51 protein-coding genes and 1 tRNA gene (2 of these 52 cut by a window edge) are annotated in these 57,671 nt (G+C 47.0%); 17 read left to right on the forward strand and 35 right to left on the reverse strand.

Translation table 11 applies throughout. From position 1 onward, the window contains the following. The 5 genes from fabG to AC2CG4_RS16485 all read right to left on the reverse strand — a co-directional run. Positions 1-510: the 5' portion of a 3-oxoacyl-ACP reductase FabG gene (gene fabG / locus AC2CG4_RS16465; protein ID WP_484487362.1), read on the reverse strand. It extends 234 nt beyond the left edge of the window; only the first 510 of its 744 coding nucleotides appear in the window; the start codon lies at positions 508-510; its stop codon lies off the left edge, out of view. Positions 511-572: 62 nt separating this feature from the next. Next, positions 573-1,514, reverse strand: a complete 942-nt coding sequence (gene fabD, locus AC2CG4_RS16470) for an ACP S-malonyltransferase (protein ID WP_484487307.1) — start codon at positions 1,512-1,514, stop codon at positions 573-575. Between the two features lie 31 nt (positions 1,515-1,545). Beyond that, positions 1,546-2,550, reverse strand: coding sequence for a phosphate acyltransferase PlsX (gene plsX, locus AC2CG4_RS16475; RefSeq protein WP_484487308.1), 1,005 nt, complete (start codon positions 2,548-2,550; stop codon positions 1,546-1,548). Between the two features lie 25 nt (positions 2,551-2,575). Continuing rightward, the gene (gene rpmF, locus AC2CG4_RS16480) at positions 2,576-2,758 is read right to left on the reverse strand and encodes a 50S ribosomal protein L32 (protein WP_062067242.1); all 183 of its coding nucleotides are present in this window, start codon (positions 2,756-2,758) and stop codon (positions 2,576-2,578) included. Between the two features lie 40 nt (positions 2,759-2,798). After that, the gene (locus AC2CG4_RS16485) at positions 2,799-3,332 is read right to left on the reverse strand and encodes a YceD family protein (protein WP_484487309.1); all 534 of its coding nucleotides are present in this window, start codon (positions 3,330-3,332) and stop codon (positions 2,799-2,801) included. 129 nt (positions 3,333-3,461) lie between these two features. Between AC2CG4_RS16485 and AC2CG4_RS16490 the strand changes: the two genes are divergently transcribed. Then, positions 3,462-4,079, forward strand: coding sequence for a Maf family protein (locus AC2CG4_RS16490; protein ID WP_484487310.1), 618 nt, complete (start codon positions 3,462-3,464; stop codon positions 4,077-4,079). Here the strand turns inward: AC2CG4_RS16490 and AC2CG4_RS16495 are convergent. Both AC2CG4_RS16495 and rluC read right to left on the reverse strand, forming a co-directional pair. Further along, a complete protein-coding gene (locus AC2CG4_RS16495; RefSeq protein WP_484487311.1) occupies positions 4,046-4,693 on the reverse strand; it encodes an HAD-IA family hydrolase in 648 nt (215 codons plus the stop codon). The two genes, AC2CG4_RS16490 and AC2CG4_RS16495, sit on opposite strands and share 34 nt — an antisense overlap. A 13-nt stretch (positions 4,694-4,706) precedes the next feature. Further along, the gene (gene rluC, locus AC2CG4_RS16500; RefSeq protein WP_484487312.1) at positions 4,707-5,705 is read right to left on the reverse strand and encodes a 23S rRNA pseudouridine(955/2504/2580) synthase RluC; all 999 of its coding nucleotides are present in this window, start codon (positions 5,703-5,705) and stop codon (positions 4,707-4,709) included. Between the two features lie 847 nt (positions 5,706-6,552). Here rluC and rne point away from each other — a divergent pair. The 7 genes from rne to AC2CG4_RS16535 all read left to right on the forward strand — a co-directional run bounded on the left by rne (position 6,553) and on the right by AC2CG4_RS16535 (position 12,023). After that, positions 6,553-9,390 (forward strand): ribonuclease E, encoded by a 2,838-nt coding sequence (rne, locus tag AC2CG4_RS16505; protein WP_484487313.1) that lies wholly within the window; start codon positions 6,553-6,555, stop codon positions 9,388-9,390. 156 nt (positions 9,391-9,546) lie between these two features. Next, positions 9,547-9,636, forward strand: a tRNA-Ser gene (locus AC2CG4_RS16510). A gap of 235 nt (positions 9,637-9,871) precedes the next feature. Beyond that, positions 9,872-10,555 carry a Bax inhibitor-1/YccA family protein gene (locus tag AC2CG4_RS16515; RefSeq protein ID WP_484487314.1) on the forward strand — a complete coding sequence of 228 codons (684 nt, stop codon included), beginning with the start codon at positions 9,872-9,874 and terminating at the stop codon, positions 10,553-10,555. Positions 10,556-10,620: 65 nt separating this feature from the next. Further along, on the forward strand, positions 10,621-11,010 hold the full coding sequence (gene tusD / locus AC2CG4_RS16520; protein WP_484487315.1) for a sulfurtransferase complex subunit TusD: 390 nt from the start codon (positions 10,621-10,623) through the stop codon (positions 11,008-11,010). A 5-nt stretch (positions 11,011-11,015) separates the two neighbouring features. Beyond that, on the forward strand, positions 11,016-11,378 hold the full coding sequence (tusC, locus tag AC2CG4_RS16525; protein ID WP_484487316.1) for a sulfurtransferase complex subunit TusC: 363 nt from the start codon (positions 11,016-11,018) through the stop codon (positions 11,376-11,378). Positions 11,379-11,380: 2 nt separating this feature from the next. Beyond that, complete coding sequence (tusB, locus tag AC2CG4_RS16530) at positions 11,381-11,689, forward strand: sulfurtransferase complex subunit TusB (protein WP_484487317.1); 309 nt, start codon at positions 11,381-11,383, stop codon at positions 11,687-11,689. Between the two features lies 1 nt (position 11,690). Then, a complete protein-coding gene (locus AC2CG4_RS16535; RefSeq protein WP_484487318.1) occupies positions 11,691-12,023 on the forward strand; it encodes a TusE/DsrC/DsvC family sulfur relay protein in 333 nt (110 codons plus the stop codon). A 10-nt stretch (positions 12,024-12,033) separates the two neighbouring features. Here the strand turns inward: AC2CG4_RS16535 and AC2CG4_RS16540 are convergent, their stop codons facing one another. The 9 genes from AC2CG4_RS16540 to AC2CG4_RS16580 form a co-directional block, all read right to left on the reverse strand. Beyond that, positions 12,034-13,383 (reverse strand): alanine/glycine:cation symporter family protein, encoded by a 1,350-nt coding sequence (locus AC2CG4_RS16540; protein WP_484487319.1) that lies wholly within the window; start codon positions 13,381-13,383, stop codon positions 12,034-12,036. 80 nt (positions 13,384-13,463) lie between these two features. Further along, positions 13,464-13,808 (reverse strand): preprotein translocase subunit YajC, encoded by a 345-nt coding sequence (gene yajC / locus AC2CG4_RS16545; RefSeq protein ID WP_062067275.1) that lies wholly within the window; start codon positions 13,806-13,808, stop codon positions 13,464-13,466. 105 nt (positions 13,809-13,913) lie between these two features. Beyond that, the gene (locus AC2CG4_RS16550; protein WP_062067277.1) at positions 13,914-14,357 is read right to left on the reverse strand and encodes a helix-turn-helix domain-containing protein; all 444 of its coding nucleotides are present in this window, start codon (positions 14,355-14,357) and stop codon (positions 13,914-13,916) included. Positions 14,358-14,583: 226 nt separating this feature from the next. After that, positions 14,584-15,057, reverse strand: a complete 474-nt coding sequence (gene bcp / locus AC2CG4_RS16555; protein ID WP_484487320.1) for a thioredoxin-dependent thiol peroxidase — start codon at positions 15,055-15,057, stop codon at positions 14,584-14,586. Between the two features lie 93 nt (positions 15,058-15,150). Further along, positions 15,151-15,846: a GGDEF domain-containing protein gene (locus tag AC2CG4_RS16560; protein WP_484487321.1), complete on the reverse strand. Its 696-nt coding sequence runs from the start codon at positions 15,844-15,846 to the stop codon at positions 15,151-15,153. A gap of 137 nt (positions 15,847-15,983) precedes the next feature. Next, positions 15,984-16,880, reverse strand: a complete 897-nt coding sequence (locus AC2CG4_RS16565; protein WP_484487322.1) for a carbon-nitrogen hydrolase — start codon at positions 16,878-16,880, stop codon at positions 15,984-15,986. Then, positions 16,880-17,923 (reverse strand): agmatine deiminase family protein, encoded by a 1,044-nt coding sequence (locus AC2CG4_RS16570; RefSeq protein ID WP_484487323.1) that lies wholly within the window; start codon positions 17,921-17,923, stop codon positions 16,880-16,882. The genes AC2CG4_RS16565 and AC2CG4_RS16570 overlap by 1 nt, the downstream gene beginning before the upstream one ends. A 74-nt stretch (positions 17,924-17,997) precedes the next feature. Continuing rightward, positions 17,998-18,597 carry a hypothetical protein gene (locus AC2CG4_RS16575; RefSeq protein ID WP_484487324.1) on the reverse strand — a complete coding sequence of 200 codons (600 nt, stop codon included), beginning with the start codon at positions 18,595-18,597 and terminating at the stop codon, positions 17,998-18,000. 46 nt (positions 18,598-18,643) lie between these two features. Further along, the gene (locus AC2CG4_RS16580) at positions 18,644-20,287 is read right to left on the reverse strand and encodes a hypothetical protein (RefSeq protein ID WP_484487325.1); all 1,644 of its coding nucleotides are present in this window, start codon (positions 20,285-20,287) and stop codon (positions 18,644-18,646) included. 258 nt (positions 20,288-20,545) lie between these two features. On the opposite strand from AC2CG4_RS16580, the gene AC2CG4_RS16585 reads away from it, so the two are divergent. Continuing rightward, a complete protein-coding gene (locus AC2CG4_RS16585) occupies positions 20,546-21,058 on the forward strand; it encodes a J domain-containing protein (protein WP_484487326.1) in 513 nt (170 codons plus the stop codon). On the opposite strand, the gene AC2CG4_RS16590 is transcribed toward AC2CG4_RS16585, so the two are convergent. After that, positions 21,048-21,866, reverse strand: coding sequence for a methyltransferase domain-containing protein (locus AC2CG4_RS16590; RefSeq protein ID WP_484487327.1), 819 nt, complete (start codon positions 21,864-21,866; stop codon positions 21,048-21,050). The genes AC2CG4_RS16585 and AC2CG4_RS16590 overlap by 11 nt on opposite strands. Positions 21,867-21,904: 38 nt before the next feature. Here AC2CG4_RS16590 and AC2CG4_RS16595 point away from each other — a divergent pair, with 38 nt between their 5' ends. The 5 genes from AC2CG4_RS16595 (at position 21,905) to AC2CG4_RS16615 (ending at position 29,287) form a co-directional block, all read left to right on the forward strand. Next, positions 21,905-22,219: a GIY-YIG nuclease family protein gene (locus AC2CG4_RS16595; protein ID WP_484487328.1), complete on the forward strand. Its 315-nt coding sequence runs from the start codon at positions 21,905-21,907 to the stop codon at positions 22,217-22,219. Next, a complete protein-coding gene (locus AC2CG4_RS16600) occupies positions 22,216-22,851 on the forward strand; it encodes a tRNA-uridine aminocarboxypropyltransferase (RefSeq protein WP_484487329.1) in 636 nt (211 codons plus the stop codon). The genes AC2CG4_RS16595 and AC2CG4_RS16600 overlap by 4 nt, the downstream gene beginning before the upstream one ends. Before the next feature lie 34 nt (positions 22,852-22,885). Further along, positions 22,886-25,804, forward strand: a complete 2,919-nt coding sequence (locus tag AC2CG4_RS16605; RefSeq protein WP_484487330.1) for an insulinase family protein — start codon at positions 22,886-22,888, stop codon at positions 25,802-25,804. 136 nt (positions 25,805-25,940) lie between these two features. Beyond that, positions 25,941-26,807, forward strand: a complete 867-nt coding sequence (locus tag AC2CG4_RS16610) for a PP2C family protein-serine/threonine phosphatase (protein ID WP_484487331.1) — start codon at positions 25,941-25,943, stop codon at positions 26,805-26,807. Between the two features lie 140 nt (positions 26,808-26,947). Continuing rightward, on the forward strand, positions 26,948-29,287 hold the full coding sequence (locus AC2CG4_RS16615; protein ID WP_484487332.1) for a bifunctional serine/threonine-protein kinase/formylglycine-generating enzyme family protein: 2,340 nt from the start codon (positions 26,948-26,950) through the stop codon (positions 29,285-29,287). A gap of 22 nt (positions 29,288-29,309) precedes the next feature. On the opposite strand, the gene AC2CG4_RS16620 is transcribed toward AC2CG4_RS16615, so the two are convergent. After that, the gene (locus AC2CG4_RS16620) at positions 29,310-30,743 is read right to left on the reverse strand and encodes an RsmB/NOP family class I SAM-dependent RNA methyltransferase (protein WP_484487333.1); all 1,434 of its coding nucleotides are present in this window, start codon (positions 30,741-30,743) and stop codon (positions 29,310-29,312) included. A 279-nt stretch (positions 30,744-31,022) separates the two neighbouring features. Between AC2CG4_RS16620 and AC2CG4_RS16625 the strand changes: the two genes are divergently transcribed. Beyond that, a complete protein-coding gene (locus tag AC2CG4_RS16625) occupies positions 31,023-32,099 on the forward strand; it encodes a Gfo/Idh/MocA family protein (RefSeq protein ID WP_484487334.1) in 1,077 nt (358 codons plus the stop codon). A gap of 80 nt (positions 32,100-32,179) precedes the next feature. On the opposite strand, the gene AC2CG4_RS16630 is transcribed toward AC2CG4_RS16625, so the two are convergent. From AC2CG4_RS16630 to uvrB, 3 genes are all read right to left on the reverse strand, one after another. Beyond that, entirely contained in the window at positions 32,180-32,869 is a 690-nt protein-coding gene (locus tag AC2CG4_RS16630; RefSeq protein WP_484487335.1) for an HTTM domain-containing protein, read from the reverse strand. After that, complete coding sequence (locus AC2CG4_RS16635) at positions 32,869-33,306, reverse strand: hypothetical protein (protein ID WP_484487336.1); 438 nt, start codon at positions 33,304-33,306, stop codon at positions 32,869-32,871. Before AC2CG4_RS16635 ends, AC2CG4_RS16630 begins: the two co-directional genes overlap by 1 nt. A gap of 119 nt (positions 33,307-33,425) precedes the next feature. Then, on the reverse strand, positions 33,426-35,438 hold the full coding sequence (gene uvrB, locus AC2CG4_RS16640; RefSeq protein ID WP_484487337.1) for an excinuclease ABC subunit UvrB: 2,013 nt from the start codon (positions 35,436-35,438) through the stop codon (positions 33,426-33,428). 192 nt (positions 35,439-35,630) lie between these two features. Between uvrB and AC2CG4_RS16645 the strand changes: the two genes are divergently transcribed. Further along, a complete protein-coding gene (locus tag AC2CG4_RS16645) occupies positions 35,631-37,007 on the forward strand; it encodes a class II fumarate hydratase (protein WP_484487338.1) in 1,377 nt (458 codons plus the stop codon). 134 nt (positions 37,008-37,141) lie between these two features. Beyond that, complete coding sequence (locus AC2CG4_RS16650) at positions 37,142-37,558, forward strand: hypothetical protein (RefSeq protein WP_484487339.1); 417 nt, start codon at positions 37,142-37,144, stop codon at positions 37,556-37,558. Here AC2CG4_RS16650 and AC2CG4_RS16655 read toward each other — a convergent pair. The 14 genes from AC2CG4_RS16655 to sdhA form a co-directional block, all read right to left on the reverse strand. After that, a complete protein-coding gene (locus AC2CG4_RS16655; protein WP_484487340.1) occupies positions 37,548-38,051 on the reverse strand; it encodes an RNA methyltransferase in 504 nt (167 codons plus the stop codon). The genes AC2CG4_RS16650 and AC2CG4_RS16655 overlap by 11 nt on opposite strands. A 64-nt stretch (positions 38,052-38,115) precedes the next feature. Then, positions 38,116-39,303, reverse strand: coding sequence for a carboxynorspermidine decarboxylase (gene nspC, locus AC2CG4_RS16660; protein ID WP_484487341.1), 1,188 nt, complete (start codon positions 39,301-39,303; stop codon positions 38,116-38,118). A 79-nt stretch (positions 39,304-39,382) separates the two neighbouring features. After that, entirely contained in the window at positions 39,383-40,582 is a 1,200-nt protein-coding gene (locus AC2CG4_RS16665) for a saccharopine dehydrogenase family protein (protein ID WP_484487342.1), read from the reverse strand. Positions 40,583-40,647: 65 nt separating this feature from the next. Next, a complete protein-coding gene (gene speA, locus AC2CG4_RS16670) occupies positions 40,648-42,567 on the reverse strand; it encodes a biosynthetic arginine decarboxylase (protein WP_484487343.1) in 1,920 nt (639 codons plus the stop codon). Positions 42,568-42,744: 177 nt separating this feature from the next. Further along, positions 42,745-44,376: a pectate lyase gene (locus AC2CG4_RS16675; RefSeq protein ID WP_484487344.1), complete on the reverse strand. Its 1,632-nt coding sequence runs from the start codon at positions 44,374-44,376 to the stop codon at positions 42,745-42,747. Positions 44,377-44,540: 164 nt separating this feature from the next. Continuing rightward, positions 44,541-45,161, reverse strand: coding sequence for a MarC family protein (locus AC2CG4_RS16680; protein WP_484487345.1), 621 nt, complete (start codon positions 45,159-45,161; stop codon positions 44,541-44,543). A 253-nt stretch (positions 45,162-45,414) separates the two neighbouring features. After that, on the reverse strand, positions 45,415-47,103 hold the full coding sequence (locus AC2CG4_RS16685; protein ID WP_484487346.1) for an eCIS core domain-containing protein: 1,689 nt from the start codon (positions 47,101-47,103) through the stop codon (positions 45,415-45,417). 234 nt (positions 47,104-47,337) lie between these two features. Next, positions 47,338-48,210, reverse strand: a complete 873-nt coding sequence (gene sucD, locus AC2CG4_RS16690; RefSeq protein WP_484487347.1) for a succinate--CoA ligase subunit alpha — start codon at positions 48,208-48,210, stop codon at positions 47,338-47,340. A gap of 10 nt (positions 48,211-48,220) precedes the next feature. Continuing rightward, the gene (gene sucC / locus AC2CG4_RS16695) at positions 48,221-49,387 is read right to left on the reverse strand and encodes an ADP-forming succinate--CoA ligase subunit beta (protein ID WP_062067363.1); all 1,167 of its coding nucleotides are present in this window, start codon (positions 49,385-49,387) and stop codon (positions 48,221-48,223) included. 122 nt (positions 49,388-49,509) lie between these two features. Continuing rightward, on the reverse strand, positions 49,510-50,949 hold the full coding sequence (gene lpdA, locus AC2CG4_RS16700; protein WP_484487348.1) for a dihydrolipoyl dehydrogenase: 1,440 nt from the start codon (positions 50,947-50,949) through the stop codon (positions 49,510-49,512). A 104-nt stretch (positions 50,950-51,053) separates the two neighbouring features. Beyond that, positions 51,054-52,250 carry a 2-oxoglutarate dehydrogenase complex dihydrolipoyllysine-residue succinyltransferase gene (gene odhB, locus AC2CG4_RS16705; protein WP_484487349.1) on the reverse strand — a complete coding sequence of 399 codons (1,197 nt, stop codon included), beginning with the start codon at positions 52,248-52,250 and terminating at the stop codon, positions 51,054-51,056. A gap of 62 nt (positions 52,251-52,312) precedes the next feature. Further along, on the reverse strand, positions 52,313-55,144 hold the full coding sequence (locus AC2CG4_RS16710) for a 2-oxoglutarate dehydrogenase E1 component (RefSeq protein WP_484487350.1): 2,832 nt from the start codon (positions 55,142-55,144) through the stop codon (positions 52,313-52,315). A 210-nt stretch (positions 55,145-55,354) separates the two neighbouring features. Beyond that, complete coding sequence (locus AC2CG4_RS16715) at positions 55,355-56,059, reverse strand: succinate dehydrogenase iron-sulfur subunit (RefSeq protein WP_062067375.1); 705 nt, start codon at positions 56,057-56,059, stop codon at positions 55,355-55,357. A gap of 45 nt (positions 56,060-56,104) precedes the next feature. Next, positions 56,105-57,671, reverse strand: the 3' portion of a protein-coding gene (gene sdhA, locus AC2CG4_RS16720; RefSeq protein WP_484487351.1) for a succinate dehydrogenase flavoprotein subunit. 206 nt of this gene lie beyond the right edge of the window; 1,567 of the gene's 1,773 nt are visible here — the last part of the coding sequence; its start codon lies beyond the right edge, outside the window; it ends in the stop codon at positions 56,105-56,107.

The raw sequence follows: 57,671 nt of genomic DNA on the forward strand, positions 1-57,671 counted from the left end.
TGCCGCCAATGAGCGCGCAAAACCGGCAACTCCAGCCTTGGTGGCAGCATAGTTAGATTGCCCTGGATTACCCATAGCACCCACTACTGAACTGATATTGATGATGCGGCCCCAGCGTGCTTTCATCATGCCACGCAAGACACCTTTACTCAGGCGATAAATTGCACTCAAATTGGTATTGATGACATCAAACCACTCTTCATCGCTCATACGCATCAATAAATTATCTTTAGTGATGCCCGCATTGTTTACCAAAATTGCCGGAGCACCGAACTCATCGCCAACATCTTTTAACAACGCGGCAACCGAATCCGCATCAGTCACGTTTAAAACTTTGCCGACTCCACGAATACCCAGCTCAGCAAAGCGTGCCGAAATTTTTTCCGCACCTGAAGTACTGGTTGCCGTACCGATAACAATCGCGCCCGCCTTACCCAACTGCTCGGCAATAGCCGCACCAATACCGCGACTAGCGCCAGTAACCAATGCCACTTTATCGTTAAGGTTCATCATTGATCTTTCCCTTATAAAAAACTAACTAGTAGAAAACTAAAAAACAAAAATAAAATTCGTTATGCCAGGCTCGTTAACGCAGATTGTAATTCTTCTGGTTTCTCTACCGACATCACAACCAATTCCGTATTAATGCGCTTATTCAAACCCGAAAGTACTTTGCCTGGACCACACTCGATCGTAGTAGTAATTCCAGCTTTCGCCATAGTATTAACGCACTCAACCCAGCGAACTGGACTGTAAATCTGCTCAATCATTAAGGCTTTTATTTTTTCGGGATTGGACTCCACCTCTGCAGTCACATTGTGCACTACAGGAACTTTCGGAATAGAAAAAACAGTCGCTGTGATTTGCTCCGCCAAACGCTCTGCTGCCGGACGCATCAACTCCGTATGAAAAGGCGCACTTACCGGCAAAGGCAAAGCACGCTTCGCCCCAGCTTCTTTACATAACGCACTAGCACGCTCAACTGCTGCTGCCGTACCCGCAATAACAACCTGCCCGGGAGAATTAAAGTTAACTGCCGCAACTACTTCACCCTGCTCCGCTTTGTTACATGCACCTAGAATTAACGCATCATCAAGGCCAATAATAGCCGCCATTGCCCCTTGCCCAGCAGGAACAGCCTCCTGCATAAACTTTCCGCGCTGTTGCACCAACCTCACAGCGTCTTTAAATGCAACTACGCCCGCACACACTAACGCAGACCATTCTCCAAGGCTATGCCCTGCCATAAGTGCAGGCTGTGCACCATTCTTTTCTTGCCATGCACGCCATACCGCAACGCTTGCAGCCAACAATAACGGCTGGGTACGCTCAGTTAAATTAATTTCGTCTTGCGCACCAGCTTGCACCAATGCCCACAAATCGTAACCCAAAACCTCAGACGCTTCGGCAAAGGTTCTCTCTACAATCGGAAACTCAGTCGCCAACTCGGCTAACATGCCAATTTTTTGCGAACCCTGACCCGGAAATACAAAAGCAAGATGTTGACTAGTCATAATGAATAAACACTTCTCTTTTTACGAAAATTTAATGTTGTGACAATGCCTGCTGAATTCTCAGTGGCACCTGTTGAATCACCTGCTCACGCGCCACCATCAATGCATGCATGAACGCCTTTACATCGGCACCACCATGGCTTTTGATGACCGTTTTTTGCAGCCCAAGAAAACTGGCACCATTATATAACGATGGGTCTAACTCATGCTGCAAACGTTTTAGTAATGGCAACAAGAGTAGGCACAACATCCGACTAAATAAATTTTTCTTCACAAGTTTTGCAATCTTATTTGCAATAAATAGCGCAACACCCTCACTGGCTTTCAATGCAATATTGCCATGAAAGCCATCGCACACAATCACGTCAGCAACACCAGTGAATATACTATTCGCCTCAACAAAACCAGCGTAGTTAATTCGTTCATCACTCTGCAGAAGCAGTTGCGCAGCTTTTAAAATATCAGTTCCTTTTTGTTGCTCGGTACCGATATTTAATAGCGCAACACGCGGAGCCATTTCAGCTGAAGCACTCGCAAGAACACTGCCCATCAATGCAAATTGATGGAGATGTTCTGGAGCGCAATTGATATTAGCACCCAAATCCAGCAAGTAAGTTGCGCCAGCATCAACAGGCATAGATTTGCATATGGCCGGGCGATCAATCGCAGAGAAGGTTTTAATTAGATATTTTGCTATAGCCAACAGTGCGCCCGTATTACCAGCGCTAACGCATGCATCAGCCGAATCATTACGCAACAGATCCAGCGCCATCCACATAGATGAGCCTTTTTTATGGCGCAGTGCAAACAGGGGGTCATCATGCATACTCACCACATCGGCAGCATGCACAAGAGTAATTCGTTCATGTGATTTTTTAGCTGGAGGGAGCAGAGAAAGGAGCTGGACTTCATTGCCGACCAACAGCAAATCCACATCTGGAAATTGAGTTACAAACTTTTGCGAGGCTGAAATAGCAACGCGGGGACCTAAGTCCCCGCTCATAGCGTCAACCGCTATTCGAATTCTTGCCGACAAGGTTCAGTCGTCTTGAGTAAAAAAATTACTCGTCACTGCCTTTGTCAATCACTTTGCGTCCGCGATAGAAACCATCAGCAGTCACATGGTGACGGATGTGCTTCTCACCGCTAGTAGCGTCAACTGACAAGGTTGGGCCAGTCAGGGCATCGTGTGAACGACGCATGTCACGCTTGGAACGAGATTTTTTGTTTTGTTGAACTGCCATGGTTTACTCCTATTTACTTACTCATTGGAACCGAGGCGCCTCAGGATTTCGGCGAGCTCTTTAGTTGTTCCAACACCTGAAATGGGTTTCTCTCTTTTTTTACCTCGACTGGCTTACCACTTGAATAGAGTTTGCGGTCGATGCAAAGCTCTTCGTGATAAGCAACCGCAGGTAAACTCAACAGCAGCTCTTCTTCGATCATATCGTAAAGATCTGCCATTCCCTCTCCCGAAATCCAGGGTTCAAAGTGCGGCGGCAGTTTATTTGCCCCCTCTTCGTCCCATACAATGCCGAGCGAGATGTTACTTTCAACAGGTACAGTTACTGGTTCCAAACAGCGCTGACAAATTAATGACAAGTCAGCACGTGCAGTTCCAACAACAACCTTTTTCTTTTCCTCGCTAACCTTAAATTCAAGCTTTACCTGAACTTCTCCACCTGAACTTTCCGCAACCTCTGCAATGCGAGGCAAATCAGAAGTAGCAATACAACCCTCTAAAATAACGCCGTGTTGAGCGAATTTTCGCGGGTCACCCTGCCGAGGCAGAACTTTGTTAGAGGGGGGCTTAAACATAAGCGCGCCATGATAGGGATATCACCCTGTAGTGTCAAAGAAAAACTCGTAAAATAGCGCTATTTAGTGGCTTGGGAGTAAAATAACCACCCTATTTAGCGTTCGCCCACCCAAGAAATGCAGCTTTTTATGAAAAAAACCAAAATATTACTCGCCTCAAGCTCATCTTATCGCCGCGAATTACTACAAAAGCTGGGGCTGGCCTTTAATTGGGATAGCCCAAACATAGAGGAAAGCCACAGATCAAACGAGAGCCCCACCGCACTTGCACTCAGACTAGCCGAGAGCAAGGCCCGCCATCTTGCAAACACCTACCACAACCACCTAATTATCGGCTCCGACCAAGTCGCAACAATCGACAACCAAATCATTGGCAAACCACACACCCATGCAGCAGCCTTTTCCCAGCTCGCGAGTTTTCGCCAGCGCGAGGTCACATTTATAACAGGGCTATGTTTATTGAATCCAATAGCCAATCGCATTCAACTTAGAGCTGAAACCTACAAGGTTAAGTTTCGCCAACTCACCGATACACAAATAGAAAACTATTTGCAGCGCGAACAACCTTATGACTGCGCAGGCAGTTTTAAATCGGAAGGGCTGGGCATTTGTCTATTCGAAAAACTTGAGGGAGATGACCCCAATACACTGATAGGTCTACCGCTGATTGCACTCACTCAGATGCTGATCAATGAAGGGGTAGACCCGCTGGATCAACCCACAAGCTTTTCCCATGAAAGCAACTGATCGAATTGATCCAAACACAATTCAGGCTGGTAAGAATGCAGTCGATCAACATGATGAGCACCATAACTCACCGCAATTCGCGGCATATTGATTCGCCGCGCCATCTCCATATCGTATTCGGTATCACCGATCATTACTGCCTGATCCGGAGCAACACCAAATTCATTTAGCAGCTCTTCTAACATTAATGGATCCGGCTTGGATGCGGTTTCATCCGCACAGCGAGTCGCGTGAAAAAAATCAGCCACACCCAAAACACCCAATATGCGATCCAAGCCCTTACGGCTCTTGCCAGTAGCAATCGTTAGCACATGCCCATTTGTCTTTAGGCGATCTAAAGTATCGATCACACCCGGGAAAAAATCAGAGGGGCGAGTCTCATCAAGCGATAAAAAACGGCTCGCATAAGCATCTCGCAAATACTGACGCTGAGACAAATCGGTATCGGGATACAATTGATGGATAGCCTCCGGCAAACCCAAACCAATAATATTATGGATATGGTGATCTTCCAGCGGACTCCAACCTATGTCCTGCGCAGCAAGCTGCATAGCTGTGGTGATTTTGGCTTTTGAATCGCTCAGGGTGCCATCCCAATCAAAAATAAACAGCAATTACACACTCCAACTAAATAGCAGACAACTTACCTAACGGAATTGATAGGTCGGGGAGCAGCGGAGCCTCAACATGCGTAAGCTCTTCAGATTCCGGCAAATAAAATGAAAGCGCAGAGGCATGCAGAAACAAACGCTTAACGCCCTTCTCTCGCATCACCGCATTAATATCATCGTTACCGTATTTTTCGTCACCAACAAGGCAGCAACCCGCATATTGGGCATGTACACGAATTTGATGAGTTCGACCCGTGATGGGACGCGCCTCAATCAAGCTGAAACCATCAAAGCGCCGCAACACTTTAAACTCTGTCAAACTCGGCTTACCTTCTGGATGAACCCGCACCACCCGCTCACCACCAGCCACCTCTGTTTTTAATAAAGGTGCATTGACTTGATGAATACGCTTTGGCCAATCCCCAACAACCAAGGCTTGATAGACCTTGCTAATGCCGCCCGCACCGGCTGATTTTTCGCGTAAGGCGGCTTGCAGATGGCGCAGATAACTGCGCTTTTTGGCCACCATAATGCAGCCCGATGTGTCGCGATCAAGGCGATGCACCAACTCCAAATGACGAGCGTCAGGGCGCATCTGGCGCAGAGTTTCAATCAGACCAAGAGTGATTCCACTGCCACCATGCACAGCAAGTCCCGGAGGCTTATTGATCACCAACAGCCCATCATCTTCAAATAAGATCGACTTAGCCAGCAACGATATCATTTGATGGCTCGCTTTCGCCTCTGTACCCGCCTCCGCCGTTCTAATAGGCGGGACCCGCACAGAATCCCCCTCCACCAGTTTATACTCCGGCTTAATCCTTCCTTTATTGACGCGCACTTCGCCCTTGCGAATAACGTTATAAATTTTCGATTTGGGAACCCCTTTGAGGCGCGCAATCAGAAAGTTATCGAGCCGCTGACCAGCTTGATCCGCGTCGATAGAGAGAATCGTCACCTGAACAAGCGATGAGTCACCCGTAGTTTGTGCAGTATTTTCAGAGAGTATTTTCATGGCGCCATGATACTCGATACCACTGAACAACCACACCCGTCACAACCTAAGCATCCCCAAAAAGACAGGTAAATCACTGATTTAATTGCCGCATATCTAGAGAGCTGCTATATTCAGACGGCTGATACAGGCTGGTTTCCGGGTCGCGCGCAAAAGACAGGCGCATCATTAGGAAATACCGCTGACAGCAAGAGCGCCAGCTTCAATACACAATGAATGTATAAAGCTCCCGCTCTTGATGAAACTGACAACGGTAGAAGCTGAGCTCCGCTCTGCAACTACCCTAACAATTGCGTCAACCAACGTTGCACTCATTGTTAACACTGTTTTTGTTTTGTTGAGCTCAAGAAAGCTCTATTTGTAAATTCCGGATGAGAGCATCGCATGCGATGCAGCAGCTTATCCGATGCTAATTTTGCAGGTTGCAAATTTAATCTTGTGGTTGAACCATTAACACCAACCATTTGATTGAGAAGCCGATTTGAAGATCGATTATCTTCACGACTGACACTCAATCAATCAAGATGAATGAATGCATAACCCGGTCGCAACAGGATGGAATACCGCCTTGACCGAGCACCACTAGTAAGCACCACAAATAGAAATACCGGACACTCCGGTATAAATGAATGAGCCAAATGGGCCATCTGGTTATTAAAGGCAAGATATTGCAGTCGCTGCAAAGCGATCACACTGCGCAAGCCAACAGGTAAACCCCACCAACCGCTAATGCGAGCCCATCATCAACCGGGTAGCGCATTAGTCCACTAGGTTGCGCAGAACAGCACCGTGTTAACCCTGATTGTTACGTGAGTTAGACGCTCCCAGACAAACAATTAGGTAACACATGAAAAGAATGCTCATTAATGCAACTCAACCAGAAGAGTTGCGCGTAGCGCTAGTCGATGGACAATGGCTGTACGATCTAGACATTGAGAACCGCAATCGCGAACAGAAAAAATCCAACATTTACAAAGGCCGTATCACCCGCGTTGAACCAAGCCTCGAAGCCGCATTTGTTGACTATGGCGCAGAGCGTCACGGCTTCCTTCCATTAAAAGAAATCTCTCGCGAATATTTCAGTAAACACTCTGGCGAGTCTGATGGCCGCATCAAAATCAAAGATGTGCTGAAAGAAGGCACAGAAGTAATTGTACAAATCGATAAAGAAGAGCGCGGCAACAAAGGTGCCGCCCTAACCACCTTTATCAGTCTTGCTGGCCGCTACCTCGTTTTAATGCCCAACAACCCGAGAGCAGGCGGAATTTCTCGCCGCATTGAAGGCGAAGATCGCGCCGAACTGAAAGACGCACTGGGTGAAGTTGAAGTCCCAAATGGCATGGGCGTTATCATCCGCACCGCCGGTGTTGGTCGCAGCTCTGAAGAACTGCAGTGGGACCTTAACTATCTGCTACAACTCTGGGAATCCATAGCAACAGCAGCCAAAACCTCCCCTGCACCAGCATTTTTGTTCCAGGAAAGTAACGTTATTATTCGCGCTATCCGCGATTACTTACGTCAAGACGTAGGCGAAGTGATCGTTGATAACCAAGAAGCCTTTGACCTTGCAGCAGGATTTATCCAGCAAGTAATGCCAAATTACCGTAGCAAAGTAAAACTGTATAAAGACGACATCCCGCTATTTAATCGCTACCAAATCGAGTCTCAGATCGAGACCGCATTCCAACGCGAAGTAAAATTGCCTTCCGGCGGCTCAATTGTAATCGATGCAACCGAGGCCTTGGTTGCTATCGACATCAACTCTTCACGCGCCACCAAAGGCGGCGACATTGAAGAAACCGCACTGCAAACCAACCTTGAAGCAGCCGATGAAATCGCTCGCCAATTGCGCCTGCGCGATATGGGCGGCCTGATTGTTATTGACTTCATCGACATGCAACCAGTGCGCAATCAACGCGAAGTTGAAAACCGTGTGCGCGACGCACTTATGATGGACAGAGCGCGCGTACAAATCGGCCGCATCTCCCGTTTTGGCCTGATGGAAATGTCTCGCCAACGCTTGCGCCCATCTTTGGGGGAAACCCACTCAAAAATCTGCCCGCGCTGCGATGGTGTTGGCAACATTCGTGGCACACGCTCCTTGGCTCTTTCCATCCTTCGCTTGGTTGAAGACGAAGCACAAAAAGAGCGCAGTGCTGAAATTCGCGCGATCTGCCCAGTATCTGTGGCCACATACCTGCTGAACGAAAAACGCAAAACTATTTCCAGCATTGAACTGCGCAACAATACCCGCGTGGTCATTGTTCCCAGCGCAGAATTAATGACCCCGCACTTTGAAGTTCAGCGTTTACGCGATGATGACGAAGGCACATTGGAAACCAGCTATAAAATCGTTGCTCATGTTGACGAAACCAAGACTGACGAAGAAGATTTTAAAGCCAAGCCCATCAATTTACCCAAACCACTGGTTCAACCAAGCAGCCCAAGCCAACCAGCACCGGAGCCAACCAAGAAGCCCGGCCTGTTGTCACGCCTACTCGGTTCATTAAGCAGTATTTTTAGCGGTGAAAAGAGCGAAGAAGCTAAAGGTAAACGCGAACACAAACGCGATAGTCGCCGCAACTCCGGCCGCAATAGCCGTCGCGACGGCCGCAACAATCGCCGCGACAAAGATCGCAAAGAAGATCGCGAAATCCTCGACAACCTAGACCATCGCCCAGTAGGCGAAGCAAAACCTTCACGCGATCTGGATAAGCGCGACGGCAGAGATGGCGACAAACGCGAGAGTTTTTCACGCGATTCACGCGATAACGAACAACGTCGGTCACGTAACAACCGAGATCAACAACGCGAACAGCCACCGCGCGATGCACAAACTGGTGATGATGAGCCACGCCAGCAGCGCAACCGCAATCAGCGCAATGAACGCGACAACAGTCGCCGTCAAGCCCCAAAAGAAGAGAATGCAATACTGGCAGCTGACACCAACACCAATGAAGCAGTAGTGCAGGATGAAAGCGATGATCAACGTCCATCCAAACGCCCTGCCGGACGCCGCACTCGCTCACAGCAGCGTCGCCGCAGTCGCCACGAAGGCAGCGAGAATGAGACGCAGCCAGTAAGCGCTGAAGAAAAAAATGCGACGCAACCTAGTGCGTCAGATGAACCCAAAGTGCTGAGTGAATCAGCCCAATTGGCACAACAAATTTCTGCAGCCATAGCCGAACATGCGCAACAAGTTCAAGCCACCAAGCCTGAGCCTATTGTCAGCACTGAAACATCAATGCAACCGACAGAGACGACAACTAGCGCACGCAATACCGATACAATAATTGAGGTAGCTGCGACACCACCAGCTGAAGCACAAACCGAAAAACTACTTGAGAGCAGCAACGAAACAGATTCGATACCTGAAATCATCAAAACTGCTGAACCAATCACCACCGAGGCACCTACAACTGCAACAACTCCTGAAGTGGAAATTGAAACACCCGAAAGAAAAACAGTAACTGAGATCAATCTTGCACCTCCAGCAAGAGCGAGCAATGACCCACGCAAAGCACCAAAACCGGTAAGTAACGTGAGCATCATTACTGAAACAATTGAAGCACACGCTTCGCGCGCGCTAGACACCAGCTTACCACCTAGCGTCGATCACAACCCGCGCCCGCTCTCAAGGCCGTCAAATGATCCTCGCCGAAACAAGCACAACATCAGTGAGTAAAAACGAGCAATAAAATCAAAATGGCCGAATTGGAAACAATTCGGCTTTTTTATGCTCAATAGTTAAGGTTGTTAAAAATTTAACTCAATATTTGGCTATAAAAATAGTGTTTTTCTCTTGCCCAATAAAAAAACCTATGTATAATTTGCCGCACTCGGAAGGGTGGCAGAGTGGTTTAATGCACCGGTCTTGAAAACCGGCGTAGGTGCGAGCCTACCCAGGGTTCAAATCCCTGCCCTTCCGCCATATCAAAAAAGGCGCTAGATTTTTCTAGCGCCTTTTTTATTTATCGCTCATTCGCGCCATCAATAGTAATGAAACCCCCATCATTTTTTCTGGTCAAAAACCACATCATCGCTCCCAACCCAGCATGTGCTGACATTAAGTAAATTCGTAATAGCTTGGCTTTGTAGTTGCTTATTTGTATTATCACCCCAAGTTTCTTATATGTTATTTCAGTAATTATCTGATGGAGGGTTTTATGCAAGAACTTTATAACGTTCAAACAGCTCAAACACTGAGCCAAACAGAAACCAGCAAAGTACTGCGCAACACCTACATGCTGCTGGGCCTCACACTGGCATTCAGCGCCCTTGCTGCGGGGGTATCCATGGCGGCAGGCTTGGGACATGGCGCAGGGTTAATCATGAGCCTTATTGCTATGGCACTCATTTGGTTTGTACTACCACGCACAGCCAATTCGGCTACCGGTCTACTGGTTGTGTTTGCCTTCACCGGCCTAATTGGTGCTGGCCTTGGCCCAATCATTAACCGCTATCTCAGTATGGCGAATGGCTCCACCATAATCATGCAAGCCTTAGGTGGAACCGCAATCGTTTTTGTCGGCCTCTCGGCCTATGTACTCACGACACGCAAAAACTTCAATTTCCTCGGCGGATTTGTCGCTGTAGGTATGATGGTCATGCTCGCGGTCATGGTGTTTTTATTGGGCGCCTCATTATTTGGCTACCAATTTTCCGGCCTTCAATTAGCATTTTCGGCTGGTATTGTTCTGCTGATGTCGGCATTGATTCTTTATCAGACCAGTGAAATTATTCACGGCGGTGAAACCAACTATATAATGGCCACCACAAGCCTGTTTCTTTCTATCGTCAACCTGTTCACCAGCTTACTGCATTTGCTCGGTGTTGCCAGCGACGACTAATATTCTTAAAGTGTTCACTCAAGGCTCCCTTGTGGAGCCTTATTTTTTGGGTTTCGCCTTAAATCATGATTTTTTCATTAGCCGTTTACGCTGCCCCTTATTCATCCCAGGCAAGCTACAGTGCCTACAAGTTCGCAATGGCGACATTGGAGCAAGGACACAAGCTACACCGCATATTTTTTTATCAAGATGGTGCACACAACGCTACAAACCTGGCTTCACCGCCGCAAGATGAATTTAATCTGCAGCAAGCATGGCAATCATTAGCTAAAGATCACAACCTCGATCTTGTTGTATGTATAGCGGCCGCCTTACGTCGCGGCGTACTGAATGAGAGTGAAGCCAAACGCTACGATAAACCTTCGCACAATCTCGCAGGTGAATTCACCATTAGCGGCCTAGGGCAATTGGTTGAGGCAGCCGTTGTATCGGACAGATTAATTAGTTTTGGTTAACCGAAATGAGCAAAAAAATATTATTGATAAGCCGACAAGCACCTTACGGCAAGAGTACCGCGACAGAGGCAATTGACATTGCACTAGCAGCGTCGGTTTACGATCAGGACATAAGTATTTTATTTATGGATGACGGCGTGTTCCAATTACTCAAAAATCAACAAAGCAACCAGATTGATCAAAAAAATATTGCCTCCATACTTCCAGCACTCGCCCTGTATGGCATAGAAAATATTTATACACACCAAGAGTCTTTAAATGCACGAGCTATAAGAACGGATGAACTTATTCTCGACAATCTACAATTGCTAAATAATAAGGACGTAGGAAGCTTACTAAACCAACAGGATCATCTCCTGAGTTTTTAAATATGAGCACACTACACACAATTAATAAATCACCTTATTCACACAACACTCTCACCTCCTGCTTAGCTGTATGCTCGGAGAATGATGGCATTTTATTATTGGAAGACGGTGTATTTGGAGCCATTACTTCAGCCCCGGGAGCAGATGAACTGCAAAAACTGATTCAAAATGGGATTAGTGTGTTTGCATTGATCAGCGATATCAAAGCGCGCGGACTGGAAGATAAACTAGCACCGAACATCAAATTAATTGATTACAACATCTTCGTACAATTGACACTCAATCATCAATCAGTGCAAAGCTGGTATTAATATGGAGCTTCACATACATGGGCGCGATATTGCGCTAGACAAGGACGGCTACCTTATCAACCTTGAAGATTGGGACAAAGAAATCGCCAACACAATTGCCGCACAAGAAAATATTTTGCTAACGCCCGCCCACTGGGAGATTATCGCTCTTTTACAAGAGTTTTATCGCGAGTTTGAATTATCCCCAGCAATGCGCGCGCTGGTAAAATATACCGAGAAAAAACTCGGCGCAGAGAAAGGACGCAGCATTTATTTGTTAGAGCTTTTCCCGCCTAGTCCAGCAAGAATTGCAAGCAAAATAGCAGGGCTACCGCGCCCCACCAATTGCTTGTAAATACGCCCAACTAAAGATTATTTTTATCAAAATAATCTTTAGTTAATTTTAGTACCACAGGGCTCAACAACAACAATGCAATCAAATTTGGGATCGCCATAAGCGCATTTAGCGTATCAGCCAGCAACCATACAAAATCCAATTGAAATACAGCACCACCAAATACAGCCACCACCCAAAGTACCCGAAAAGGTAACACCGCTTTACGACCAGCGAGATAGATCCAGCAGCGCTCCCCAAAGTAACTCCACCCTAGAATTGTGGTGAATGTAAAAATCAACAGTGCTATCGCCAGAAAATAGCCACCAACACCGGGCAACGCAGACTCAAAAGCCGCTGCCGATAAACTGGCACCTTTTTCGCCACTCGTCCACACACCCGAACAGATAATGGTTAATCCAGTCATACTGCAAATAATAATGGTGTCGATAAAAGTGCCTATCATACCAATCAATCCAGAGCGAACCGGGCTATTGGTTGTGCCAGCCGCTTGGGCAATGCCACCCGTACCCAAACCTGCCTCATTGGAAAAAATCCCACGCGCAACGCCGTATTGAATTGCCATCATCACTGCAGCACCAGCAAATCCGCCACTAGCCGCCGACGGGGTAAATGCATGAGTAAAAATCAAGCCAAATGCTGCGGGAATGCGATCAGCATAGATTGCTAAAACAATAGCTGATGCAATGACATACCCAACACACATAAAGGGCACCAATGAACTGGAAACTTTGGCAATACGTTTGATCCCACCCAATATCACCAATGCAACAATGATCGTAACAACCGAACCCGTAATCCATCGCTCAATATGAAAGGTAGACTCCAACACATCAGCCATACTATTGGACTGCACCATATTGCCAATGCCAAATCCAGCAAGCCCGCCAAAAATAGCAAATGCAAACCCCAGCCATGCCCAAGATTTACCCAGCCCATTTTTAATCGCATACATCGGGCCGCCACAATACTCCCCGCGCTCATCTTTTTCGCGATAGTGCACAGCCAACACAATTTCCGAATACTTAGTCGCCATACCAACCAAAGCAGTACACCACATCCAGAATAACGCGCCTGGCCCTCCCAAAAAAATAGCGGTCGCCACGCCCACGATATTTCCCGTACCTACCGTAGCTGAAAGACAGGTCATCAATGCCTGAAATGGGCTCACATCGCCAGTAGCTGGGTCACCCTTAGCCCTTCCACCCCACATTAACCGGAAGCCCATTAAAACCTGAAAAATGGGCATTCCCTTTAAAGCCACCATCAAAAACAGCCCAGTACCCAGAATTAGGATAAGCATAGGGGCACCCCAAACTATGCCATTTAACCAGGCTACAGACTGATGAATTAACTCCATAAGAACTCCAGGGAATTACGAAAGAAGGTAATCAGAACAATAAAAAAGGGGCCTAAGCCCCCCTTTCCGGTTTTTAACATTTAAGCCGCATCAATGGACTTGATGGTACCCTTTGGCAGAACAGCGTGAACTGCCACTTTTTGGAATTTAAGCTCCACGTTATTACCAGTTTCGATGACTACATAAGCATCATCAACCTTAAGAATCTTGCCTAACATACCGCTGGTCATGATGACCTCATCACCTTTAGCCAAGGCAGACACTAGGTTCTGATGTTCTTTTTGGCGCTTGCGCTGGGGACGAATAATCAGCAGATACATGAACAGGAACATGCCACCAAACATTAATAAAGTAATCATTGGATTACTTTGCGGTGCTGGCGCTGTTTGAGCCTGAGCCATTGCGGATGCTATAAAGAAACTCATGAAACTAACCTCGTAGAATAAAGAGCGCTAACTCTACCTCTTTTGAAAGGTACAGGCAATTAGCGATCTTTAATCAAACAAGACTGTCAAAAAGAGGGATATAAACTAAGCGTAATCACGGAATAACTTTCTAAATACACTAGGGGAAAGACTTGTCCAACGTTTGAAAGCATTCGTGAAACTAGTGCGATCCGAAAAATCCAATGCTTTGGACACAGTATCAACACTCATGTGTTCATCAATGAGGTATTTAATCGCATAATGAAAACGCAAAATGTCGCGCAGTTGGGCAAAGTTTGCACTTTGCTGTTGTAAGCGACGCTGAAGGGTTCTTTTTGAAAGCTTCAAATCTTCTGCAATTCGATCAATAGAGAGGTCGTCCCGCCCAACTCTTTGCTTTAAAGCATCTATGACACGTGCCGAGACACCTTCAAACTTAGGAATGTCGGCCATAGCTAAATACTCTTCATAAGATCTAACGTCAGATCCCTCAAAAGAGTTTTCAGAATAATGCTCACTATTGCGGTAAATTCGTTGTAATTGGATCATCCAGGCGTCTCCTTTGCCAATTAAGGGCGTTTATGAAATCGAGCAGGAGTGTTTTTTATTGGTAGCCTAAAAACACTACCGTATTATTAAGCACCATCCGTGAAGCACTCAAACAACTCTCAGTACCAGTGATTATAGACGAACTTTTTTTGAATCAAAGTGAAATACGTATAAATTATATTCAAAGCACGTGCTTTTTATCACAAGTAATTATATAAAAGTCACTTTAAATGCCATTGCGTAGAATATTGAGCACTTCTTGATCATGCGTCTTGGTATTCACCTTATCAATAATATGCTTCAATCGCCCGTCTTTATCGATAATAAAACTGGTGCGCAATATCCCCATAAACTCACGACCCATAAATTTTTTGAGCCCCCACACACCGTATTTTTCCGCAAGCGCATGATCTTCATCGGCCAGCAAATCGAAATTCAAATTGTATTTGTCGATAAATTTTTGCAGCTTAGCAGGTGCGTCAGGGCTCACACCCAGTACAACCGTGTCCAGCGCGTCAAACTCGTCACGAGCATCTCTGATACCACAAGCCTGCACCGTACAGCCCGGCGTTGAAGCCTTAGGATAAAAATACAACACAACATTTTTTTTGCCTTTGAATTGTTTTAATGCAACTTCAATTCCGGCTTGATTTTTGAGTGCAAATACTGGAGCGAGATTACCAATTTTGGGAAACGACATTAACTTATCAACCTTAAAGAATAATTTGTAAGATACACCAAAATAATACGCATAAAACTATTGCAGTAGATAACAACATGATCAGAAACTGATTTACTTGTCAGAACCAAACGCACCAAACAGCGCATCTTTTTCTTCCGTGGTAACGGTCGTACTCGCATCGGCAGGTTCAACAACAGGGCTTTTTACGCAATTGCGTCCCGCATGTTTCGCTTGATACAGCCATGTATCAACACGCTCAATAAAGCCTTCCGGGCTATCACTGTGGTTACCGCGATATTCATCAACCCCTAAACTTGCTGTGATAGCAATCGCCCCCTGATCATACACCAGTGGTGTGGTAGCAATGATTTCCCGCAACCGCTCCGCAACATTGACGGCCTGTCTCAAATCAGTATTTGGCAGCAAAATAACAAACTCTTCACCGCCAAAACGGCAAGCAAAATCCAATTTGCGAATAGTCAACGCGATTAATTGTGCAATATGCGCCAAGGCGCGATTGCCTAATTCATGCCCCCAGCGATCATTAAATCCTTTGAAATGATCAATATCCAAAACAATCAGCGATAGCGGCTGAAAGGAACGGCTTGCACGCTCCATCTCTAGAGGCAGAGCATCGGAGAAAAAGCGAAAATTATATAGCCCAGTTAGTGCGTCAGTACGGACCTGTTCTTTTAATAGATCCACCTCTTGCCGCAGAGTTTGCAGCTCCTGCAGAAATTGGCAGGGAGCGTCGCCAAGCGGACAGGAAAGCGCAACAACATCAGGAGGGGATGCAGAAGAATCCATAATCAATATTGCTTCTTTTTCAAGGTGTTAAGTTAATTTCCTGCACCAAGTCTAGACGAAATAATTCACCCTAACCAGAAACTATTTCCCCAAGAAAATCAGTAAAAAAGCCGTGAAAAACACGGCATTTTTTCTAGTCAATCCCGATAAATTTTTATCAACTCACCGTAATGGTCTATGCGGCGATCGCGCAGATAGGGCCACATGCGGCGCACTTGCTCACTGCGTTGCAAATCAACCGTAACCACTTTGGTCTCTTCCTGATCGACACTCGCATTGAACAAAAACTCGCCTTGAGGGCCAGTGACAAAACTGCTTCCCCAAAAATCCAACCCTACTCCACCTGCCGGGTCTGCTTCATAGCCAACACGGTTGACGCTAATCACCGGTAAACCATTCGCAATCGCATGGGCGCGCTGCACCGTAACCCAGGCATCACGCTGACGCACCTTCTCGTCGGCATCTTCATCCGGAGTCCAACCAATAGCGGTTGGATAAATTAACAGCTCGGCTCCGGCCATAGCCATCAGGCGCGCAGCTTCCGGAAACCATTGATCCCAACAAACGAGAATCCCTAACTTTCCGACCGATGTTTGAATGGGCTGAAAGCCTAAATCGCCCGGCGTAAAATAAAATTTCTCGTAATAGCCGGGATCATCCGGGATATGCATTTTGCGATATTTGCCCGCGATAGTGCCGTCGCACTCGATAACCACTGCGGTATTATGGTGCAAACCCACTGCGCGCCTCTCAAATAGAGAGGCAACAATAACAATATCCAACTCCTGTGCAAGCGCTCCCAACACTTGGGTGCTTGCCCCCGGAATTGTTTCTGCCAAATCAAAGTGTTCAGCCATTTCCTGCTGGCAAAAATATAGACCGCGATGCAATTCCTGCAACACCACCAACTTCGCCCCCTGTTGCGCGGCGATACGAATTTGCGCAATTGATTTGACGAGATTAGCAGCGAGATCCGCGGTACAGGATTGCTGCACTAGACCCACCTGCAATGTTTTTACAACAGAGTTCAACATTAGATTCGCTCCCTTACACCTTCAGGAATTTGCATAGTAATGCAATGTAAACTTCCGCCCTGCTCGATCAACGACAAACAGGGAATGCCAAAAATTTCGTAGCCCGGAAATGCTTGAGAAATAACTTCCAACGCATCTTCATCCATTGGCAAGCCATAAATGGGAACCAAAACAGCTTCATTGATAATTAAAAAGTTGGCGTAGGTCGATGGTAAACGCTCATCGCTTTCATCACCCAATACTTCACCTGCCCAAGGCAATGGCAGCAAACGATAAGGTTCCCCCTGCGCATTGGTAAAAGTTTGCAATTGTGCCTCCATTTTTTTGAGTTCGACATAATGTTCGTCTTGCTCGTCATCACAGGCGGTATAAACAATTGTATTGTTAGGGCACAAGCGCGCCAGCGTGTCTATATGGCCGTCGGTATCATCGCCAGCAAGGTAACCGTGATCCAGCCAATTAATTTTCGTCACGCCAAATGCAGCAATTAAACGCGCTTCAACATCGGCTTTCGATAAATTTTGATTGCGATTTTTATTGAGCAGACAAGATGAAGTCGTCAGTAACGTACCCTGCCCATCAACCTCAATAGAGCCGCCCTCAAGCACCCAATCCTGCGTTTCAATATTGGCAAAAGGAAATGCACCTTGGGAAAACAATTGGTGAGAAATTTGATTATCCAAATCATGCGGGAATTTATTGCCCCAACCGTTAAATTGGAAATCCAGTAATTTAAAACCCTCGGATGTTTCAACAGTCAACGGCCCATGGTCTCGTGCCCAGCTATCATCACTCGCACAAGCATAAAGATGAATATATTCCAGTGGCGCACCCATCGCCTCAAGGCGACCGCGAACTTCCTCTAATTGGTCGGCAGGCACTGCAATCACTACATCAGCGTAATCGCAAATAACGGTAGCCAGAGCCTCGTACAGCTCAACAACATCATCCAGAATCCAATCCCAAGGTGAATTTTTATGGGGCCAAGTCAGCATGACAGCATCTTGTGGTTCCCATTCGGCGGGCAATCGTTGGCTTGACATAAAATATCCTCAATAAAACGCAAAATGGCCAGTCATTAGCTGGCCATTATAAACAAAGCGCCCGTCCCAATGAATTAGCGTGGAGAAATACTCTCTTGCGCAGGTAGCGAAATAACACCATCTGCTTTTTTTATACTGCTTGTGGTAGTGGCCTTTTGCACTTTCACGACAGGATTACCCACTTGCACTATAGCTGCAATAACACGGGTTTCAGCCACACCATCAGCCTCAATATTGATGTGTAATTGCACATAAAAGCGGCCATCAGCATTCGTACTGAGTGTTAGCGGCACCTGATATTCACTATCCGCCCGCAATTCAAATTCAAAATGACGCACCGGTGAAACTATGTCTACCCCCTCACTGGATGATAAATCAATTGTCATCTTGCCGGTCTGACTGGTTGAAACCAATACTAAGGAATGCTCATATACACCCGGAGCAGCAAAAAAGAGCGGCTCAGTATTTTTCAACTTTACCGCAGCACCTGGTTTTACTAACGAGTGAGTTTGATGCAACGCTTTTTTACCTTTAGTTGACGCACTTGTTGCACTATTTGTCAGCTCACCCGGCACAGTTACATTTTCTACGCCAGTAAATTGCTCCGAGGGCTCTGCTGTGTGTTTTCCACACCCATACATCGCAGTACACAGCGCAATTATCGTCAGCGACAACCGAAAAGGCCTAGCAACCCTGTTATTCACAATTCAACGCTCCCATTTAATTAAGTCGCTCTGCTCTCACGTCAAAACAAGCAGTAATTTCGTTGGTGTTATCAACATCTATAGCGCGATCATCAACAAGCTCGAGCACGTAAGTCCCCACTGATAAAAACCGTGACAACCCCTCTTGATCAATCATCGTGCTCTCAGCCAATGCCAACAAATTTCCTCGGCGATAAAGATAGATATCCGGATCAGAATCACCCGAATCTTCACCTGCCTCTTGTACCGTAATTTGATAGGTGCCAGCTGAAGCAATATCCAGTCGCAAAAACTGGGCTACCGCTAACTTGTTATAAGCGCCAAAACGATTGGTACTACATACATTAATTTTTGTATTGTTCACTGGTAATGTCTTATAAACCGGCAAACTACCCGTATAGCCACCACTATTGCTTTCCCCATCACCAAAAGCGGAATTGGCTTCAATGTTTTGCTCAAGCAATAATGTATTAAACGGTGTAATTTGCGCCGGGATAATACTGCGCAACACATCAGCAAATAGGTAAACAGATACCATTGCCGAATTATTGGAATAGCTAGTTGAGTTAATAACAGAAAAAATGTCGGTGAAGTCCCGCGCTAACCTTCCATTGCTACTGGAATAAAAATTATAAAGCACAGATTGTATCGACGCCTCTGAATACCACCCGCGCACGTTGTGATTTTTACGGCTAACATTATTCACAAAACCATCGCGTTGCTGTGCACCGCTAGCATCACGATAATTGGGATCATCTAACATCATTGCCGAAAAAGCATTGGCAAAACCTTCAGACATAGCTACGCGCATATCCAATTTATCACCATAAACATGATCGCCGCCAATACTGTCAGAGCGGGCAAAATTGCTTTCCAAATAATGCCCCCACTCATGCAAGATCACATGTCGATCATATTCATCTATATCGTTGTTTTCATCGCCCAATATATAGATTGCGGCACCATTATAAAAACTAGTGCCAATTTCGCCCAAGGTTAAATCACCATCGGCCGCTTTATTTTTAACACTCCAGCGTAATTCCAGCGCGGGAAAATCACGTTTGTTGCCCGCTGCCACAACACGTTCAACACCTAAAAAAATAGAATCTAAAATTGCAAAGGGCGCGGCAACACGGGGCTGCGTATAACCCGTTCCCGTCCAACCAGATGCCGCATGCAAATCACGTGTAGCCGTCGATTCACTCGCGGCAACCAAGCTACCGTCCATCGCGTAAAGGCTATTGCCACTGGCATTGTCCGTAACAGTAAAATTCCATGCGGGTGACTGAGCACTCAAGAGCTGGGCTTTCACGCGCACCTTCACCTGTTTATTGCGTTCAATGACCAGACTGTAAACACCTTCGCTATTGGTGGAGGTGGTTGCTAACACCTGATTATTAGAATCAAGTAACTCAACCACCAAACCGCGACCAGGTTTGATACTGGTAGCAGAGTAATCCAACCCGATTTGAGTGTTATTGTGAGGGACAAAGTCATAAGTCACCTTACCACTGAGGGTGACGCTACCAGATAGCGATGAACTCGCCACTGTTGAGCTAAGAGCAGATAAGCTAGAAGGTGATGTAATTGATGAGTTCGCTAGCGAGCTATTAATTACACCGCCAGCAGATGAGGGGGATTTACTACTAGCCAGCACCAAATTTGAGCCACCTCCGCCCCCACCACCACAGGCAAAAAGCAATGCACAAGTAAATAAAAACAGCGCTCGTAAACTCCACCTGGGTGCAGGTAAAGCCATGAATGATCTAATTGTTCGCCGCATATGGCTAATACCCTGAGTAATACACGAAATTGATAAATAGACTTCAAGCATAGCCAAGATCAGCCGTGACACAAAATGAGGCTACCGACAGCAAAACCTTGTGCCTATAATGGCGCCCTGCTTATTGGAGGCATTATGCTTAAAATTCTGTTCTTTGCGGTCATAGTAACATTCATTATTATCGGCGGTTCTCGCTATAAAAAAATGGATCCAGTACAACAACGCAAGACCCTATGGCGTATGGGCACAGGCATATTTCTCTGCGTACTCGTACTGTTAGTCATCACCGGGAAAATGCATTGGATCGGTGCAGCAATAGGCGCACTGATTCCATTTGTCCGCAATGCTTATGGGCTGCTTAGCCAAGTATTACCGCTTTGGTTAGCGCGCAAAAATGCCCAGCAAAACAGTCAGACAGATGAACCGTCCATGCCCCAGCGCCCACTGACGCCCATGCCAATTCAAGAAGCCATGGAAGTGCTGGGTTTATCCGGCGACATCAACAAAGGCGAGATAACCGAAGCGATGGTTCAGGATGCGCATCGCCGATTAATTCAAAAACTCCATCCAGATCGCGGCGGCAACGATTATCTTGCCGCAAAAATAAATCAGGCGCGCGATCTACTTCTGCAACAAATCAAACACTAGTCACTGTGTTACGAAACAAAAGATGAACATAGCGCCCCAATGAGCGGTAGGGTTCTTGTTGCGAAAACGCCAGCTCCATTTGTAATAAAGTCTGCGGCTCGCGCTCGCGATGCTCTTCATTAAAAATATAATCGTGAAATACCCGGATACCACTGTGACTGAGCAGCTGTAAGGGTAGCTCTGCCACCCAAGCCAATACCTGTGAGGGATCCAACGGATTAATCGGTGTCAGGCTGCCCGCCGCACCGCCATAATCTTTATTAATAATTTTCTTAAAATTCGTGCGCAGTAAATTTTTGTAAATCAGCGAATGAAGATTATAAAAGGTTAGCGATAAATACCCCTGCGGTTTGAGATAAGACAGCAGCACCGGCAGCAATGATTGCGGCTCCTGCATCCACTCCATAACGGCATGGCAGATAACAAAATCAAATTGCGACTGACCTTGTGGCAAATGCTGCGGCAAATCTTGTAATGCACAGTGAATCAACTGCACGCGATCAGCCAACCCCAATTGCTCGACTTGTTCCTGCGCAAGTTTGAGCATTTCTGCCGAAATATCGCAAATTACCACCCTGTGCCCAGCTTGTGCCAAGCGCAACGAAAACTGCCCTTGCCCACCGCCCGCATCGAGAATTGTCCAGCAGTCATTCAACGCATTAAACGGCGCAACAGGAATATGCGCCGCACAATCCCGCTCCAACACCGCAAGGCGAACATCGCCTTTTAGGCCACCATAAATATTTTTTTTAAAGCGCTTGGCCAGATCATCAAAATTGCGATCCTGACCGGTTGATTCTTTTGCCATATAATTCTCTTTACATAACCCACAACTAGCGCAGTGATATGACTTCATCAAACCACTGGTTTGTCTATATGATCCGCACAAGCGATGCGCAAGTGTACACCGGAATTACCACGGATATGACGCGCCGCTGGCGTGAGCATGCCTCGGGAAAAACCGGCGCACGTTATTTTCGCGGGCGCAAACCAGTGCAGCTGTGTTATCTGGAAGCGGAGCACAATCGCTCCAGCGCCAGTCAACGTGAGTACACGATTAAATCCCTGAGTTCTGCCGCCAAACGCGAGCTAATCGCCACACAATCAGCCAATACACAGGCACTGATTGCACTTCATCAACTGGGAGACCTGCCCCATTGAGCCTCCATCAAACACCCAAACGCGCCCTGTGCGAAAAGTGCTACAGGCCGATTCGTAATTGCATTTGCGCCTTAATTAAGGTGATACCTAATCAGGTTGAACTACTGATTTTGCAGCACCCGGATGAAACCACCAATGCAAAAAATACGGCGGGGTTATTACACCTGAGCTTAAAAAACAGCCAAATTCGAATCGGCGAAAGCTTTGCCGAAAACGATTTACACAGCTGGTTATTTACCGATCAAAAACAACCGCTATTGCTTTACCCTGAAATCGTCGAATACAAAGCGTTACGATTGGCAGTACCGCAGCAACTCTTAACACTAGAACTATTTACTGCCGATCAACTTCGGCTAGTGGTAATAGATGCAACCTGGCGCAAAAGCCGCAAAATGCTTTATCTCAATCGCGCCCTGCAGTGCCTGCCGCGCCTGACGCTGAGCGAAACACCAGCTTCGCTGTACAGCATCCGCAAAGCACATAGCGAAAATCAGCTTTCCACGCTGGAGGCAAGTTGTTACGCTCTACAACAATTGGAACAGCAACGAGTTGACTATGCTCCATTGTTAAACGCTATGCGTCTGTTCGTTGCGCAACAAAGTGCATTTGTTCCCAAGCCGACTACCCAGTAAATCCATTTACTCCCGACCAGAGAAACCCGAGCTTATGAGTTATCCGACGTTTGAATTATTGCGCAGCCAAACCATCGATGCGTTGAAAATCCGTGTTGAAGAATATCGCCACAAGGTTACCGGTGCTCAGCATATCCATTTGGCGGCTAATAATGATGAAAACGTTTTTCTTGTCGCACTGCGCACTGTGCCGCACGACTCTACCGGTGTTGCACACATTCTGGAGCACACCGCACTCTGCGGCAGCCAAAAATATCCGGTTCGCGATCCCTTTTTTATGATGGTGCGCCGCTCACTCAACACCTTTATGAACGCCTTCACCAGCTCTGACTGGACTGCATACCCCTTCGCGAGCCAGAACCAAAAAGACTTTAATAATTTGCTCGATGTGTATTTGGATGCAGTATTTTTCTCGCGTTTGGATGAGTTGGATTTTGCACAGGAAGGCCATCGTGTTGAATTTGCCGAAACGGATAATCCGAATTCCGATTTGGTTTTTAAAGGTGTGGTATTTAATGAAATGAAAGGGGCGATGAGCTCAGTTTCATCGCAGGTATGGCATACACTGTGTAAATATCTTTATCCTACCACCACTTATCACTACAACAGCGGTGGCGAGCCGGAAGACATTCCCAATCTCACTTATCAACAGCTGCAAGATTTTTATCGCACGCACTACCACCCCAGCAATGCAATTTTTATGACCTACGGCAATATTCCTGCCGCAGTTCATCAGGAAAAATTTGAAGCGCAAGCCTTAAGTAAATTTGAAAAGTTAGATGAAGTCATCGCGGTTGGCGATGAAAAACGCTACCACGCGCCCATCGCGGTAGAAGAGGCTTACCCGCTCGATGAAAATGATGCGGATGATATAGAACATAAAAACCATGTGGTAGTTTCCTGGTTGTTGGGCAAAACCACCAATCTGGATGAATCACTTGAAACACAATTAATTTCCAATATTTTGCTCGACAACAGCGCCTCACCGTTACAACAAGCACTGGAAACCAGTGAGCTTGGCCAAGCGCCCTCACCGCTGTGCGGCTTGGATGATTCATCGCGCGAAATGGCGTTTGTGTGCGGCCTTGAAGGCTGCGCGTTGGAAGACGCGGCCAAAGTAGAAGCGATGATTTTGGATGTAATGCAAAAAGTCGTCACTGATGGCATACCGCAAGAACAAATAGAAGCGTCGTTGCACCAGTTGGAATTATCCCAACGCGAAGTTGGTGGCGATGGCTACCCCTATGGACTGCAATTAATTTTAACCGGCCTCACCTCTGCGACACATCGCGGCGACCCGATTGCGCTGCTGGATATGGATGCCGCCTTGGAAAATTTGCGCCGCAAAACGCAAAACCCGCAATTTATTCAGGAAACTGTGCGCAAATGGTTGCTCGATAATCCGCACCGCGTACGTTTGACCATGCGCCCGGATTTGCATATGAATGGCCGCATTCAAGCCGCAGAAACGGCGCGCCTTGCGCAGTTAAAGGCAAGCCTGAGCGATGCAGAAAAACAAACCATTATCGCCCGTGCGCACGCGCTACAAGCGCGACAAGTGCAGCAAGATGACGAGAGCATTTTGCCTAAAGTGGGCTTGGAAGATATCCCCGCCAATTTGCATTACATCGCCGGTAGTCACGAGCAGGTCAATGAGTTTCCGCTGCGCCGCTACAGCGCTGGCACCAACGGCTTGGTGTATCAACAGATCACCTGCAAATTGCCCGCACTCAGCGATGCGCAAATAAAATTATTGCCCTACTACAGTATTTGCCTCACCGAATTAGGTGCGGGTGATAAAAATTATTTGGCCACACAACGCTGGCAAGCTGAAGTGGTCGGCTCCATTCATGCCTTCAGTAGTATTCGCGGCGCCAGTGATGACATTCAAGCTATAGATGCCTACCTGACGCTCTCCGCTAAAGCCTTAAGCCGCAATAACGCAGCAATGAATGACTTAATGAAAGAAACCTTGCTACAGGTGCGTTTTGATGAACTGGATCGCATCCGCGAATTAATTGCACAAAACCGTGCGCGCCGCGAGCAAAGCATCACCGGTCACGGTCATAGTTTGGCGATGACCGCCGCCTGCGCCGGCATGAGCCCCGCGGCAAAACTATCGCATCAACTAGGTGGCCTTGAGGGAATCGCGGCGGTAAAAGCGCTCGACAATTCTCTCGATGACGAAAAAAATCTCTCCGATTTTGCTGCGCAATTAAACGCGATTCATCAATTGGTATTGCAAGCACCAAAACAATTTTTAATTGTCGGCGAGCAAGAACATTTGGATAACTATCGCAATGATTTACAAGCGCGCTGGCCACATGAAAATACCAGCAGCAATTTCAAGTCATTTGATCTCCCACCCGTCAGCGAAACGATTCGCGAAGCTTGGATCACCAATACCCAAGTGAATTTTTGCGCAAAGGCCTATCCCACTGTACCGAGTGAACATCCAGATGCGGCTGCACTAACCGTGCTCGGCGGATTCTTGCGCAATGGTTATTTGCATCGCGCTATTCGCGAGCAAGGTGGTGCCTATGGCGGCGGTGCAAGCCAAGATAGCAATAGCGCAGCTTTCCGCTTTTATTCCTATCGCGACCCGCGTTTGAGCGAAACCTTAAAAGATTTTGACGATGCACTGGTTTGGCTGCAGGAAACCAATCACCAATGGCAAGCAGTGGAAGAAGCCATTCTCGGTGTTATCGGCAGTATCGATAAACCCGGCTCACCGGCCGGTGAGGCAAAATCGACTTATCAAGCAGAATTATTTGGCCGCACCCGCGAAAAGCGCGAGCTGTTCCGCAATCGTGTCTTAAAGGTCACGGCTGCCGATCTTAAGCGTGTGGCCAATACCTATTTAATGCCAGAAAACGCCAGTATCGCGCTGGTGACCCATGCCGGTCACAAAGAGCTAGCAGAAAAAATGGGCCTCGCGCTTAAGAGCTGTTAGTCGCAGTGTGTTAACTAAGTGTGCCGGGGCGCATAGTTTTTCCCCGGCTACATAGTTTTCCCCACTAAAGTCATCTAGTATTGGGCAATAACGACACGACACCAACAATAAGCTGCATTGATGCCTGCCAACACTTATGACCATCAGCCCGCTGGAATATAGCGCCGCTTCCCACCCGGGATTACTGCGCGACAACAACGAAGACTGCTTTCTCAGCCGACCTGAGCATGGGCTTTGGCTGGTCGCCGATGGTATGGGTGGCCATGAAGCCGGTGAAGTAGCCAGCGCAATCGTACGCGATACCATTGAGCACGAAACCGCAGAAAACCCAAACCTCTCCTTACTCGACTCCATCCAACATGCTCACACCAGTATCCTACACTCAGCTGCACACGGCATTGGGGCTCCAGGTATGGGTTCTACGGTTGTCGCGCTTAAAAGCACGGAGGAGAAATATCAAGTAGCTTGGGTTGGCGATAGTCGCGCTTACTTGTGGACGCCCAGCCAGGATGGTGGTCGTTTGGAGCAATTAAGTACCGATCACTCTTATGTGCAAATGCTGGTAGAAACAGGGGTCATTCGCCCGGAGGATGCTGAGTTTCACCCGGAAAAAAACATCATTACCCAATGCTTGGGAATGCAAGAACTTACCCATGTGAAAGTCGATATGGTTGAACAACAGTGGCAAAAAGGTCAGTGGGTTTTACTGTGTAGCGATGGCCTAACGGATGAAGTTAGCGATAAGACTATCGCCCAAATTTTATACGAGTCGCCGGACTGTTTAGCGGCCGTAGATCAACTCTTGCACGCCGCACTTACCAGCGGCGGACGCGATAACATTACTCTGCAAATTATTGAATCACCACTGCGCAACAATTATTCACGCAAAGGTTTATGGCAATGGGTGCCCTATTTAACCGGCAAACCCAATCTCGATGCCTGGATTTTCGGTACAACACTAGTATCGCTCTTAGGCTTATTGATTTATGTGGCAAATTTTTAACAATGCCCTACTGCTGGACGATTTTTAATATGGACCCACAGCAGTAAAAACTCCCCCAGAACACTTTATACAGATACTGATTTTTTATGGCGCTGCAAATTCCCGGGTACCGGGTGATAAGAAAAATTAACCAAGGTGGAATGTCCACCGTTTACCTCGCGATCCAAATCAGCGTGGGGCGTGTTGTCGCGTTAAAAGTAATGAACCCGCAACTTAATAGCGACCCTGCATTCAGCGAACGTTTTCAACGCGAAGCCACTATCGTCGGGCAATTATCACATCCCAATATTGTGGCGATTTACGATATTGGTCGTCACGACGATTTAAACTACATCGCCATGGATTACCTGCCCAACGGTTCAGTGCACGACAAAATGAGCACCGGATTAAGTGGCGAAGAAGTGCTGCGCATCACCCGCGAAATTGCCAGCGCACTCGATCACGCACACGACAAAGGCTATATTCACCGCGATATTAAACCAGAAAATATTTTATTCCGTGCCGATAACTCTGCAGTGTTATCTGACTTTGGCGTTGCTCGCGGCCTTGCAGCAAATTCGCGCATGACCCACGTAGGTACAGTTGTGGGCACACCGCACTACATGAGCCCCGAGCAAACCAAGGGTAACAATGTTGATGGCCGCTCTGACCTTTATAGTTTGGGTATTGTCTTTTACGAAATGCTCACTGGTACGCTGCCCTACCAAGGCGATGAAGCGGTCACCATTGCGCTCAAGCACATCAGCGCTCCAATTCCAAAATTGCCGATTCAATACTTGGCATATCAAAAAATTCTAGAAAAATTATTAGCGAAAGATCCCGAACAGCGCTTTCAGCACGGGCGCGATCTCATTAGCGCCATTGAAAATCTGGAAAAAAATTATCGCGCGCCTAGTACCACAGCATCACACTCGGCAGATTTGACGGTGGTAAATTTAGCAAGAGCCTTGCTATCGGCAACATTCAATGCGGTGCGCTGGCGCTGGAATAAAATCCGCGCGCTGCGCTGGAATCCAAGCCGCGGGTTTTATGTACGCCCCTCAACCAAAATTACCGAAATATTTTTTAACGAGCAGCACACACCCGCTTTAACTGTGCGCGCAGAAATTGAAACCCAAATTCACCAAACTCTCAGCCCTAAAAACCTTGCGCTCACTAAACTGGGAATTGCCATCGTTACAGTATTGTTTGCTTGGTGCAGCTTCAGTATTTGGTATGCCAAAACGACAGCACCCACAGAAAACATATCCACCGCAGGAAAATTAGCACTCGTAACGGCTGATATTTTTATCGCGCTACCCAATACCACAACATCAAAACCCACAATTGCTAGCGCGACAGCAAGCAGTACACAAACCAGCAATGGTCTCTCATCCGATACTGCAGCACCTGTAACCGACAACAACACAACAATAACCGAAACAACACTGACAACTACCGAACTAGAAAGCCCGATTACAGCCGAGGGCACTACTGAGGATATCAGCAGCGAAAGTTCGTCCAGCAGTGCGCCACTTATAACTTACGCGCTCACAGTAAAAACCTTGCCAGAAGGCGCACGGGTGCGCATTTTAAATATCCCAGAGCGCTATCAGCCAGGGATTCAATTACCTGCTGGTCGCTACCACATTGAAGTCAGTCAAGCGGGTTACAACACCGAACGCAATTGGATTGAAATAGTTGATCAAAGCCTCTCGCCCAACTTTTCCTTAACAGAAGCCATAGCGCCCGGCGATGAAATCAGCAGTCAAGTAATTACCTCCATTAAAAGTAACGGCCCAGAAATGATCAGTATTCCCACTGGCAGTTTTTTTATGGGCAATAAAGATGACCCACTCGCTATGCCAGTGCACAAGGTGACAATCAACAAACCCTTTGCGATGAGCAAATATGAAATCACTTTTGCGGATTACGATATGTTTGCGCAAGCGACCAATCGCTCAGTGCCAAGCGATAATCGCTGGGGGCGAGGCAATCGCCCGGTAATTAATGTGAGTTTTGATGATGCACTCGCCTACACAAATTGGCTAAGCCAAACCACAGGCAAAAAATATCGCCTGCCCACTGAATCTGAGTGGGAGTATGTCGCACGCGCGGAAACCAATTCACTATTTTGGTGGGGTAATGATGTCAAAGACGCAAGTGGCCGCGCAAACTGCCGCCGCGGTTGCAACAGCAAATTTTCCGGTTTATTCGGCGCAAAAACAGCACCCGTAGGCAGCTATCCTGCGAATGGGTTTGGGGTTTACGACACAGCGGGAAATGTCGCTGAATGGGTAGCAGATTGTTTTGCAGACAACTACACACTGCACCCTAAAAATGGTCAAGCGATGCTCGTGAAAAATTGTACCACGCGTGTAGTACGTGGCGGCTCAGCAAAAGATAATGCCGAGCGCCTCGCCAGCCATATTCGCGATTATCACCGCACCGAAATTTTTGATGTGCACTTGGGCTTTCGTGTAGTGATGGAATTAAAATAATCCATCACTACATTTAACCTTATTAATTTTCACGCGCTAAAACCGCAACAAACATAGTGTCTGAATTTAACTCAGGCACACCCAAAACACGCTGTGACTGCAAAGAAAATTCTGGATGTTGCCGTAAAAACCATTCGATCTGTTGTTCATTTTCACTGACTTGCCAACTGCAGGTGGCGTATACCAAATGGCCACCTGCGCGCACGGCTGGCGCAGCATTGGTGAGCAGTTGTTGCTGTAACTGAATTAACTCCTGAGTGTCATTTGCATCAAAACGCCAGCGGGCGTCCGGGTTGCGGCGCCAGGTTCCAGCGGAGCTGCAGGGTGCATCAATCAATACCCAGTCAAACCCACGTTGCTGTGCAATTTCTTTTGGCAGGCGCAGTGGCTCTAAACCTGTCCAGGTAAATGCGCGCACGTTAAAAATATCGGCGCGTTTTACCCGGCGTTTTAATTCATCCAATTTGTATTCGTGCAAGTCAGTCGCAACAACCGCACCTTTGTTATTCATTTGCGCCGCAATCGCCAAAGTTTTTCCACCCGCACCGGCGCAGGCATCCCAGACTTTTTGACCGGGTTTTACGGCAACACTTAATGCAATTTGCTGGCTGGCGATATCCTGAATTTCTACCAAACCATTTTTATGTTCATCTGTACCATGCACGCCAGCGCCACCCTGCGCAAACAATTGGCCTTTGTCATCGCGCGCTGCTTTGACGCCCTGGCGCTGCAACGCATCTAGCACTTGCTCAGGGTCAGCATTTTTTTGTACCCGCAACCATAGCGGCGGCGTAGTCACTTGCTGCTCGATAAATTGCTGCAACAGTTGTTCGGACCATTCACTTTTACGCTGGCGGGCAATTAATAATTCTTGCCACTGCGGGCGCAAGCCATACCACAACAAAAAAACAGGCATACTTGCCATAGAGACGCTTTGGATAAATTGATCGAAAAACTCACGGCGAGCTTCTGAATCGCGCAGTTGCGCCTGATTCTTTTTAGGTTGGCTGCCGGTCACGCGCATTTGAATCCAGTACCACAAGGCGATAGGAGCAATGCCTTGCACATCGCGATGCTGCCATTCCAAATCCCACTGCAACCAATCGATAGGCTCAGCTTGATTGCGATAGGCAAACTCCAAAGCAGTAGCCAACTGCTGAAAACGCAAGGCGGAAAACATTGCCAAACTCAGCGCCGCTGTATCGGCAGCTTCAGCGCGGGCATAGGTCTCCGCTGTTTTTGCTGCTTTGAATTTGTTGTGTTTTTTAATCTCATCGTATTCCGGCATAGAAGTTGGCCCGGAATGCGCAAATTGGCGCACGCTGTTTTTCAGCCACTTATCCAAAGGAATACTGCCCGCCACCTCGCACCATGAGCGCCAGAGCGGCACTAAGCGAGAATCTTCATATTGCGCAGCAGTGAGGGTATTGGAGGGGGTTTGAACAGGAGATTGCATAGGAGGCGCCACTGTAGATAAGGTTCGAGAGAACCAAAAGTGACGCATTCTACCAGTGATGGGGGTTTCTTGGCAGCTTAACACTTGATTGGCATTACGCCCGATATAGCGACCTATAGCCAACGCCAATCCGACTGAGCACGCGAAAACGCAGAATATGACAATTAGGCGGTTGATAATTTTAGATTTTTTAACGCAGGTAATTTTTTGTTTAGTTGTTTGCACCAATAGGCTGTGAGGCATACAACTAAATAAATGAATTCACCGGAGACGCCACCCATGACTCAACTTAATCGCCGCGAGCTGATTAAAGCGCTAGCAGCGCTAGGCATCGCAACTAGTGCATCGCCCTTATTTGCTGCGCCTAAACGGCGTTTAGGCGTAGCACTTGTTGGCCTCGGCTATTACAGCCGCGATCTACTCGCACCGGCACTGCAACTCACGCAACATTGTCACCTCGCTGGCATAGTCACCGGCTCACCCGAAAAAATTCCTGTGTGGCAAAAACAATACGGATTGCAGGATTACAACATTTACAACTACGACAATATGCATAAGCTGGCAAACAATCCGGATATCGACGTGGTGTACGTCGTCACGCCCACTGGCACTCACAAAAAATTTACGGAAATTGCAGCTAATGCTGGCAAGCATGTCTGGTGTGAAAAGCCCATGGCGATGAATGCAAAAGAATGCCAAGCCATGATTGATGTGTGTAATAAAAACAAAGTTCAATTAACCATTGGTTATCGCATGCAGCACGAGCCCAACACTCAACGCATTATGCAATTCGCCAAAGCTAAACCTTACGGAAAAATCCAAACAATCACCGCCGAAGCAGGTTACAACAGCGGCGATGCAGGATACAGTTGGCGCGCCGATCCAAAACTCGGCGGCGGCGCCATGTACGATATGGGCGTCTATCCGCTCAATGCCGCACGCTATACCGCGGGTGAAGAACCTATTGCCGTCACTGCGCGAATGGAAAGCACACGCGAACTCTATAAAGATGTAGATGAAACCACCGAATTTGAATTGGAGTTCGCCAGCGGCGCGCACGCAAAATGTGCGACCAGTTATGCAAGGTCGATGAATTTACTGCGCGCCGATTGTGAAAACGGTTGGTACGAATTAAACCCCTTCCAATCCTATTCCGGCGTTCGGGGAAAAACCAGCGACGGCATCCGGCTTGCCCCATCGCCCGCCAATCAACAAGCGCAACAAATGGATAATGACGCTCTCGCGATTTTAAATAAATCACCCGTTATAGTTCCGGGTGAAGAAGGCATGAAAGATATTGTGATTCTGGAAGCGATTTTCAAAGCAGCAAAAGAAGGAAAGAGAATTACGCTGTAAAACTGCGTTTACGCAAATAGGGAGTCGTCATCCCCGCATGCGGGGATGACGATGGATAACTATCTATGAACTTCCACGGATTAAAACACACTCATCAAACGCAACTGAAACCAAATAATCACTGGAAACGCCGCTGGCCAAATCCAAAAAAAACGATTCAAACCAAACAGACAGGCATTCGCCAAATGAAATACCGCTGCAATGCCCAGTGCAGCAATTAATACTGTTTGATTCAGCAATGCGAAGGGAAATAACAATTCAAACACAATAACCGACCAAGACATGAATAACATCACCTGCGAGCGCCCTGCCCACAATCGCGCCGCCTCGCTCACCGGATAAGCACTGAGTGCAAAAACCTGCTGCAATGCATGGCCATTGCGCCATTCAGGATTAATAACTTTTACCCAGCCAGACTGAAAATACGAAAGCGTTAATTGAATCGCCAAATAACCTAACGCAATTTCCTGCCAATATCGCGAGGGAGCCAAATGGGACACCCATAAACACATGAGCACCAGCATCGTCATGGTATCGCTGCCGCCATTGTATGGTCCTTGGAAACGCCAAATTAGAATTACCGCTGTTACTAACAATGCAGATTCAACTAATAGAGGCTGAAATCCCAACATCAATACAATCGCCAAACCAGCACGAATAAGCCCGAGTGTTTTTTCCGGCGCCTGGCCGCGCATAAATTCCAAACTTTGTTGAAAAATCGCAAAACCCAATATAATTTCTGCCAAGCGAACAGCAAGTTCCAATGTCATTAATTGTCCCCTATAGCCTTCAACGAAAATGGTTTGGAAACAAAAACAATATCATCGCGCACCTGCCCTGCCTCAGACTCTAGCGCACGAATACGAAACACCAAATATTGAAACTCACCAACAACAGCTATCTCTTTATTGACAACAGCCGCGGCTAAACGCAAACCAATTTCCCGCTCACGAAACTCCGAATACCCTTCAAACAAATGCTCCGCGCAGGTATTGATATACAAACGTTCGTTCCACAAAGGATTATGAAATAACCGTTGCAGTCCAAGCTTGAAATTTATCTTTTTAGGGAATGAACGAAATGGCAACCACTCTTGTGGTTCAGAATTTTTATCAACAACAAAACCCACCTCAATACGCGGCGATGGGCCAATGCTGCTGAAAAAGCGCCAGGAGGGGAAAATAACGGGGAGTAAGTATTTAAACATTTTTTATTTCCGTAGAGGTTCAATTTATTGAACCCGAATATTCTCAACTAGAGACCAGATTACATAGTTAAAATCATTGGGCAAATAAATTGCGCCCCTACGAAACATATCATCGACAATCACATCACCTTTTTCTTCAACTTCTCAATCTCATCGCGCAACTTCGCCGCAACTTCAAATTCCAAATCTTTTGCGGCTTGGAACATTTGTTTTTCCATTAGCTCGATGGTTTTCCAAATATCTTTTGGATTTACATCCACCGTGTATTTACCGGAGCGCTCGGCAATCGCCATGGCTTTGTTGCGTGCGCTGCGGCCACCAGATCCTGGGGCAACTGAGCCTTCCATAATATCGGCGATGCTTTTGTTGATGCCTTTGGGGGTAATGCCATGTTTGAGATTGTGCGCGACTTGTTTCTCGCGGCGACGATCCGTCTCCCCTATCGCACGTTCCATAGAGCCGGTGATGCGGTCGGCGTAGAGAATCGCTTTACCATTGACGTTACGCGCAGCGCGGCCGATGGTTTGGATGAGTGAGCGATCCGAACGCAAGAAGCCCTCTTTATCCGCATCCAAAATCGCGACCAAGGATACTTCAGGAATATCCAAACCTTCACGCAGCAAGTTGATGCCAACAAGCACATCAAATTGCCCCAAACGTAAATCGCGAATAATTTCGATGCGCTCGACCGTATCAATATCTGAATGCAAATAGCGGATGCGGATACCGTGTTCGGCAAGGTATTCAGTAAGATCTTCCGCCATGCGTTTAGTGAGCACGGTAATTAAAACCCGCTCACCTTTTTCAACGCGCAAACGGATTTCAGAGAGCACATCATCCACTTGGGTAGTCGCGGGGCGAATTTCAATTTCAGGGTCGATCAATCCTGTTGGCCGCACAACTTGTTCTACCACTTGCCCTTGATTTTCGGCTTCGTATTTTCCGGGTGTTGCAGAAACCATTATCATTTGCGGGGCGATGCGTTCCCACTCGTCAAACCGCATGGGGCGATTATCCAATGCAGATGGCAAACGAAAACCGTATTCGACCAGTGTTTCTTTACGCGAGCGGTCGCCTTTGTACATAGCGCCGATTTGCGGGATCGTCACGTGGCTTTCGTCGATCACTAACAGCGCATCGGCGGGTAAGTAATCAAACAAAGTCGGTGGTGCATCACCGGAATTGCGACCCGACAAATAGCGCGAATAGTTTTCGATACCGTTGCAGTAACCCAGCTCCTGCATCATTTCCAGATCGTAGCGGGTGCGCTGCTCCAAGCGCTGCGCTTCAACCAATTTATTGTTTTCACGCAGATATTCCAAACGTGTGCGCAATTCTTCTTTGATATTTTCAATCGCATCCAAAATTTGCTCGCGCGGTGTTACGTAATGCGATTTTGGATACACGGTAAAACGCTGCACTTTTTGCAACACTTCGCCGGTGAGCGGATCAAAAATCGAAATCTGTTCTACTTCATCGTCGAACAATTCAATACGCACTGCTTCTATATCCGAATCGGCGGGGTAAATATCAATCACATCGCCACGCACACGATAAGTTGCGCGGGAAAATTCCATATCGTTGCGGGTGTATTGCAATTCAGCCAGGCGACGCAAAATGTGGCGCTGATCAATTTTGTCGCCGCGCACTATGTGCAGCAACATCTTCATATAGGCTTCCGGGTCGCCCAAACCGTAGATTGCGGATACAGATGCAATAATGATGGCGTCTTTTCGCTCTAACAACGCCTTGGTAGCCGACAAACGCATTTGCTCGATATGTTCGTTTACCGCAGAATCTTTTTCGATAAACGTATCAGACGAAGGTACATAGGCTTCCGGCTGATAGTAGTCGTAGTAGGAGACAAAATATTCCACCGCGTTATTGGGGAAAAACTCTTTGAACTCACCGTAGAGTTGCGCCGCCAGCGTTTTGTTGTGCGCCATAATCAGTGTGGGGCGCTGTAATTTTGCGATCACATTGGCGATGGTAAATGTCTTACCCGACCCGGTCACACCCAACAGGGTTTGATGCGCTAACCCCGCCTCTATGCCTTGCACAAGGCCAGCAATGGCGGTGGGCTGATCGCCTGCGGGTTCGAATCCACTATTTACAACAAATTGCTTGGACATAAAAACTCAGTAATGATTTAAAAAAGGGATTGTAACGAAAAGCAACCCAAACCAGCGACCTACTTACCAATGGATTGCCAAATACAATGGATAGTAGCTGCTATTACTCGCTAGACTTAAAGACCAAGCAGCCTAACCCCCACATCTGACAACCTGTGTCAGCAGCACTTTTGCTAACCCAAGGAGGTTTATATGAACGAGTTCCGCACCGAACACGACAGCATGGGCGAGGTACAAGTACCTAAAACGGCGCTCTACGGCGCTCAAACCCAGCGTGCGCTCGACAACTTCGCCATCAGTAGCCTTACCCTGCCGCCACGCTTTATTCACGCTGTAGTCCACATCAAGAAAGCCGCTGCGCTCACTAACCGAGAGCTGGGACTATTAGACGAAGATATCGCCTGGGCAATTTGTGCCGCTTGCGACAGCATAGCCGCAGGGCATTACGTCGATCAGTTCCCGGTAGATGTATTTCAAACCGGCTCGGGCACCAGCACCAATATGAATGTGAACGAGGTGATTGCCCATATCGCCAGCGATCTGGCCGGCCAAAAAGTACATGCCAACGACCACGTCAACATGAGCCAAAGCAGTAACGACACCATTCCCAGCGCCATCCATATCAGCGCCGCTCTCGCCCTTAAGCAACAATTATTTCCCGCACTGGAAGAATTGCACACCAGCTTACTCGGCAAAGCAGAAGCATTAAGCGATGTAGTTAAAACTGGCCGCACTCATTTAATGGATGCAATGCCTGTAACCTTCGGGCAAGAACTTAACGGTTGGGCGAGCCAAATTGAAAGTAATTACGTGCGCCTGCAAATGGCGTTACCGCAGTTATTGCGCCTAGCACAAGGCGGCACCGCGGTGGGCACTGGCATTAACGCGCATGAACAATTTGCCGAAAAATTTGCCGAGCATTTAAGTGAGGCTACCGGTTTAATGTTTGCACCGGGCGATAATTTTTTTGCATTGATGAGCGCACAGGATACTTCCGTTGCTATCTCCGGCCACTTAAAAACCCTCGCCGTCAGCTTAATGAAAATCGCCAATGATCTGCGCTGGATGAACTCCGGCCCACTCGCCGGTTTAGCGGAGATCAGTTTAAAACCGCTGCAACCCGGCTCATCGATTATGCCTGGCAAAGTCAATCCGGTGATTCCCGAAGCTGTGACCATGGTATGCGCACAAGTCATGGGGAACGATGTCAGTATCGGTATCGCTGGGCAGTCGGGTAATTTTCAATTGAATGTAATGCTGCCATTGATCGCTTACAACTTATTGCAATCGATTGAATTACTCAGCAATGCGAGCAATGAACTGGCCGATAAAACCATCGCCACCTTTACCGTTAATCACACCAACTTACAAAAATCACTCGTGCAAAACCCGATTCTCGTAACCGCATTGAATCCGATTATTGGCTACGAAAAGGCCGCTGCAATTGCGAAAAAGGCCTACAAAGAAGGCCGTGCGATTATTGATGTCGCGCAGGAAGAAACAGAATTAAGCCGCGCAGAGTTGGAACAATTGCTTAACCCGGAAAAGTTAACGCGCGGCGGATTGTAATGTCAGCATCAAGTGATTAGCAGCCGACTCATTTGCAGATACCGATTGTTACAATTTGTTGTGTTCTGTTAGGGCAGTATGGGCACAAAGAAGCCTGCGTTTAATGCCTGCATTCACGATCAGAGAAACTATGTATGAAGGACTTTACCTGCCTGAGCCGTCGGTTAACTTTAATTATGCTGAGCTGCAGTATCGGCGCCTGCGTGGTCACCCCGAAAAAAGCGGCCAGCTATGACGAAAAATGCATGGTATCTACGCAAAAAATTGTACTTACCACGGAGCAAATGCGAACGTTCGATAACGTAGACTGCCTGACCAAAAGCTGCAAGTCAGAGCTGACAGGAGCATTAGTCGTTGCGACGTTAACGGCTACCACAAGCGCAATTGTATCGGGATCAGTAGCATTAATAGGCAACACACTCTACTGGCTAGAGAGCCAAGGTGAATGCCCTAATAAAACGCATCAAGAAAAAAATTCACTTAAAATATTGCCAGAGGACACAGACGAAACTTACTTAATCAGAGAAGAAATAGTTACCGCTAAATTCTGACTTTGTTATTTACATCCCGATTCTCTGCAATCGGGCGCTCATCTATTACTGCCCTGCCCGATTTTGCCATGCGATCATAGAGCACCACATGTACAGTGGCGGCAAGATTCATGCAACCAATGGTAGGAATATAAACAACGTGCTGACAGTGATCCAACAGTTCCTTTTTGATCGAACCATCTTCCGGACCAAATATGTAATAGGCGTTATCCGGGTGAACAAAATCCATCAATGGCGTTGCGCCTTCGATTAATTCCACCGCCACTAGAGATGCGCCTTCCGGAATATCATCTAATAAATTTTCAACTTCAACCAAGGCAATTTTGCGGCTGGCATCTTTAGTATCCGCTGCAAATTTTTGCGCGCGAGCAAAACGTACTCCGCTGTAAAAAACTGTGTCCGCTTCGTAACAACCGGCAGCGCGCATAATCATGCCAACATTGACGGGGTTTTTAGGGTTAACCAAACCAATGTGGGAAGATTTTTTTTGCATAAACAAAAAGCCTGAAAGGACATTAGATGAGAGAAATTGGGCGCAGCAAGCAGCGCCCCTACATTTAAGAGAGGCGCTGTTTGAAATCAGCGTAGCCGAATTCACGAATAACATTTAGCTCATCGGTACGTGAATCCCAAATCGCAATGGCAGGCAAATTAATGCCGTTAAATGTGGTTGTTTTGACCATGGTGTAATGTGCCATATCATCAAACATCAAACGCTGACCAATTTGCAAAGGTTGCGTAAAAGAATAATCGCCAATCACATCGCCAGCCAAACAGGTCATGCCACCCAAACGATAGGTATGAGCAAATTCGTTCGGCATGCCTGCACCTAAAATATCAGCGCGGTACGGCATTTCTAATACATCGGGCATATGGCACGTGGCGGAAGTATCTAAAATCACCTGTGCCATAGTATTCCAAGTGATATCCAACACTTCGGCCACTAACACACCACTGCGAATGGCAAGCGCTTCGCCCGGCTCCAAATACACTTGCAATTGATGGCGCGCCATAAATGACTTAACCGTTTGGATTAATTCATCCACTTGATAATCTTCACGGCTGATATGGTGACCACCGCCAAAATTAATCCATTGAATACGCGAAAAATACTGGCCAAACTTTTTTTCTACTGCCGCCAGGGTACGCTGCAAAGGGGGCAAGTCTTGCTGGCAAAGTGTATGGAAATGCAAACCGGTAATGCCATCTAAAATATCAGGATCATTCACTAGCGCTTGCTCAAATTGTGCAATGGGCACACCCATGCGTGAACAAGGCGCACAGGGGTCGTACAAGGCCACCTCACCTTCGGAATGCTCTGGGTTGATACGAATACCAAAATGCAATTCAGGGCGAGTTTGTTGGGCCGCCAGCGCTAAGGATTTAAACCGCGACCACTGCGAAAAAGAATTAAACAAAACATGGTCGGCAATTTTTAAAATTTCAATTAAGTCTGCCTCTTTATAAGCCGCTGAATAACAATGCACTTCACCGCCAAATTCTTCCCGCCCTAAACGTGCCTCGTGCAATCCACTCGCACAGGTTCCCGACAAATACTGACGAAATAAAGGTGCGAGGCTCCAGCAGGAAAATGCTTTTAAAGCACCCAACACTTTTGCACCGCTTTCACGCTGCACGCGATTGAGGATGGTTAAATTATCTTCCAGCGCTGCTTTGTCGATTACAAAACAAGGGGATGGCACACAGGTAGGACTAAAGTGAGTGAAATATTCGCGTTTTTGCATAAATGGGCACATCGTTTAATCAAAATGGCGGTGGGTATCGCTTAGGCTCCACCCACCCTACTGCAGCAATGAATCAATATCAGCCGTTTATTGCGCTGGGATCAACCGCGACAACTTGCCAAGGCAGACCGTATTTATTCAAATCCTCCATAAACGGATCAGGATCGTATTGCTCCATATTCCACACGCCCGGTTTTTTCCACTTGCCTTCCAAAATCATTTTTGCACCGATCATCGCCGGAACACCGGTGGTGTAGGAAATCGCCTGGGATTTCACTTCGCGATAACACTCTTGATGGTCGCACACGTTGTACACAAACATCGCCACTGGTTTGCCATCTTTCACACCCTGAGCAAAACAACCAATACAGGTTTTGCCTTTGGTTAATGGGCCAAGGCTTGCAGGGTCAGGCAGCAGTGCTTTTAAAAATTGCAGCGGCACTATTTCACGCCCTTCAAACATGACTGGCTCAATACCCGTCATGCCCACATTGCCCAACACTTCCAAGTGTTTTAGATAATTGTCGGAAAACGTCATCCAAAAACGCGCGCGTTTAATTTCTGGAAAGTGTTTTACCAACGACTCTAATTCTTCGTGGTACATCATGTAGATTTTTTTGGGGCCGATCTCAGCGGGAAAATCAAATACCTGATTAACCGATAAAGGTGGAGTTTCAACCCAGTTGCCATTTTCCCAATAGCGACCATTAGCAGTGACTTCGCGAATATTAATTTCCGGATTAAAGTTGGTTGCAAATGGCAAACCGTGATCACCAGCGTTGCAATCGATAATATCCAGATAGTGAATCTCATCGAAATAATGTTTTTTCAAATAAGCGGTATAGACGTTGGTGACACCTGGATCAAAACCTGAACCCAAGAGTGCGGTTAAACCAGCATTTTTAAATTTATCCTGATAAGCCCACTGCCAGGAATATTCAAATTTGGCGGTATCCAACGGCTCATAGTTGGCGGTATCCAAATAATCCACGCCGGCTTCAAGACAGGCATCCATAATGGTGAGATCTTGATATGGCAGAGCGACATTGATTACCAAATCGGGTTTTTCTGCATTAATCAGCGCAACCAACTCCGGTACATTGTCGGCATTGACTTGTGCGGTTTTAATGGGACGATTTAATTGTGCGGCAATGGCTTTGCATTTTGATTCAGTGCGGCTTGCCAATACAATTTCTGAAAAGACTTCCGGCAATTGTGCGCACTTATGCACCACAACACCACTGACACCACCGGCACCGATAATTAATACTTTTGCCATAACAGGCCTCCACTAAAATAAAAAATGTTATACCTGCGCACTGGCAGCCACAGAAGTGTTAAAAATCATTTCTCGAAATAGGTATAGCCGCGCAACCCTTCAGAGTAAGCCGCTAACATTTGCTGCCGATCGGCAATAGTGATGATGTTATCGCGCACTGCCTGCTCAGCCGTTTGGCGGAATTGTTCGTAGAGTGAGTTGGGTTTGTATTCCACGTAGCTCAATACATCGGCAATGCTATCGCCATGCAGTTCGTGTACGAAATCTATGCTTCCATCGACGTTAACTCGCACACTTGCGACATTGGTATCGCCAAATAAATTGTGCAAGTCACCCAATGTTTCCTGATAAGCACCCACCAAAAACACACCGAGATAATACTCATCGCCAGCAACAATTGGGTGTAGCGGTAAAGTAGTAGACTCACCTTCGGACGTGGCAAATTTTTGTAACTTCCCATCGCAATCACAAGTTAGATCTGCGATAACCGCTTGTCGAGTAGGTTCTTCATTGAGGCGATGAATGGGCATTACCGGAAATATTTGCTCAATCGCCCAAGCGTCGGGCAAAGATTGAAAGATGCTGAAATTACCGTAATAAATATCGGCCAACAATTGTGGCAAGCTTTCTAATTCAGCTGGAATGCGTTTCATGGTTGGCAAGAGTGATGCAATTTTTTGCAGAGCCGCCAAATAAATATTTTCGCCCAATACGCGATGACGCAGATTAATATCGCCCGAGTGAAACAAATCGCGAATTTTATCGCGATAGTAAATCACATCATTGTAGGATTCCTGCAAACCGACAGCCTTAATAACCGATAAAGTGTGCCAAAGGTTTTCAATCATCTCATGGCAACCAACCGGCAAGGACTCCGGCATAGATGTAGGCTCAAAATGGGTAACATCGAGAATATTAAATAACAGCACCGATGTATGCGCGACAGTCGCGCGACCGGATTCAGTGACTATAATCGGGTGAGGTATCTGGTGGGCATCGAGGCTTTCCTGAATCGCTTCTACCACATCGATACAATATTCTTTTACCGAGTAGTTACGGCTGTGACCGTTGGTACTGCAAGTGCCGTCGTAATCAATCGCAAGGCCGCCACCTAAATCCAAATAGCCCAACGGCGCGCCCTCGCCGACTAATTCAATATAATAACGGCAAGCTTCCAATACTCCGGCACGAATACTACGAATATTCGGAATTTGCGAGCCCAAATGAAAATGCAGCAATTGAAAACAGTGCAATAAATTGGCATCGCGCAATGTATCAATTACCGCCACCAATTCATTAGTATTTAAACCGAACAGACTGCGGTCACCACTGTCTTCACTCCAATGCCCTTCAACTTTGGTGGATAATTTCAAACGTACGCCAATCAAAGGTTCAACATTCATCGCGCGGCTGCGATCGATTACCGACTGCAACTCGCTCAAAGTTTCCAATACAAAAAAACATTTGAAACCTAATTTACGCGCTTCCAATCCCAACGAAATAAATTCGGCATCTTTGTAACCATTGCAGATAATCAAGCTATCGCGATTAGTTAAGGTCGCCATTGCAATCATTAATTCTGCTTTGCTGCCCGCTTCCAAGCCGTGGTTATAGCGCTCGCCAAAACGAGCAATTTCGGCAATCACATGGCTTTGCTGATTTACTTTGATCGGAAATGCGCCGCGGTATTGACCGCGATAACCACTCGCTTCAATGGCCTGAGCAAACGAGTCATTCAAAATACTGATGCGGGAATCAAGGATGTTTTCAAGCCGCAACAACACCGGCATTTGCAAGCCGCGCTGCTGCAAACCATCGACTATGTCCATCAGCGATACACTGACTTCGCCTGCAGCTGTAGGTGCACGAACGACCACCTCACCTTTTGGCGAAACACCAAAATAACCGGTACTCCACTCATCGATACCATAAAGATCAGCGGATTTACGCGCAGACCATGTCGTTGGTTGCTCTGAGTTGTTCATAATTTCGTCCTGCATTGTTAACGGCTTTCTCGCGATAAAAAACAACGGCCCAATAATGCTGGGTATTGGGTCACTCTCTATGGCGAAAATGAAAAATGGCGCGCAATTTTCCACATTTTGGGTGAAAAATAAAGCATCGCGCCATTATGAGCAGAAATTAATCAGCAACAACCTTTTCTATTGTGCTGACTGTTGTTGCAGATATTGAATAAGTACACCCATATTTTTGATGTAAGCCCCCGTTGAAATCCCCTTCACGGGATTATTCACCGGATAGGGCGATGTATCCCATTCATCGCCGACCATAGTAGCAGCATAGTCATTAGTCGCTCTGGTGATTGGCGCGGCCCCCTTATAGGGATTGGTGGTGTAATACAGTGGCGTAGGCCAGTAGCCCTGCTGATTGAGCTCCGCGACCAAGGCCGCAGCTTGCTCTGCCAAACCTTTTGCCGCAGGCTTTTTTTGTGCGCGAAAATTTAAATCAGAAACGCTGACTTTGTCTAAGGTGAAATACCGGGGAAGCACAATATCACCCATCACTTTCAAAGGTGAGTTTGCCGTCGCCTGATCCGGCGTAAGCGCTAGCGCATCTTGATAATCGGCACGTAACTTGGCCACATTAATGATGCTGGCTGATTTGTAATGCGCGAGCATATTGCCCGGCGTGTAATCCACATAATATTCACCATTGCTCACATTCGCACCGCGCCTGTGGGTAAATAGGGGCTTATTAGTGCCCAACTCAATGAACGACGGATGGCTACGACCCTCGTATTCCGGCTTGTGAGTCGCGAACTGCAGGCTCTCCAGCCAATCTAATGCGGCGGGGATCGGCGCGAGAAACTTTGTTTCCCCTGTCATGCGGTAGAACTTGATGAGTTGCTGGATATTCTCTGCCGTGGTTGGCGTATGCAGCGATTTTGGTTCATAGGAACGAGCACCTGCAGGTACGAGTTCAAGGGTGTATTGCAGCGCCCAACCGGGTTGCGGCTGCCCCATCTGCGTCACCAAAAAACTGTTCATCGCACGGATAACAGGCTCGCGCACCCGCGCCTCTCCCAAAACTTGATAGCACATCAGTAAGAAATCGATATTTTCTGCAGCGACATCATCGTTAAAGGTAATGAATGAAGAATAGTCAGCATGATCCTTTGCAGGATGATCGTGCATCAACGGAAAACGCTGGGGCCAGCCGCCTATCGGATATTGGCTATCCAGCATAAAGTCGATTGCTTTAGTCAGTGCCGGGCGATATTTGGGATCCAGTTTTTCTATATATAAACGCAAGAGGAATTTTGCCGCCTCTGCCGTGCCCACATCATCAAAGGTCGCATTGCCGTAATAGTGCTGGAACTCCTCTAGCCGCCAAGCGCTTTTCCCGATAGTCGCATACCAATCCTTGAGCGATGCCTCACCATTGAAGTCAGCTACGTAATTCCAGCCACCACTGGGATGCTGAGCATAGATAATCGCTCCTGCGACCCGCTCAGCAGCCGTGTAATAGAATTCATCACCTGTAGCATGGTAGGCATCCAAAAAAAGATGCCCCACGCTTGCGGTCCCTGGCGGCTGCATCCAGATCATCGACCGCCGCGCCTCTAACTCACCCCACTGGCGGGAAAAGTCTGGTAAATAAGACCATACAAAACCACCACGATAACTCGCCTTTTCCAACATAAACTGGCTGGCTGTCTTCATGGTTTTATGGATTTGTTCAGGTGCAGGTTCTGCCGCAAATAAGCGCAACGATAAAAGCAACGAAATCAGAATGAAAATACAACGGGAAAAACTTGGGTTGATTATGCGCATAGTCAGTCTCTATTGTTATGGATTTTACGACCGAAAACCGTTTGCCGACAATTACTTATAATATTTGTAAACGCAGACATCCAATATCACAACAGATAATAAGCATCGTGATTACTTAGTTATAGTCGATTAACACTTATTATCCTTGCGCCAGTATCCCCTCCTCAAGCAACAAGTTGCGGGAACATTCCTTTTATTCCACCCGCTATAAACTCTACCGCTATCGCGACCAGCAACAGCCCCATAATCCGCGTAGACATAACAATACTGCGTTTACTGAGATGTTGACTGAACCAAGGTAAAAATTTGAAGCAGAGCAATAGCGAAAGGCTGACGAGCAGGATACAAAGGGTAATCGCCAAATAATGTACAACTGAACTGGACTGGTGAGCATAAACAATCACCGCACTCATAGCACCTGGCCCGGCCAACAGAGGCATAGTGAGCGGCACCAGCGCGATGGTTTCATCTTGCGCGGCCTCTATCTCAGCGGTGGTGTGCCCGCGCGACTGCAGCATCCCCAACCCCATCAATAGCAGTATCACACCACCGGCACAGCGGAAGGCATCGATACTGATTCCAAATGCCCATAAAATCCATTCACCAAATAACAGCGCGACCATCAACGCAAAAAATACTGATACAACGGTGAGGCGCGCAGTTTTATGTTGCTGTTCTTTTTTTTGATGCACGGTGAGTGCAATGAATACAGGGATAGCGCCGAGCGGATCGACGATGGCGAGCAGGCCGATCAGGAACTTGGTGTATTCGGTGATTTCGAGCATGGCTTAGTTCTTGGGGGATTTATCGCTAAGTCTAGGCCGGATTAACGATGTTGCGCAGTGGAGTTTAGTTTTTGATGCTAGGGCTGTTAGCTTTGGAGAGATTGGCATCTAAACAGTGCAACCAAGGTAAATAGGGGGATTACAGAAAAACAAGACCTGCCCCCTAAACTGCTTTTATTATTTATTATGAGGGCATAACTCATTAGTCCTGCCACTCTGCATTAAACTAAATTTATTTATCTTACAAATTATTTTATAAAATTAATGTCCCGGCATCTCCCGCTAAACCTGCGGCAGTAGCTCCACCAACAAAAGTCACATCTGATTTTCTACCGATTAAATTTTCGGTTGCTGTTTCAAATGCTTTGAGTGCAGCCAAAAGTGCCGCTGCATTGGCATATCCATTTTGCGCCTGGGGTAGATTTAACCACCGAGATAGGTATTGGGCATTCATTGTTCCGCCCGCATTAATACGCCTGTCTGCCGGAAGATGGTTTTGAGTTGCCCTGATTTGAACTTCAAGTGCAGGACAAGTAAAGAAAAAATCCAGATCACTGGCATCGCTTACATCATCGTGTGCGCCAAGTCCCTCGGCAAAGGATTGTTGATTTCTGCTCCGTATACCAGTAATGGCACTTCCTCGAACGCCAACATTCCCCAGAGGAAACCCGACCCCAAGGCTGCCATTGAGCGCAGCTTGCAAATTAGCAAGAATGGCCTCTCCTTCAGCGTTGCTTTGAACCCCTCGCAGTGGCATTCCTTTAGTGGTTCCAACATAGTGAGTTGCCCCTTTGCGTCGCTCACGCTCATCTCGCTTTTCTGTTACTGCGTCAGGAATATAATTAGGATCGCCTTCGTGTCCAACTGCTCGAGCGGCCCTATTTGCAGTGATGATGTTATCCACACTATCAGCCGCCGCATTGACGGTTAAAATCAACGCATTTAACTTTCCCATAATTTCATTCATATCACGGCTATTTAGCATAAACAGTTTGAAATAAAGATCCGCACGGTTCATAGCTGTTTTAATGTCGTCATCAATATATTGACTCGATAATCGAGTAATTTCGCCTACGACATATCGGTCATAGAATACTTGCATCATAGGTTTTGTCGGTACACCAGCACCTAAAAAGGTGGTGAAATCGGGATCAACCCTACACTGAATAATTGCACCTATGTCTTGATTCATAGGCATTTTTCTTTGGGAAAGCAGAGGAGAGCCTGCATTGTTAACAGCTTTATTTACTGGCTCCCCGACGATCTCTCTCTGCGCAACAAAGGGGTTAATCCCTATCGCCTTTTCCCCCATCACATCGGCCTCACTCTCCAACCCCAAATCATCATTAACCTGCATACTCCCCTTCATCTGCATCGTAGGCCTGACCCTCCCTTGCGCCTGCTGCACTACATGCCAAGCCTCATGCGGCAAATGCTGCTCCTGCCCCGGCGCCACATGAGTCTCACTTCCCTGCGCATAAGCATGCGCCTGCAACTGCGCTGGCTTATCAGAGTTATAGTGAACCCTTACGTGATCCATACTCATGCCCGAGAGGTTTTCTATACCAGCCTTTAAATTATCCGGCAGGCCAGTATTGTTTGGGCGGGGAGCTTCTGGAGCAGCTTCGAGTTGTGCGGGTTCTGATTCTGTTTCAAATTTACCCTGCAGGGGTTCTTCATCGTCCATTCGCTGCATGGGTTCAGATGTATTCGCAAAGTTTTGCGAAGTGGAATTTAGCTTTTGTTGCGCTGGGCTATAGGCCATCAGCTGTGCGGTGGATTTCAGTTTTTGTTGCTGTGGGCTGTTAGCCATCATGGCTTGTAGTGGTGATGAAGCAGAATTGGATTCGCGGTTATCGGAAAATGTTTGCGCAGTTGCTTTTGCCGTTTGCTGTTGATTCTGTTGGCTGGAATTGTCCTTACTGTGGGGCGCATATGTCATTGTGGTTCACCATTCAGATTCCATGAAATCTTTACCCTACGTATTTGCCGCACAGCAAATTCAGACAGGAGACCTAAGGTGAAACCTTAGAGGAAATGAACAATAAGCGATAGGTTTTTTGCTGCCAGAGTAAAATTAAAATTTGTATCCCTTTAGATAAACTGAAACATTAATGTTGAAGCAATAAAAAAGGCGATCCGAAGATCGCCTTTTCGAAAACACCACGCAAGTAAATTACCAGCCAGTGATTTCCTTCAGTGCTTTACCGATATCGGCCAAGCTCTTAACGGTTTTAACACCAGCATCTTCCAGTGCAGCAAATTTCTCATCAGCAGTACCTTTACCGCCAGAAATAATCGCACCAGCGTGACCCATGCGCTTACCAGCAGGTGCAGTTACACCAGCGATGTAAGACACAACAGGTTTAGTCACGTTTGCCTTGATGTAAGCAGCCGCTTCTTCTTCCGCAGAACCACCGATTTCACCGATCATTACGATCGCTTCAGTTTGTGGGTCAGCTTGGAACAACTTCAAAATGTCGATGAAGTTAGAACCTGGAATTGGGTCACCACCAATACCTACACAAGTAGATTGGCCGAAACCGTAATCGGTAGTTTGCTTAACCGCTTCATAAGTCAAAGTACCTGAACGCGATACGATACCTACTTTACCTGGCTTGTGAATGTGGCCTGGCATAATGCCGATTTTGCACTCGCCCGGAGTGATAACACCTGGGCAGTTAGGGCCAATCAACACTACGCCCAACTCATCACACTTAACTTTTGCGTCAAGCATGTCGAGAGTTGGGATACCTTCAGTAATACACACAATCAACTTGATGCCGCCGTTAGCTGCTTCAAGGATGGAATCTTTACAGAAAGGAGCCGGAACATAGATAACTGATGCAGTCGCACCAGTCGCTTCTACCGCTTCAGCAACAGTGTTAAACACTGGCAGGCCAAGGTGAGTTTGACCACCTTTACCTGGAGTTACACCACCAACCATTTTGGTGCCGTAAGCAATCGCTTGCTCAGAGTGGAAAGTACCTTGCGCACCGGTAAAACCCTGGCAAATTACTTTGGTATCTTTGTTAATTAAAACGCTCATGTGTCACCCCTTATTGATTCGCAGCAGCTGCAACTACTTTCTTGGCAGCGCCAGTCAAGTCGGTATCAGCGATAATGTTCAGGCCGCTTTCGGTCAGCACTTTAGCGCCAATCTCAGCGTTGTTACCTTGCAAACGAACAACAACAGGAACTTTTACACCTACTTCTTTAACCGCACCGATTACGCCTTCTGCGATCATGTCGCAACGTACGATACCGCCAAAAATGTTGATGAATACGGCTTTAACAGCGTCATCAGACAAAATGATTTTGAATGCTTCAACAACGCGCTCTTTAGTTGCACCGCCGCCTACATCGAGGAAGTTAGCCGGTTGACCACCGTGCAATTTAACGATGTCCATGGTACCCATCGCCAAACCAGCGCCGTTAACCATACAACCGATATCACCACCGAGTGCAACGTAGTTCAATTCCCACGCTGCGGCATGAGCTTCACGTGCATCTTCTTGTGATGGATCTTGCATTGCTTTCAATTCTGGATGACGGTACAGAGCGTTGCCGTCGATTACCAATTTGGCATCCAGGCAGTGCAAGTCGCCAGCTGGAGTAATAACCAATGGGTTAACTTCCAACAGAGCTAAATCTTTTTCTTTGAACAATTGCGCAAGACCCAAGAAAATCTTTACGAATTGATTGATTTGCTTGCCTTCCAAACCGAGTTTGAAAGCCAGATCGCGACCCTGGAAAGGCTGAGCGCCAACCAGCGGATCAACAGCAACTTTTAAAATCTTTTCTGGAGTATCGTGTGCTACTTTCTCGATCTCTACACCACCTTCGGTAGAGGCCATAAACACGATGCGACGACTAGAACGATCAACTACCGCACCCAAGTACAATTCTTTGGCGATATCGGTGCAAGTCTCAACTAAAATGCGGCTTACTGGCTGGCCTTTTTCATCAGTCTGGTAAGTCACCAGATTCTTGCCTAACCACTTTTCAGCGAAAGCGCGAATATCTTCTTTGCTCTTAACCAGTTTTACGCCGCCCGCTTTACCGCGGCCGCCAGCGTGAACCTGAGCTTTAACGACGAACATATCGCCGCCGATTTGATCTGCGGCAGCAACAGCCTCTTCAACAGTCGCAGCAGCAATGCCTTTAGAGACAGGCAAACCATATTGGGCAAACAGCTGCTTACCCTGATACTCGTGCAAATTCATGGTGTAGTTCCATTTGACGATGGTTGGACATGAAATTTTGATAAACATGCCAACTGGGTTATCGATGGAGACAAGCCTTATGAGCCTGCCCCCGCCTAAAAAACGAGGACTCTATGGTTCTCTTAACGCTTCTTCTTGTTGGCAATGTGGATGGCATGACCATGCACCGCCAATGCTGCTTCGTGGATTGCTTCCGATAGGGTTGGGTGACCAAACACCATCATGCCCAAATCTTCTGCACTTGAACCGAACTCCATTGCAATCGCCACTTGCTGAACCAAATCTGCAGCACTTGGACCAACAATGTGGCAACCGAGGATGCGATCAGTTTCAGCGTGAGCAATAATTTTTACCAGACCTTGCGTTTCGTTGGCAGCCATTGCGCGGCCAGAGGCTGCGAACGGGAAAGTACCAACATTGTAAGGCTCACCAGAGGCTTTAATTTGCTCCTCGGTTTTACCTACGGAGGCAACCTCTGGATGGGTATAAATTACGTTTGGAATAATGTCGTAATTAATCTGTGATTTTTGACCAGCGATACGCTCGGCAACCATCACACCCTCTTCGGAACCTTTGTGCGCCAGCATCGGACCACGCACTACGTCACCAATTGCCCAAACACCAGGGGCATTAGTTTCACATTGTTCATTTACAAAAATAAAACCGCGTTCATCCAGATTTACACCACTGTCAGCTGCCAACAAATTCTCGGTGAATGGACGACGACCAACACAGACGATTAATTTATCAAAAGTCTCTTGCTGCTCTTTGCCTTCTTTATCCAAATAAGTCACGGTTACTTCTTTACCGTTTACTTTTGAACCGGTAACACGTGAACTGGTACGGATATCCAAACCTTGTTTGGTGAGGATTTTTTGCGTTTCTTTGGCAATTTGTTGATCCATGATGGCAAGGAATGAATCTAACGCTTCCAATACCGTCACTTTAGAACCGCAACGATTCCAAACAGAACCTAATTCCAAACCGATTACGCCAGCCCCGATTACGCCCAAACGCTTTGGCACTTCGGTAAATTCCAACGCACCAGTAGAGTTAACAATGACATCGTTATCAACAGGCGCTGGAGGAATATTAATTGGGCTGGAACCTGAAGCCAAAATAACATTTTCCGCTTCATATACAGTTACTTTGCCATCAAAATCGGTGACTTCAACTTTTTTACCCGCAAGCAACTTACCAGTCCCAAACAGGCTAGTTACACCGTTAGCTTTAAACAGCCCAGCGATACCGCCAGTCAAATTTTTGATGATTTGATTTTTACGCGCAATCATCGAAGAAACATTCAGCTCTACGCCTGAAGTAGAAATACCGTGAAGGCCTAAATCTTCTTTTGCTTCGTGGTATTTGTATGAGCTATCGAGCAATGCTTTGGATGGAATGCAACCCACATTCAAACAAGTACCGCCATTAACGCCCTTGCCTTCTTCGTTTTTCCACTTTTCAACACAAGCAGTCTTCAGACCAAGCTGTGCAGCGCGAATAGCAGCAACATAGCCCGCGGGGCCAGAGCCGATAACTATCACATCAAATTTTTCAGACATAACAATGTTCCTAAATTATTAACAGTCGGTTACAGCCTTGTGAGCAGTAACCCTTCACATAAAAAAACGCTCTTAGGTTGCCAAGAGCGTTTCAAAAAAGCAGGTTATATTTCTAGCAAAATACGCGCTGGATCTTCCAGTAAATCTTTGATGGTCACAAGGAATTGCACAGCCTCTTTCCCATCGAGCAAACGGTGATCGTAAGACAGAGCCAAGTACATCATCGGCAGGATTTCTACTTTGCCGTTAACAGCCATGGGACGCTCTTGAATTTTGTGCATGCCCAAAATTGCCGATTGTGGCAAGTTCAAAATTGGAGTCGACAAAAGTGAACCGAACACGCCGCCGTTGGTGATAGTGAAAGTGCCTCCAGACATTTCTTCAATGCCCAACTTACCGTCACGTGCACGCAAGCCGAAATCACGAATAGTGTTTTCGATGGTAGCCAAACTCATGTTTTCTGCATTACGCAACACTGGCACCACTAATCCTTTATCAGTTGATACAGCAACGCCAATATCCTGATAACCATGGTAAACGATATCGTTGTTGTCGATTGAAGCATTTACAGCAGGGAAACGACGCAGTGCTTCTGCAGCCGCTTTTACAAAGAAACTCATAAAACCTAAACGTGAACCATTGTGGGTTTTTTCAAATTGATCTTTGTATTTTGCGCGCAGAGCCATTACAGGGCCCATATTCACTTCATTAAACGTAGTGAGCATTGCAGTAGTATTCGAAGCCTCTAACAGGCGCTCAGCGATACGCTTACGTAAACGCGTCATAGGCACACGCTTCTCAACACGGTCACCCGCAGCTTCGATTGCAGCAGCTGGAGCTGATACGACTGCAGGTGCGCTAACAGCGGGGGCTGATTTCAAATGATTGGCAACATCTTCTTTGGTCACACGCCCATCTTTACCACTACCAGACACTGTAGCGGTATTAACGTTGTTTTCTTCAGCCATTTTACGCGCAGCTGGATTAACCAACTTTTCAGCGGTAGCCGCAACAGGAGCTGGCGCACTTGCTGCAGGAGCAGCGGCAATCGCAACGCCTGCCGCACCTTCAACAAAACGCGCAATGACTTCATTACTTAAAATAGTTTCGCCCTCGCCTTTAATAATTTCAGCAATACTGCCATCGGCTGGGGCAACCACTTCCAATACAACCTTGTCGGTTTCAATATCAACAATCAACTCATCGCGCTTGACGGCTTCACCTGGTTTTTTGTGCCAGGTTGCTACCGTGCCATCGGCAACGGATTCAGGGAAGGTAGGGGCTTTGATTTCAATACTCATGCTATTCCATCTCTCTGTAGCGCTAGGATTATTTGATCAATTCAATCAGTTAGTTAGAGCACTCACACTGTGAGCGCTTTATTCACAAAACGTTTTTCTTCTTCAAGGTGTGCAGACATGTAACCACCCGCTGGCGCGGCCGATGGATCACGACCAACATAATCCAGATACATATCTTTGCCATACAGTGTTTGTACAACATGGCGCATATGATGTTGACTGCTATACCAAGCACCTTGGTTCATAGGCTCTTCCTGACACCAGAAGATATCTTTAATACCTTTGAATGGTGACATGGCCGCTTTCAGCTCTTCCTCAGGGAAAGGATACAGCTGCTCCAGACGGATCAGTGCAATATTTTCCTGGTTGCGAGCAGTGCGCTCTTCAAGGAGGGTGTAATACACCTTGCCGCTACAAAGAATAACGCGCTCTACTTTTGCGGGATCAACGCTGTTGTCACCAATTACATTTTGGAAGCAACCATCTGCCAACTCTTCCAGCGTTGAAGTAGCCAACTTATGACGCAGCAATGATTTAGGGCTCATTACAACTAATGGACGACGCATCGGGCGAATCGCCTGACGACGCAACATATGGAACACTTGCGCAGGCGTAGTCGGCACACAAACTTGAATGTTGTGTTCAGCACACAGTTGCATAAAGCGCTCAAGACGTGCAGATGAATGCTCTGGCCCTTGCCCTTCATAACCGTGTGGCAGCAACATGGTCAAACCGCACAAACGGCCCCATTTGTGTTCACCGCTGGTAATAAATTGGTCGATCACAACTTGTGCACCATTTGCGAAGTCGCCAAATTGCGCCTCCCAAATCACCAAGCCGGTTGGCGAAGTTGTTGAATATCCATATTCAAACGCAAGCACAGCTTCTTCTGACAAATAGGAATCAAACAGCTCAAATGAAGGCTGGTTAGGTGCCATATTTGCCAGGGGCACATAAGCAGAACCATCTTTCTGACTGTGCACTACAGCATGACGATGTGAGAAGGTACCACGACCAACATCCTGACCGGTCATCCGAATCTGAAAGCCCTGCTCAATCAAGGTTGCATAAGCCAAGGTTTCAGCCATCCCCCAATTCAAGGCCAATGCTCCAGCAGCCATTTTACGGCGATCTTCGTAAATCTTTTCGACCTGTTTTTGCAGCACAATTCCATCAGGAATTTCACACATTTTGTTGGCCGCTGCCTGCAACGCTTTGAGATCGCTACCCGTGTTAGCCGGAGTAACCCAATCATGACCAATGTAGGGCGACCAATCCACAAACAAACTGCGATCCGGCTCGCTCACCAAACCGCTGGCAACATTCTCTCCACGGTCTAATGCCGCTCGGTATACAGTGGTCATATCATCTGCAGCTGCTTGACTGAGTATGTTTTCAGCAACCAATTTATCTGCATACAAAGTGCGAGTAGTTTTCAAGCTGCGAATGATTTGATACATCAACGGCTGAGTAGCTGAAGGCTCATCAGTTTCGTTATGGCCGCGACGACGATAACAAACCAGATCAATTACCACGTCCTTTTTGAATTCGTAACGATAGTCCATCGCCAATTGAGCAACAAACAATACAGCTTCCGGATCATCGCCATTCACATGGAAAATGGGGCACTCAATCATTTTGGCAACGTCGGTACAGTACTCTGTCGAGCGTGCATCTTCGCGTTTGTTGGTAGTGAAACCAACCTGATTATTAATCACAATATGCAATGTGCCGCCAGTACCATAAGCGCGGGTTTGAGACATTTGGAATGTCTCCATAACCACACCTTGACCTGCGAATGCAGCATCGCCATGGACGTTGATTGGTACAACTTTAGCGCCAGTCTTATCGTTGCGGCGGTCTTGGCGTGCACGAACAGACCCTTCAACCACAGGTGATACAATTTCCAGATGTGACGGGTTAAACGCCATCGCCAAGTGTAACTCGCCGCCCGGAGTCATCAAGTTCGACGAAAAACCAGAGTGGTACTTCACATCACCTGACGTTTTTAATGAACGCTTACCATCAAACTCGGCAAACAATTCCGCCGGGCTCTTACCAAATACGTTAATTAATGCATTCAAGCGGCCACGGTGAGCCATGCCCAGTACAATTTCTTTTGCACCGTAGGTGCCTGCACGCTTTACCAAAGCATCTACAAGTGGGATGAAACTTTCACCGCCCTCAAGACCAAAACGTTTGGTTCCAGGATATTTACTGTCGAGATGACGCTCAAGGCCTTCAGCAGCAGTCAAACGCTCAAGCAAGGCAAGACGCTGTTCTTTACTGAACTCGGGATTAGAACGCACACTCTCAAGACGCTGCTGCAACCATTGTTTTTCGGCGAGTGGCGTAATGTGCATAATTTCAGCACCGATATGACCACAATAGGTCTTTTCTAATGCTTCAATAATTTCACGCAAAGTTGCCTGCTCTTTACCAATAAACAAAACACCGGCGTTAAATACAGTGTCTAAATCAGCATTGGTAAGGCCATGAAAGCCTAACTCTAAGTCAGGAACTGGGTCGCGTTTCATTATGCCCAATGGATCGAGCTGGGCTTTTTGATGACCGCGGAACCGGTAAGAGCTAATGAGCTGAAGTACTTTAATTTGTTTTTGTTCGTGTTCTGCACTGACAGAACCCCCTGCCACTGAGACAGTGCGAACACGGGATTTACCCAACTGTTCGAATTGGGCACGAATGACCGAATGGGGAGTATCTTGAGTCAGTACACCGTTCACACGGGGAAGCTGATCGAAGTAATTGCGCCATTCTTCAGGAACGGCATTAGGATTGTGTAGATATGTGTCGTAGAGCTCTTCGACATAAGCAGCGTTCCCACCAGAGATGTGAGACGTACTCCAAAATTGCTCCATAATGCTGTCTTGCATTCCACTCACCTTAATCATTGGGGACTCAGGCAAATCCCCTGCTATCAACTAGCGGTTAGCTACCAAACGCTTTCAACTTGTGATTAAAAGCGCCGCTTTTAAGTCGTCGCAACATTGAGTTACAACAAACAGTTTTTCAACGCTGTGAGTGCCAAGGCGCTCACTTTGTCATCATATTTTTGTCAGCTTCAGATACAGAAAAGCGCCACCTTAGGTAGCGCTCTGTAACAACATATTACGAATATGACCAATGGCTCGTGTCGGGTTTAACCCTTTGGGGCAAACCGCCACACAGTTTTGAATACCATGACAACGGAATACACTGAAAGGATCATCCAAATTGGCCAGTCGCTTCTCTGTCGCCAAATCACGGCTATCTGCCAGGAAACGATATGCTTGTAACAAACCAGCAGGACCGATGAATTTATCGGGATTCCACCAGAAAGATGGACAACTCGTTGAGCAACAGGCGCAGAGTATACACTCATAAAGACCATCGAGCTTCTCGCGATCTGCAGGTGATTGCAAACGCTCGATTGCCGGCGCAGGCGTATCGTTTTGCAAGTAAGGTTCAATTTTCTTGTATTGGTCGTAGAACTGAGTCATATCAACCACTAGATCGCGGATTACTGGCAAACCAGGCAAGGGGCGCAGAATCAGCGTATTGTTTTTTACGCATTCAGAAATTGGCTTGATGCAAGCCAATCCATTCTTGCCATTAATATTCATACCGTCAGAGCCACATACACCTTCACGGCATGAGCGACGATAAGCCAAGCTTTCATCTTGCGCTTTCAGTAATTCCAATACATCCAGCACCATCAAGTCTTTACCCTGAGTGTCTAACTCATAGGTCTTCATATAAGGGGCATTATCTGTGTCAGGGTTGTAGCGATAAACTTGAACTTTCAACATAATTTTTCTCCCGATTAACCTATGCGGTTATTACCAACGTGGTTATTAATAGGTGCGTTTTTTAGGTTGGAAAGCTTCCATAGTGCGCGGTTTGAAATTTACCGCACGCTTGCCTACACGCTTTTCACCGGGGAAATACATTGAGTGACACAACCAGTTGGCATCATCACGATCCTCAAAGTCATCGCGCGCATGAGCACCGCGTGATTCTTTGCGCTCTTCCGCCGCGATTGCCGTTGCCTCAGCCACTTCAAGCAAGTTTTGCAATTCCAATGCCTCAATACGAGCTGTATTAAACGCATTGCTCTTATCGGTAATGGAGACGTTTTCAATGCGCTTGCGCAGCTCTGCAAGCTGCTCAATACCTTTCTGCATAAACTCACCCTTACGGAATACACCGAAGTAGTTTTGCATGATGGTTTGCAACTCTTTACGGAGAATCGAAGCACTTTCACCTGTGGTAGATGTATTGATTTTGTTCAGGCGCGCCATGGCCTTGTCAATGTCTGACTGGGTTGCATCACGATGCTCAATACCTTCACGCAATGCCTTTTCGATGTACAAACCAGCTGCACGGCCAAATACCACTAAATCGAGCAGTGAGTTACCACCTAAACGGTTGGCACCGTGGACGGACACACAAGCCACTTCACCACAAGCAAAAAGGCCATCAATCACTACATCATTGCCTTCCGCATCAACAGTCAACGCCTGACCATTCACGTTGGTAGGAATACCACCCATCATATAATGGCAGGTTGGAACCACCGGAATTGGCGCATAAACCGGATCAACATGAGCAAAGGTGCGCGACAATTCGCAAATACCTGGCAACTTGCTCTCCAGAACCTCTTCACCCAAATGATCAAGTTTCAGCAACACGTGATCTTTATTCGGACCAACACCGCGCCCTGCAATAATTTCCTGAATCATTGAACGCGCTACTACGTCCCGACCCGCAAGGTCTTTTGCATTAGGTGCATAACGCTCCATGAAGCGTTCGCCGTCTGCATTGATGAGATAGCCACCTTCACCGCGACAACCTTCAGTTACAAGCACACCCGCACCAGCAATACCGGTTGGATGGAACTGCCACATTTCGATATCTTGCACTGGGAAGCCAGCACGTAATGCCATACCAACACCATCACCGGTATTAATGTGCGCATTAGTCGTGGATGCATAGATACGCCCTGCGCCACCGGTCGCCAATACGGTTGCCTTTGCTTTTACATAAACGGTTTCACCGTCTTCAATATTAATTGCGATAACACCAACCACCGCACCGTCTTCATTTTTTACCAAATCAACGGCAAACCATTCGTTCAGGAATACAGTTTTATTTTTCAGATTGCCTTGGTAAAGAGTGTGCAGCAATGCATGGCCGGTACGGTCTGCAGCAGCACATGTACGTGCCGCCTGACCGCCTTCGCCGAAATTTTTAGATTGACCGCCAAATGGACGTTGATAAATACGCCCCTCTTCAGTACGAGAGAATGGCAAGCCCATATGCTCTAGCTCAAACACAGCCTCTGGACCGACTGAACACATGTATTCAATAGCATCCTGATCACCGATGTAGTCAGAACCTTTTACAGTGTCATACATGTGC

It is taken from the genome of Cellvibrio sp. ATLC23 (genome assembly GCF_057196725.1).

What these genes read in the sequence shown, in the direction of transcription:
- AC2CG4_RS16610 (WP_484487331.1), top strand. Translation starts at nt 25,941, where the DNA reads ATGACCATCAGCCCGCTGGAATATAGCGCCGCTTCCCACCCGGGATTA.
- AC2CG4_RS16565 (WP_484487322.1), bottom strand. Translation starts at nt 16,880, where the DNA reads ATGTTGAACTCTGTTGTAAAAACATTGCAGGTGGGTCTAGTGCAGCAA.
- AC2CG4_RS16715 (WP_062067375.1), bottom strand. Translation starts at nt 56,059, where the DNA reads ATGTTGAAAGTTCAAGTTTATCGCTACAACCCTGACACAGATAATGCC.
- sucC (WP_062067363.1), bottom strand. Translation starts at nt 49,387, where the DNA reads ATGAATTTGCACGAGTATCAGGGTAAGCAGCTGTTTGCCCAATATGGT.
- AC2CG4_RS16615 (WP_484487332.1), top strand. Translation starts at nt 26,948, where the DNA reads ATGTCCACCGTTTACCTCGCGATCCAAATCAGCGTGGGGCGTGTTGTC.
- AC2CG4_RS16590 (WP_484487327.1), bottom strand. Translation starts at nt 21,866, where the DNA reads ATGGCAAAAGAATCAACCGGTCAGGATCGCAATTTTGATGATCTGGCC.
- uvrB (WP_484487337.1), bottom strand. Translation starts at nt 35,438, where the DNA reads ATGTCCAAGCAATTTGTTGTAAATAGTGGATTCGAACCCGCAGGCGAT.
- AC2CG4_RS16550 (WP_062067277.1), bottom strand. Translation starts at nt 14,357, where the DNA reads ATGATCCAATTACAACGAATTTACCGCAATAGTGAGCATTATTCTGAA.
- AC2CG4_RS16665 (WP_484487342.1), bottom strand. Translation starts at nt 40,582, where the DNA reads ATGGCAAAAGTATTAATTATCGGTGCCGGTGGTGTCAGTGGTGTTGTG.
- yajC (WP_062067275.1), bottom strand. Translation starts at nt 13,808, where the DNA reads ATGAGTTTCTTTATAGCATCCGCAATGGCTCAGGCTCAAACAGCGCCA.
- AC2CG4_RS16605 (WP_484487330.1), top strand. Translation starts at nt 22,886, where the DNA reads ATGAGTTATCCGACGTTTGAATTATTGCGCAGCCAAACCATCGATGCG.
- tusB (WP_484487317.1), top strand. Translation starts at nt 11,381, where the DNA reads ATGAGCACACTACACACAATTAATAAATCACCTTATTCACACAACACT.
- AC2CG4_RS16595 (WP_484487328.1), top strand. Translation starts at nt 21,905, where the DNA reads ATGACTTCATCAAACCACTGGTTTGTCTATATGATCCGCACAAGCGAT.
- speA (WP_484487343.1), bottom strand. Translation starts at nt 42,567, where the DNA reads ATGAACAACTCAGAGCAACCAACGACATGGTCTGCGCGTAAATCCGCT.
- AC2CG4_RS16540 (WP_484487319.1), bottom strand. Translation starts at nt 13,383, where the DNA reads ATGGAGTTAATTCATCAGTCTGTAGCCTGGTTAAATGGCATAGTTTGG.
- odhB (WP_484487349.1), bottom strand. Translation starts at nt 52,250, where the DNA reads ATGAGTATTGAAATCAAAGCCCCTACCTTCCCTGAATCCGTTGCCGAT.
- AC2CG4_RS16535 (WP_484487318.1), top strand. Translation starts at nt 11,691, where the DNA reads ATGGAGCTTCACATACATGGGCGCGATATTGCGCTAGACAAGGACGGC.
- rpmF (WP_062067242.1), bottom strand. Translation starts at nt 2,758, where the DNA reads ATGGCAGTTCAACAAAACAAAAAATCTCGTTCCAAGCGTGACATGCGT.
- nspC (WP_484487341.1), bottom strand. Translation starts at nt 39,303, where the DNA reads ATGCAAAAACGCGAATATTTCACTCACTTTAGTCCTACCTGTGTGCCA.
- AC2CG4_RS16570 (WP_484487323.1), bottom strand. Translation starts at nt 17,923, where the DNA reads ATGTCAAGCCAACGATTGCCCGCCGAATGGGAACCACAAGATGCTGTC.
- AC2CG4_RS16485 (WP_484487309.1), bottom strand. Translation starts at nt 3,332, where the DNA reads ATGTTTAAGCCCCCCTCTAACAAAGTTCTGCCTCGGCAGGGTGACCCG.
- fabD (WP_484487307.1), bottom strand. Translation starts at nt 1,514, where the DNA reads ATGACTAGTCAACATCTTGCTTTTGTATTTCCGGGTCAGGGTTCGCAA.
- AC2CG4_RS16585 (WP_484487326.1), top strand. Translation starts at nt 20,546, where the DNA reads ATGCTTAAAATTCTGTTCTTTGCGGTCATAGTAACATTCATTATTATC.
- AC2CG4_RS16645 (WP_484487338.1), top strand. Translation starts at nt 35,631, where the DNA reads ATGAACGAGTTCCGCACCGAACACGACAGCATGGGCGAGGTACAAGTA.
- rluC (WP_484487312.1), bottom strand. Translation starts at nt 5,705, where the DNA reads ATGAAAATACTCTCTGAAAATACTGCACAAACTACGGGTGACTCATCG.
- AC2CG4_RS16490 (WP_484487310.1), top strand. Translation starts at nt 3,462, where the DNA reads ATGAAAAAAACCAAAATATTACTCGCCTCAAGCTCATCTTATCGCCGC.
- bcp (WP_484487320.1), bottom strand. Translation starts at nt 15,057, where the DNA reads ATGTCGTTTCCCAAAATTGGTAATCTCGCTCCAGTATTTGCACTCAAA.
- AC2CG4_RS16630 (WP_484487335.1), bottom strand. Translation starts at nt 32,869, where the DNA reads ATGACATTGGAACTTGCTGTTCGCTTGGCAGAAATTATATTGGGTTTT.
- AC2CG4_RS16620 (WP_484487333.1), bottom strand. Translation starts at nt 30,743, where the DNA reads ATGCAATCTCCTGTTCAAACCCCCTCCAATACCCTCACTGCTGCGCAA.
- tusD (WP_484487315.1), top strand. Translation starts at nt 10,621, where the DNA reads ATGATTTTTTCATTAGCCGTTTACGCTGCCCCTTATTCATCCCAGGCA.
- AC2CG4_RS16635 (WP_484487336.1), bottom strand. Translation starts at nt 33,306, where the DNA reads ATGTTTAAATACTTACTCCCCGTTATTTTCCCCTCCTGGCGCTTTTTC.
- AC2CG4_RS16655 (WP_484487340.1), bottom strand. Translation starts at nt 38,051, where the DNA reads ATGCAAAAAAAATCTTCCCACATTGGTTTGGTTAACCCTAAAAACCCC.
- tusC (WP_484487316.1), top strand. Translation starts at nt 11,016, where the DNA reads ATGAGCAAAAAAATATTATTGATAAGCCGACAAGCACCTTACGGCAAG.
- rne (WP_484487313.1), top strand. Translation starts at nt 6,553, where the DNA reads ATGAAAAGAATGCTCATTAATGCAACTCAACCAGAAGAGTTGCGCGTA.
- AC2CG4_RS16680 (WP_484487345.1), bottom strand. Translation starts at nt 45,161, where the DNA reads ATGCTCGAAATCACCGAATACACCAAGTTCCTGATCGGCCTGCTCGCC.
- lpdA (WP_484487348.1), bottom strand. Translation starts at nt 50,949, where the DNA reads ATGTCTGAAAAATTTGATGTGATAGTTATCGGCTCTGGCCCCGCGGGC.
- AC2CG4_RS16625 (WP_484487334.1), top strand. Translation starts at nt 31,023, where the DNA reads ATGACTCAACTTAATCGCCGCGAGCTGATTAAAGCGCTAGCAGCGCTA.
- AC2CG4_RS16685 (WP_484487346.1), bottom strand. Translation starts at nt 47,103, where the DNA reads ATGACATATGCGCCCCACAGTAAGGACAATTCCAGCCAACAGAATCAA.
- sucD (WP_484487347.1), bottom strand. Translation starts at nt 48,210, where the DNA reads ATGAGCGTTTTAATTAACAAAGATACCAAAGTAATTTGCCAGGGTTTT.
- AC2CG4_RS16710 (WP_484487350.1), bottom strand. Translation starts at nt 55,144, where the DNA reads ATGCAAGACAGCATTATGGAGCAATTTTGGAGTACGTCTCACATCTCT.
- AC2CG4_RS16515 (WP_484487314.1), top strand. Translation starts at nt 9,872, where the DNA reads ATGCAAGAACTTTATAACGTTCAAACAGCTCAAACACTGAGCCAAACA.
- AC2CG4_RS16675 (WP_484487344.1), bottom strand. Translation starts at nt 44,376, where the DNA reads ATGCGCATAATCAACCCAAGTTTTTCCCGTTGTATTTTCATTCTGATT.
- AC2CG4_RS16650 (WP_484487339.1), top strand. Translation starts at nt 37,142, where the DNA reads ATGAAGGACTTTACCTGCCTGAGCCGTCGGTTAACTTTAATTATGCTG.
- AC2CG4_RS16560 (WP_484487321.1), bottom strand. Translation starts at nt 15,846, where the DNA reads ATGGATTCTTCTGCATCCCCTCCTGATGTTGTTGCGCTTTCCTGTCCG.